This is a genomic window from Nonomuraea sp. NPDC050643, assembly GCF_040654715.1.
Classification (GTDB): domain Bacteria; phylum Actinomycetota; class Actinomycetes; order Streptosporangiales; family Streptosporangiaceae; genus Nonomuraea.
The window spans coordinates 169,493-222,595 of record NZ_JBFAIM010000017.1; the positions used below are offsets into that span (position 1 = coordinate 169,493).

At 71.8% G+C, this 53,103-nt stretch carries 44 protein-coding genes (1 of these 44 running past the window's edge); 22 read left to right on the plus strand and 22 right to left on the minus strand.

Features of this window, described 5'->3' with window-relative positions:
• A protein-coding gene (locus AB0I15_RS24395) for an MFS transporter (protein WP_358099604.1) crosses the window boundary here: on the plus strand, positions 1-145 show its 3' end. It extends 1,256 nt beyond the left edge of the window; 145 of the gene's 1,401 nt are visible here — the last part of the coding sequence; its start codon lies beyond the left edge, outside the window; its stop codon occupies positions 143-145.
• 57 nt (positions 146-202) lie between these two features.
• Here AB0I15_RS24395 and AB0I15_RS24400 read toward each other — a convergent pair whose 3' ends face one another.
• Both AB0I15_RS24400 and AB0I15_RS24405 read right to left on the minus strand, forming a co-directional pair.
• On the minus strand, positions 203-1,648 hold the full coding sequence (locus AB0I15_RS24400; RefSeq protein ID WP_358099607.1) for an RICIN domain-containing protein: 1,446 nt from the start codon (positions 1,646-1,648) through the stop codon (positions 203-205).
• A gap of 28 nt (positions 1,649-1,676) precedes the next feature.
• A complete protein-coding gene (locus AB0I15_RS24405) occupies positions 1,677-3,098 on the minus strand; it encodes a pectinesterase family protein (protein WP_358099610.1) in 1,422 nt (473 codons plus the stop codon).
• Positions 3,099-3,456: 358 nt separating this feature from the next.
• Between AB0I15_RS24405 and AB0I15_RS24410 the strand changes: the two genes are divergently transcribed.
• Positions 3,457-6,291, plus strand: a complete 2,835-nt coding sequence (locus AB0I15_RS24410) for a hypothetical protein (RefSeq protein WP_358099613.1) — start codon at positions 3,457-3,459, stop codon at positions 6,289-6,291.
• A gap of 118 nt (positions 6,292-6,409) precedes the next feature.
• On the opposite strand, the gene AB0I15_RS24415 is transcribed toward AB0I15_RS24410, so the two are convergent.
• The 3 genes from AB0I15_RS24415 to AB0I15_RS24425 all read right to left on the minus strand — a co-directional run bounded on the left by AB0I15_RS24415 (position 6,410) and on the right by AB0I15_RS24425 (position 10,576).
• Positions 6,410-7,240: a hypothetical protein gene (locus AB0I15_RS24415; protein ID WP_358099616.1), complete on the minus strand. Its 831-nt coding sequence runs from the start codon at positions 7,238-7,240 to the stop codon at positions 6,410-6,412.
• A gap of 106 nt (positions 7,241-7,346) precedes the next feature.
• Entirely contained in the window at positions 7,347-8,417 is a 1,071-nt protein-coding gene (locus AB0I15_RS24420) for a glycosyltransferase family 4 protein (protein WP_358099619.1), read from the minus strand.
• On the minus strand, positions 8,414-10,576 hold the full coding sequence (locus AB0I15_RS24425; RefSeq protein ID WP_358099622.1) for a glycogen debranching N-terminal domain-containing protein: 2,163 nt from the start codon (positions 10,574-10,576) through the stop codon (positions 8,414-8,416). Before AB0I15_RS24425 ends, AB0I15_RS24420 begins: the two co-directional genes overlap by 4 nt.
• A gap of 197 nt (positions 10,577-10,773) precedes the next feature.
• On the opposite strand from AB0I15_RS24425, the gene AB0I15_RS24430 reads away from it, so the two are divergent.
• The 3 genes from AB0I15_RS24430 to AB0I15_RS24440 are packed head-to-tail and all read left to right on the plus strand — an operon-like array spanning position 10,774 to position 13,333.
• Positions 10,774-11,508 (plus strand): FCD domain-containing protein, encoded by a 735-nt coding sequence (locus AB0I15_RS24430; RefSeq protein WP_358099625.1) that lies wholly within the window; start codon positions 10,774-10,776, stop codon positions 11,506-11,508.
• Position 11,509: 1 nt separating this feature from the next.
• The gene (locus tag AB0I15_RS24435; protein WP_358099628.1) at positions 11,510-12,289 is read left to right on the plus strand and encodes an SDR family oxidoreductase; all 780 of its coding nucleotides are present in this window, start codon (positions 11,510-11,512) and stop codon (positions 12,287-12,289) included.
• On the plus strand, positions 12,290-13,333 hold the full coding sequence (locus tag AB0I15_RS24440) for an alcohol dehydrogenase catalytic domain-containing protein (protein ID WP_358099631.1): 1,044 nt from the start codon (positions 12,290-12,292) through the stop codon (positions 13,331-13,333).
• 23 nt (positions 13,334-13,356) lie between these two features.
• Here the strand turns inward: AB0I15_RS24440 and AB0I15_RS24445 are convergent, their stop codons facing one another.
• The gene (locus tag AB0I15_RS24445; protein WP_358099634.1) at positions 13,357-15,057 is read right to left on the minus strand and encodes a serine protease; all 1,701 of its coding nucleotides are present in this window, start codon (positions 15,055-15,057) and stop codon (positions 13,357-13,359) included.
• 43 nt (positions 15,058-15,100) lie between these two features.
• On the minus strand, positions 15,101-16,960 hold the full coding sequence (locus AB0I15_RS24450; RefSeq protein ID WP_358099637.1) for a DUF2264 domain-containing protein: 1,860 nt from the start codon (positions 16,958-16,960) through the stop codon (positions 15,101-15,103).
• 148 nt (positions 16,961-17,108) lie between these two features.
• Here AB0I15_RS24450 and AB0I15_RS24455 point away from each other — a divergent pair, with 148 nt between their 5' ends.
• Positions 17,109-18,194 (plus strand): LacI family DNA-binding transcriptional regulator, encoded by a 1,086-nt coding sequence (locus AB0I15_RS24455; protein WP_358099640.1) that lies wholly within the window; start codon positions 17,109-17,111, stop codon positions 18,192-18,194.
• 88 nt (positions 18,195-18,282) lie between these two features.
• Positions 18,283-20,322, plus strand: coding sequence for a beta-galactosidase (locus AB0I15_RS24460; RefSeq protein ID WP_358099643.1), 2,040 nt, complete (start codon positions 18,283-18,285; stop codon positions 20,320-20,322).
• 62 nt (positions 20,323-20,384) lie between these two features.
• Here the strand turns inward: AB0I15_RS24460 and AB0I15_RS24465 are convergent, their stop codons facing one another.
• From AB0I15_RS24465 to AB0I15_RS24480, 4 genes are all read right to left on the minus strand, one after another.
• Positions 20,385-20,561, minus strand: coding sequence for an RICIN domain-containing protein (locus AB0I15_RS24465; protein WP_358099646.1), 177 nt, complete (start codon positions 20,559-20,561; stop codon positions 20,385-20,387).
• Positions 20,562-20,741: 180 nt separating this feature from the next.
• Positions 20,742-22,085: a sugar ABC transporter substrate-binding protein gene (locus AB0I15_RS24470; protein ID WP_358099649.1), complete on the minus strand. Its 1,344-nt coding sequence runs from the start codon at positions 22,083-22,085 to the stop codon at positions 20,742-20,744.
• A gap of 36 nt (positions 22,086-22,121) precedes the next feature.
• Entirely contained in the window at positions 22,122-23,042 is a 921-nt protein-coding gene (locus AB0I15_RS24475; protein WP_358099652.1) for a carbohydrate ABC transporter permease, read from the minus strand.
• 2 nt (positions 23,043-23,044) lie between these two features.
• On the minus strand, positions 23,045-23,923 hold the full coding sequence (locus AB0I15_RS24480) for a sugar ABC transporter permease (RefSeq protein WP_358099655.1): 879 nt from the start codon (positions 23,921-23,923) through the stop codon (positions 23,045-23,047).
• A 211-nt stretch (positions 23,924-24,134) separates the two neighbouring features.
• Between AB0I15_RS24480 and AB0I15_RS24485 the strand changes: the two genes are divergently transcribed.
• The 6 genes from AB0I15_RS24485 to AB0I15_RS24510 all read left to right on the plus strand — a co-directional run bounded on the left by AB0I15_RS24485 (position 24,135) and on the right by AB0I15_RS24510 (position 34,356).
• A complete protein-coding gene (locus AB0I15_RS24485) occupies positions 24,135-25,184 on the plus strand; it encodes a LacI family DNA-binding transcriptional regulator (RefSeq protein ID WP_358099658.1) in 1,050 nt (349 codons plus the stop codon).
• Positions 25,185-25,333: 149 nt separating this feature from the next.
• Entirely contained in the window at positions 25,334-25,699 is a 366-nt protein-coding gene (locus AB0I15_RS24490) for a hypothetical protein (protein ID WP_358099661.1), read from the plus strand.
• Between the two features lie 85 nt (positions 25,700-25,784).
• On the plus strand, positions 25,785-26,126 hold the full coding sequence (locus AB0I15_RS24495; protein WP_358099664.1) for a TraR/DksA family transcriptional regulator: 342 nt from the start codon (positions 25,785-25,787) through the stop codon (positions 26,124-26,126).
• A gap of 168 nt (positions 26,127-26,294) precedes the next feature.
• Positions 26,295-28,751, plus strand: coding sequence for a hypothetical protein (locus tag AB0I15_RS24500; protein WP_358099667.1), 2,457 nt, complete (start codon positions 26,295-26,297; stop codon positions 28,749-28,751).
• Between the two features lie 144 nt (positions 28,752-28,895).
• Complete coding sequence (locus tag AB0I15_RS24505) at positions 28,896-29,441, plus strand: hypothetical protein (RefSeq protein ID WP_358099670.1); 546 nt, start codon at positions 28,896-28,898, stop codon at positions 29,439-29,441.
• A 256-nt stretch (positions 29,442-29,697) separates the two neighbouring features.
• On the plus strand, positions 29,698-34,356 hold the full coding sequence (locus AB0I15_RS24510; RefSeq protein WP_358099673.1) for a GH92 family glycosyl hydrolase: 4,659 nt from the start codon (positions 29,698-29,700) through the stop codon (positions 34,354-34,356).
• A gap of 80 nt (positions 34,357-34,436) precedes the next feature.
• Here the strand turns inward: AB0I15_RS24510 and AB0I15_RS24515 are convergent, their stop codons facing one another.
• The gene (locus tag AB0I15_RS24515; RefSeq protein WP_358099676.1) at positions 34,437-35,204 is read right to left on the minus strand and encodes a hypothetical protein; all 768 of its coding nucleotides are present in this window, start codon (positions 35,202-35,204) and stop codon (positions 34,437-34,439) included.
• Entirely contained in the window at positions 35,201-35,701 is a 501-nt protein-coding gene (locus tag AB0I15_RS24520) for a SigE family RNA polymerase sigma factor (protein WP_358099679.1), read from the minus strand. The genes AB0I15_RS24515 and AB0I15_RS24520 overlap by 4 nt, the downstream gene beginning before the upstream one ends.
• A gap of 168 nt (positions 35,702-35,869) precedes the next feature.
• Here AB0I15_RS24520 and AB0I15_RS24525 point away from each other — a divergent pair, with 168 nt between their 5' ends.
• On the plus strand, positions 35,870-36,676 hold the full coding sequence (locus AB0I15_RS24525) for an alpha/beta hydrolase (protein ID WP_358099682.1): 807 nt from the start codon (positions 35,870-35,872) through the stop codon (positions 36,674-36,676).
• Positions 36,673-37,977, plus strand: a complete 1,305-nt coding sequence (locus AB0I15_RS24530) for a SpoIIE family protein phosphatase (RefSeq protein ID WP_358099684.1) — start codon at positions 36,673-36,675, stop codon at positions 37,975-37,977. Before AB0I15_RS24525 ends, AB0I15_RS24530 begins: the two co-directional genes overlap by 4 nt.
• Before the next feature lie 169 nt (positions 37,978-38,146).
• On the opposite strand, the gene AB0I15_RS24535 is transcribed toward AB0I15_RS24530, so the two are convergent.
• Positions 38,147-38,806 (minus strand): TetR/AcrR family transcriptional regulator, encoded by a 660-nt coding sequence (locus tag AB0I15_RS24535; protein WP_358099687.1) that lies wholly within the window; start codon positions 38,804-38,806, stop codon positions 38,147-38,149.
• 123 nt (positions 38,807-38,929) lie between these two features.
• Here AB0I15_RS24535 and AB0I15_RS24540 point away from each other — a divergent pair, with 123 nt between their 5' ends.
• The 4 genes from AB0I15_RS24540 to AB0I15_RS24555 are packed head-to-tail and all read left to right on the plus strand — an operon-like array spanning position 38,930 to position 42,440.
• Positions 38,930-40,123 carry an FAD-dependent oxidoreductase gene (locus tag AB0I15_RS24540; protein WP_358099690.1) on the plus strand — a complete coding sequence of 398 codons (1,194 nt, stop codon included), beginning with the start codon at positions 38,930-38,932 and terminating at the stop codon, positions 40,121-40,123.
• Positions 40,124-40,170: 47 nt separating this feature from the next.
• Positions 40,171-41,382, plus strand: coding sequence for a cytochrome P450 (locus tag AB0I15_RS24545; RefSeq protein ID WP_358099693.1), 1,212 nt, complete (start codon positions 40,171-40,173; stop codon positions 41,380-41,382).
• 28 nt (positions 41,383-41,410) lie between these two features.
• On the plus strand, positions 41,411-41,611 hold the full coding sequence (locus AB0I15_RS24550) for a ferredoxin (protein WP_358099696.1): 201 nt from the start codon (positions 41,411-41,413) through the stop codon (positions 41,609-41,611).
• A gap of 4 nt (positions 41,612-41,615) precedes the next feature.
• On the plus strand, positions 41,616-42,440 hold the full coding sequence (locus AB0I15_RS24555) for an SDR family oxidoreductase (protein ID WP_358099699.1): 825 nt from the start codon (positions 41,616-41,618) through the stop codon (positions 42,438-42,440).
• Between the two features lie 117 nt (positions 42,441-42,557).
• On the opposite strand, the gene AB0I15_RS24560 is transcribed toward AB0I15_RS24555, so the two are convergent.
• Positions 42,558-42,995, minus strand: a complete 438-nt coding sequence (locus AB0I15_RS24560; RefSeq protein WP_358099702.1) for a MarR family transcriptional regulator — start codon at positions 42,993-42,995, stop codon at positions 42,558-42,560.
• Between the two features lie 98 nt (positions 42,996-43,093).
• Here AB0I15_RS24560 and AB0I15_RS24565 point away from each other — a divergent pair, with 98 nt between their 5' ends.
• Together AB0I15_RS24565 and AB0I15_RS24570 are read left to right on the plus strand one after the other, a co-directional pair.
• Positions 43,094-43,273 carry a hypothetical protein gene (locus AB0I15_RS24565; protein WP_358099705.1) on the plus strand — a complete coding sequence of 60 codons (180 nt, stop codon included), beginning with the start codon at positions 43,094-43,096 and terminating at the stop codon, positions 43,271-43,273.
• A gap of 90 nt (positions 43,274-43,363) precedes the next feature.
• Positions 43,364-43,660 (plus strand): hypothetical protein, encoded by a 297-nt coding sequence (locus AB0I15_RS24570; RefSeq protein WP_358099707.1) that lies wholly within the window; start codon positions 43,364-43,366, stop codon positions 43,658-43,660.
• Positions 43,661-43,796: 136 nt separating this feature from the next.
• Here the strand turns inward: AB0I15_RS24570 and AB0I15_RS24575 are convergent, their stop codons facing one another.
• The 5 genes from AB0I15_RS24575 to AB0I15_RS24595 all read right to left on the minus strand — a co-directional run bounded on the left by AB0I15_RS24575 (position 43,797) and on the right by AB0I15_RS24595 (position 50,161).
• On the minus strand, positions 43,797-44,402 hold the full coding sequence (locus tag AB0I15_RS24575) for a CAP domain-containing protein (RefSeq protein ID WP_358099710.1): 606 nt from the start codon (positions 44,400-44,402) through the stop codon (positions 43,797-43,799).
• Positions 44,403-44,525: 123 nt separating this feature from the next.
• Positions 44,526-47,084, minus strand: coding sequence for a family 78 glycoside hydrolase catalytic domain (locus tag AB0I15_RS24580; protein WP_358099713.1), 2,559 nt, complete (start codon positions 47,082-47,084; stop codon positions 44,526-44,528).
• A 13-nt stretch (positions 47,085-47,097) separates the two neighbouring features.
• On the minus strand, positions 47,098-47,925 hold the full coding sequence (locus AB0I15_RS24585; RefSeq protein ID WP_358099716.1) for a carbohydrate ABC transporter permease: 828 nt from the start codon (positions 47,923-47,925) through the stop codon (positions 47,098-47,100).
• Positions 47,922-48,851 carry a sugar ABC transporter permease gene (locus tag AB0I15_RS24590; protein ID WP_358099719.1) on the minus strand — a complete coding sequence of 310 codons (930 nt, stop codon included), beginning with the start codon at positions 48,849-48,851 and terminating at the stop codon, positions 47,922-47,924. Before AB0I15_RS24590 ends, AB0I15_RS24585 begins: the two co-directional genes overlap by 4 nt.
• Entirely contained in the window at positions 48,848-50,161 is a 1,314-nt protein-coding gene (locus AB0I15_RS24595) for an extracellular solute-binding protein (protein WP_358099721.1), read from the minus strand. The genes AB0I15_RS24590 and AB0I15_RS24595 overlap by 4 nt, the downstream gene beginning before the upstream one ends.
• A 234-nt stretch (positions 50,162-50,395) precedes the next feature.
• Between AB0I15_RS24595 and AB0I15_RS24600 the strand changes: the two genes are divergently transcribed.
• Positions 50,396-51,439, plus strand: coding sequence for a LacI family DNA-binding transcriptional regulator (locus tag AB0I15_RS24600; RefSeq protein WP_358099724.1), 1,044 nt, complete (start codon positions 50,396-50,398; stop codon positions 51,437-51,439).
• A 289-nt stretch (positions 51,440-51,728) separates the two neighbouring features.
• Here the strand turns inward: AB0I15_RS24600 and AB0I15_RS24605 are convergent, their stop codons facing one another.
• Positions 51,729-52,742 (minus strand): alcohol dehydrogenase catalytic domain-containing protein, encoded by a 1,014-nt coding sequence (locus AB0I15_RS24605; protein WP_358099727.1) that lies wholly within the window; start codon positions 52,740-52,742, stop codon positions 51,729-51,731.
• Positions 52,742-53,103 (minus strand): fumarylacetoacetate hydrolase family protein (locus AB0I15_RS24610; protein ID WP_358099730.1); only part of this gene is annotated, 362 nt, incomplete at its 5' end. The genes AB0I15_RS24605 and AB0I15_RS24610, both read right to left, overlap by 1 nt.

Consider the following 53,103-nt stretch of genomic DNA (forward strand, 5'->3'; position numbering starts at 1 on the left):
GCCGTTCGTGGTGCTGCCGATCCTGACCTCGTTCGGGGCGCGGCCGGCCTCGTTCGTGATGGTGGCCCTGCTCGTGGTCGCCGCCGGCATCATCCGCCTCGGCGTACGCACCCGGGATCGCGCGCTGACGGACATCGCCGCCTGAGCCCGGCCTTGGGGAGGGCCGCCCGGGGGACACGGGCGGCCCTCCCTTCCTGGCGGGTCAGGCTCCGATGCCGGCCTGCGGTCCCGCGTACGTCCGCAGCAGGGACGGCACGTCGGCGGCCGGGTCGAGTGCGTAGGAGTAGAACGAGCCCGGGGTGAACGCCGAGCCGCCCGTCTCCTGCTGCCCGGTGCAGCCGGTGCAGATGCTGCCGCTCTGGCGGAGCTGGGCGGCGTCGTCGCGGTAGTAGGGGTCCTTGACGTTCTGGTAGTAGCTGTTCTCGATCACCATCTTCGTGGCGCCGCGCGAGTAGTTGCCGTAGCCGGTGACGTTCTGCAGGTAGTTGTTGTACAGGTGGGCGTAGGCGACGTTGTCGGTGCTCGGGTTGCGGGAATTGTTGTCGCGGATCCAGTTGTGGTGGATCGTCATCCGGGCCGTGACGTTCTCGGTCCAGCCGATGCCGAACGACTTGTTGTTCTCGGCCAGGACGTTCCAGGACACGGTGAGGTGGCTGGTGTCCTTGCGGCTGTCGATCAGGCCGTCGTTCATGCGCATGATCGCGTTGTGGTCGATCCAGACGTGGTGGGCGGTGTCCATCTGGATGCCGTCGTAGTCGTAGGCGTCGTCGCCGGGGTCGTCGTCGGCCATGCGGGTGTCGCGGATGGTCAGGTTGCGGATGATGACGTTGCTCACGCCGGCGGCGAGGAAGAAGCCGCCGTTGACGATGTGCCCCCTCGTGCCGACGCCGACGATCGTCTTGTTGGAGGCGACCCTGATCTCGGTGCCGTACGGCGTGACGGTGATCGTGCCGTTGACCTTGATGACGTAGGGGGTGGCGGCGGTGGCGTACCTGACCAGGTCGGCGTAGGTGGTCACGGTGACCGTGGGGCCGGCCGCGCCGCCGGTGGTGGTGGACAGGCCGCTGCCGCTGGTGGCGGCGAACCCGTCGGCGGTGTCCGGCCAGGTGCGCCCGCCGCCGCTGCCCGGCGCGGAGAACAGCCACTGCTTGTTGGTGTTGGCCGTGCAGGTCTCCTGGATGATCGCGGCCCCCGAGCTGGTCGAGGCGCCCTCATCGCTCAGGCACAACCCGCTGGCCACATTGACCACCTGGTAGGTGCCGCTGCCCGAGGCCACGAACCGCCAGTGCTGGTTCACCTTGGTGCCATCACCACAACCCCACTGCTGCAACCGCAACCCAGAGGTCGCCGCCCCGTTCGGCACGTCGAGACACCGCCCGCTGTTCACGTTCCGCACCGTGTAGATCCCCGACCCGGCCGACACGAGCGAGAACTGCTGCCAGGAAGCCCCCGAACAGCCCCACTGCTGCATCAACGCGCCGTTGTCCACCGAGCCGCCCACCACGTCCAGGCACATACCACTCCTGGCCACCTTGAGCTGATAGACACCGCCCGCCACCGGGGTGTCCGCCCGGACGGGCGCGGACACGAGCCCGAGCGCGGCCAGGACGGCGGCGACGACGAGAGCCGCGCGAGCGCGGACGTTCAAGACACGCATGGTCATCCTCCGGAAGGGGTCAGCCAATGGGGTTCCAGCCGTCGGACCCGGCGAGATAGCGCTGCGGGGTGTAGGTGGCGGCCTGGGCGTCGCCGAGCTGCGGCCGGTTGGAGTTGGTCCCGGCGCCCGCGCCGGTGTTGCGGTACTCGAGGAAGCGGGCGTTCCTCCAGGAGTTGGCGGACATGTCGGTCCACGGCTGTGAGGTGTTGATCACCGAGCCCAGCGTGGACTCGCGGTAGAGCACCTGGGCGTCGGGACGCCACGGGCGGCCCAGGGTGGTGGTGCCGGCCGAGGCGGCTCCGGAGATCCTGGACCGGTAGAACAGGAAGCCGTACGTCTTGGCGGCGTCGGTGCTCGCGGCCGTGATCGGGCCGCCGGTGCTGCGCTTCTCGTAGATGTCGCAGTTGTCGAGGACGATGGTGCCGCCGCCGAAGATGAAGTCGACGGTGCCCTCGACGTACGAGTTCGACACGTACGCCCGTGCCGCGTTGTTGACCAGGAACGTGTCCTGGTCGCCGAGCAGGCGCACATTGGTCAGCCGGGCCCGGTCGGCGTTCAGGTTGAGGGCGACCGCCTGGTGGCCGGTGAGGTTCGGGTCCTCGTTGAAGTCGTTGGAGATCGTCAGGTTGGTGGCGACGAAGTCATGGCCGTCGACGAACATGGTCGCGCTGCCGGACGTCCCGTACTCGCCCGCGTGGTGGTTGTTAACGATAACAGTCTGCGCCGCCGAAGATCCGAGACCTTGGAACGTGACGTGGGGTTTGGTCGAGGGCACCCGGACGATCTCCCGGTACGTCCCCGGCGCGATGGTGATCGTGACCCGGCTCGCGTTCCCGGCCGGCACGGCGTCGACGGCCGCCTGAACCGTCCGGTACGTGCCGCTGCCGTCCGCCGCCACCGTGGGCCTGCCGCTCGACGACAAGGGCGCGAACAGCCACTGCTTGTTGGTGTTGGCCGTGCAGGTCTCCTGGATGATCGCGGCCCCCGAGCTGGTCGAGGCGCCCTCATCGCTCAGGCACAACCCGCTGGCCACATTGACCACCTGGTAGGTGCCGCTGCCCGAGGCCACGAACCGCCAGTGCTGGTTCACCTTGGTCCCGTCACCACAACCCCACTGCTGCAACCGCAACCCAGAGGTCGCCGCCCCGTTCGGCACGTCGAGACACCGCCCGCTGTTCACGTTCCGCACCGTGTAGATCCCCGACCCGGCCGACACGAGCGAGAACTGCTGCCAGGAAGCCCCCGAACAGCCCCACTGCTGCATCAGCGCACCGTTGTCCACCGAGCCGCCCACCACGTCCAGACACATACCACTCCTGGCCACCTTGAGCTGATAGACACCGCCCGCCACCGGGGTGTCCGCCCGGGCGGCCGACGGCACCATCAGGACGGTCGCCGTGGCCGCGAGCATGGCGGCGCCCGCGAGTTTGCGCACGAACATTTCGCGCCCTCCTTCCTCGTCGCCACTGAGAAAGAGGCACGCGCCCTATATATGTCAACCCAAGAAACTAAATGCGGCGGAAAACCTGAGGTCGCCTCTGAAACTTTCACACCAGCGTGGTGCCCGGCCGGCACGACCCCTATGAGGCTCCGTCGCGGGCGGCCCCGCGAAAATTTCGAGATTGTGGAAATCGTTCCTGCTCAGGCTGTTTCCAGGGGTTCTCACACCGTTGACGACGCGTTCGTGCTGACGCACCGTTTCGTGCAACCCCTCAGTCAGGAGCCCCTAAATGCCACCCCGACGCACGTCGCCGCCGGCGGAGGCGCGTTTGTCGGTGCCCTCCCCTACTGTCGCCGCCATGACCGCCGCCACGACCGCCGCCACGACCGCCGCCACGACCGCCACCACGACCGCCACCACGACCGCCACCACGACCGCCACCACGACCGCCACCACGACCGCCACCACGACCGCCACCACGACCGCCACCACGACCGGCACCACGACCGGCACCACGAGCGCCTGGGACGCCATCCGCGCCGCCATCGACGCCGAAGACGTCGCCGCCGTCGCGACCCTGATGATCGGTTACGACGACGCTCAACGCCGCGAGGTGGCGCGCGAGTTACCCGGATACCTGCCGATCGCCCAGCAGGCCGGGGCCCGCCGCGACCAGGAGCTCACGGAGCGGAACCATGCCCGATGGCACGAGCTCGCGCTCAGGGCCAAGGAGCTCGACCGCTCCGTCTACGAACTGCCGGAGGCCATCACGCTGCTGAACCAGCATTCGCCCCTGGGGAGCCTCTGGATGGAGCCGATGCGCGTGGCGGGAGCCGGTGCCATCGCGGGCGCCGCGGCCGTCGTGGCCTGGCTCAACAAGCGCGATCTCGAGCGCTCCTGGACGCCGCGCCACGCCGACGACGTCCCGGCCATCCTCGAGGTCGTCGCGGCGCGACCCGTCGCCTGGCAGCAGGACCTCGCCGTGCGCCTGGCGCTGCGGCTGCGCGGCGCCCGCCCCCGGACGGGCGACCGGCGGGCGCGGCTGGCGCTGGAGCTGCTGCGCGCGACCGGGGCCGAGCCGCCCGAGCACGACCCGCTCACCCTCGCGTGGGTGGTCGCCACCCCTCTCGGCGACCTGGCCGGCGATCCCTTGCTGGACGTCATGCTGCCGCGGCTGTTCGAGGCGGAGGGGGCCGGCCGGCTGCTGCGCGACGACCGGGGCCTGCCCGCCACGCTCGGCAAGCTGGCCGCCAAGGGGCGCGTACGGCGGGCGGCCCTGCTCGACGGCTGCCGCACCCGGTTCCTGCGCGGCGGCCAGGCCGCCGACCTGCGCTTCTTCGTACGCCTGCACGACCTGCTCGACCCGGCCCCCGAGGAGGTCACGCCGCATGCCGGCGACTACATGGCCCTGCTCGCGCACGGCCCGGCCAACGTCGCCGACCTGGCGCTGCGGCAGGTGCGCGCGCTGAAGCTCACGCCCCCGGCGGAGGCCGTCGAGGGCCTGCTCTACCGCGGTGAGGGCAGGCTCGTACGCGCCGGGCTGGCCCTGCTCGACCGCATGCTCAAGGCCCCCGGTTGCGACGTCGACGCCTACGCGCCCGCGCTGGCCGCCGCGCTGCTCTGCGAGTCGGCCGAGGCCCGGCAGCGGGCGGTGAGGCTGACGATCAGGCACGCCAGGCGCTTCAGCCCGCTGGGGGCCGAGACGATCAGGGAGACCGTGGCGATGCTGCCTCCCGGCGACGGCACCGAGCTGGCCGGGGTGTTCGGCGGGGAGGCGGTGCCCGCGCCGGAGCCGGTCCGTTTCGTCCCCGGCCCGTTGCCCGCCGCGCCCGAGCCCGCGCCGATGCCGCTGATCAGCCAGGCCAGGGCGCTGGCCCGCCTCAGGCTCGCCGAATTCGAGTGGCGGGAGTCGGAGCAGTGGCTCGACGGCTTCGTCCGGCTGGTGGCCGGCGGCGACCGCGACGAGTTGCTCGCCGAGCTGGCCCCGATCGCCGCCCGCGGCCAGGATCACGACTACCTGAGCCATCCCTGGTGGGGCACCGCCGAATGGGCTCGCGCCATGGCCAGAGAGCTGACCGAGCCGGGCACCGAGCGCGGGATCGTGCGGGACGGCGAGGTCAACCCGCCACGGCGCGTCCCCGAGATGACGCAGGACGGCGCCTGGAAGATCATGCCGCTGGCCCGCTTCGCCGAGGTCTACCAGGCGCAGCTCGACCGCCGGATGCCTCCCTACCTGCTGGCCACGCCCACCCGCGACAACGGCCTGCTGGACGCGGAGGCGCTGGTCGAGCGGCTGGAGGGCTACGAACGCGACGGCGTGACCGCGCTGCCGCTGGACCTGCGGCAGGCGCTGCTGCGGCTGTCCCGCAAGGTCGCCCCGGAGGTGGCCGCGCGGGCGGCGCGCCTGACCGGGCAGGCGGGGCGCACGGTGTGCCGGTGGCTCACCGACCGGCCCGCCGATCCGGAGGTGGTGCTGCGCTGGGAGGGCGGCGACCGCGGAGCCTACCTCAGGTCGGAGTTCGTGAGCGGGCCCGAATACGCCGAGGTGATCGGCGACTTCCTGGTGCCGCGGACGCGCGAGGAGATCTGCCGGCTCCTGCTGCCCGTGTTCGCCGGGCATCGGGAGCTGGTGGCCGCTCGATCGGCCTTCACGCTGATGACGTACGGGCCGTCCAGCAGGCCCTCGTCGGACGACCTCGAACTCCTCGCCCTCGCCGACGGGCCCGGCGGACCGGGGCTGGCGCTGCTGCTGGCCCACTTCCTGCTCGGCGACCCCGACGGCGGCGCCCTGCGCTCTTTCCTGCGCCTGGCCGCCGCCGGTGACCTGCCGGGCGCGGAGGTGGGCAGGCGACTGGCCGAGCGGCTCAGGAGAGGTGAGGAGGGCCCGTCCGTCGCCGTCGCCGTGCTCAGGGAGGCGGCCGAGCGGGGCGCGCACCGGGAGGTGTGGCAGGTGATGACCGGCCTGCTGCCCGCCTACCTGCCCGGGCCCGGGGAGCGGGCGACGAGCGCGCACACGCGGCTGATGAGCTTCGCGGCCGAGGTCGCCGAATGGGTGGACGCGCGGGGCGAGCTGGCGGTGGTGGCCGAGGTGGCGGGGCGGGCCCGCGGCTCCGAGCTGGTCCGCCAGGCCCGCCGCCTGCACGCCCGGCTCACCGCCGTCGCGGCGACCCCCGTGCCGGCCGCCGCTCCTTGAGCCACCGACCTCAGCCAAGCCTCAGCCGAACCTCAGCCGAGGTCTCACCTCGGTCGGGGTCCCGCCTCGATCGAAGGTGTGTCTCGGCCGAGGGCGAGCCCTGGTCGAGGGCGAGGGTTCAGTTGAGTTCGCAGGCGTTCTCGGTGTCGCCCGCGTCGGACAGGCAGCGGTCGGTGCCCGCGCCGCCGTTGAGCGTGTCGTTGCCGGCCACGCCGTCCACGGCGCTCAGGAGGTCGCCGCCGCCCTGGCCGTTCAGGACGTCGGTGCCCTGGCCGGCTCTGAACTCGTTCGGCTGGCTGTTGCCGGTGACGGTGTCGGAGCCGAATCCGGCGAACACGTTCTCCACGTCCGCCCGCAGGTTGTCCCCTTCGCCGGTGAACCCGTCGTTCGCCACGTCGTTGAGCGTGATCGTCAGCGGGTCCGTACGGTTGTTGTAGGCGGCGGTGTCGATCCCGGGACCGCCGGAGAAGTCGTCGGCGCCGTCGATCGGGAGGTCGGCGTTGTAGATGTCGTTGCCCCCGTTCCCGCTCACGATGTCGTTGCCCACGCCGGGGAAGAACTGGTCGGTCCCGCCGCCGCCGTTGAGCGTGTCGACGCCCGCGTCACCGTGCTGGTGGCTGCTGATGGAGACGGTGGTGTTGGTGACGGTGTCATTGAGGTCGCCCGCGAACACGCGGACGAGGAAGACGCCGTCGCACCGGACCTCGCTGCCGAACGTGGCGCAGTCCCTGCCGCTCGCGCGGACGACGTCCGCGGAGTCGGTGATCACCACCTGCCCGGCCGCGTTCTCGCTGATGGTGATGTTGTTCGCCCGTCCCGGTGCCGCCGACACGTTGAGGTTGCCGAACGTCGCGCTGACCAGCGTGTCCGCGTGGGACGGCAGCGCGAACACCGCCTGTAGTCCCACCACGGCCACGACCGACGCCGCGACGGCCAAGAACTTTCGCATGCTCTCCGCCTTCCTGAAGTCGTGAGACTCCAGTACGGCAGGCCGCCGGGACCCCTAGTACGTAGAAGGCCACAGTCCGGCTGTGCCGGCGGGCATTGCGCCGCGCTCAGTCGAGCACATGCTCCCCCGGCGTCGCCAGCACCCTCCGGTACACCTCCTCGTACGCCGCCGTCATCGCCCCCAGGCTGAAGTGCCGCTCCACGCGCTCCCGGCAGGCGGCCGGGTCGAGCCGTCCCGCGGCCTCGATCGCGGCGGGCAGTTCCGCGGCCGTCCGCACGACGAACCCCGTACGGCCGTCGACGACGATCTCCGGCACCGCGCCCCGGCCGAAGGCGACGACGGGCGTGCCGCAGGCCATCGCCTCGATCATGACCATGCCGAACGGCTCCTCCCACTGGATGGGGAACACGAGGCAGCGGGCGGCGGCGAGCAGTTCGCGCTTGAGCTCGGCGTCGGCCTCGCCGACGTACGTGGCGTCGGAGCCGAGCTTGGGCCGGACGTACTCCTCGAAGCAGGCGTGCTCCGGCGGCTCGGACAGCTTCCCGGCCAGGACGATGTGGTGGCCGGCGGCGCGGGCGGCGTCGATGGCCAGGTGGGGTCCCTTGCAGGGGTTGAACCTGCCGAGCCACAGCACCCAGTCCTCCTTGTCCTCGCGGAAGGGGAAGGAGTCGACGTCGAGCGCGTTGTGGACGGTGGCGACCCAGTTCAGGTCGGGCGCGCGCTCGCGCTGGGCGTTCGAGATCGCCACCAGCGAGATGTCCTCGCCGAGTTCGCGGTAGCAGGCGCCGAGTTCCCCGTGCGAGGCGGCGTGGCAGGTGACCACGGTGGGCACGCCGCGCCCCCTCGCGGTCAGCGGGCCGGCCAGGGAGTGATCGTGCACGATGTCGGCGTCCAGGTCGGCGAGCATGCGCAGGGCGCGGGCGGCGTGCAGCAGGTCCGGCAGGGGGTCGCCGATCCGGCCGGAGGGCGGATTCGGATATGTGCACAGGAACCGGGCCGGGAGCGTGGTGTGTCCCGCGCCGATCAGGGTCACCTCGTGACCGCGCTCGGCCAGCCCGTTGACCAGGCCGGCGACCACCTCCTCGATGCCTCCGTACCCTCGGGGCGGCACGTCCAGCCAGGGCGGCGCGATCATGGCGATGTGCAGCGGCCGGTTCTGCTCGCTCGCGGGCATCATGACGCGGCCAGCCCGTCGGTGCGGTCGCTGATGCCGCTGGAGGGCGGGCGCGGCTCGGTATGCAGCTCGATGCCGTCCGGCATGGGCGACACCACGGGCGTGCGGCCGTCGTCGCGTACGCCGACCGTGATCCGGCCGCCCGCGACGGGCATGTCGCTGATCTCCAGCTCGCCGAACCCCGGCGGCAGGGCCGGGGCGAGCCAGAGCTGCCCGTACGGTACCCAGGGATCCAGCCGCAGCAGCGTCCGCATCAGATGGATGGGCGCGGCGGCGGCCCACGCCTGCGGCGAGCACGAGGTCGGGTACGGGATCGGCTGCGGGAACTCGTTCCTGTCGAACCCGCAGAACAGCTCGGGCAGCCGCCCGCCGAACGCCTCCCCCGCCTCCAGGAGCGCGATGACGACCCGCTGGCACTCCTCGACGTAGCCGTACCTCATCAGGCCGGCGGCCACGATGGCGTTGTCGTGCGGCCAGACCGAGCCGTTGTGGTAGCTCATCGGGTTGTAGGCCCCCATGGACGAGGCCAGCGTGCGCATTCCGAAGCCGGTGAACATCTCGGGCGACAGCAGGTGGGCCGCCACCTGGTCCGCCTTGTCCTCCTCGATGATGCCGCTCCACAGGCAGTGGCCCATGTTGGAGCCGAGGCCGTCGATGGGCCGCCCCTGCCCGTCGAGGCCCATCGCGTAGTAGCCGAGGTCGGGCAGCCAGAAGCGCTCGTTGAACGCCTTCCTCAGCGCCTGGGCCCGCCGTACGCAGCGCCGCTCGGTCTCGTCGTCGCCCCTCTCGTGGGCGAGGTGGGCGCGGGCGAGGTAGGCGGCGTAGACGTATCCCTGGACCTCGGCCAGCGCGATGGGCGGGCGGGCGATGGTGCCGTCGCGGAAGTTGACGCCGTCGAAGGAGTCCTTCCAGCCCTGGTTGACCAGTCCGCGGTCGGTCTTGCGCCGGTACCAGAGGAAGCCGTCGCTTCCGCCGTACTCCTCGATCCAGTTCAGGGCGGCGTCGGCGTGCGGCAGGAGCTCCTCGACGGCCTTGGCGTACAGGCCCCAGCGGCGCAGTTCGCCGAGCAGCATGACGAACAGCGGGGTCGCGTCCACCGAGCCGTAGTAGGCCCTGCCGCCGTACGGGGAGTCGCCGTTCCTGATGCCGAAGCGCAGCTCGTGCATGATCTTGCCTGGTTCCTCCTCGGAGAGGGGGTCGACCTTGACGCCCTGCAGCCGGGCGAGCCGGAACAGCGTGCCGAGCGCCAGCGACTGGTCCAGTGGCAGCGTCATCCAGGAGGTCAGCAGGGAGTCGCGGCCGAACAGCGTCATGAACCAGGGCGCGCCGGCGGCGATGGCCGGCGGCTCGTCCGGATGGTCGGGGTCGAAGAGCCGCAGGCTGCCGAGGTCCTCGCGGGAGCGGCGCATGATCTGCTCGAGGGCGAGGTTGGAGCTGCTGAACTCGGGGCTGTCGCGGGTCCAGGCAGTCAGGCGGCGGGCGGGCTCGGCGTGCTCGATGGAGTGCTCCGCCGGGAACCACGCCGCGCTCTCCACGCCCTCGATGATCGGGTTGACCACGAGCGTCGTACGCCACTCGCCGCGCGGCGGGATGACCGGGTGGAAGGTGAGCAGTCCGGGTGTGGCCACCATGCACGGGTCTGGCGGCTCGGCCACGATCTTGGCGCCGCGGGCCCGGCAGGCCGAGACCACCTCCAGCCCGTGGTCGTTCGGCCGTATCTCGACGTCGGCGGCGGGATGGACCCGCTCGGCCTTCACCTCGAACAGGTCCGCCAGGTCGGCCCCCACGTGGACGCTCACCGAGCAGCCGGCCGGCTCCTGGGACATGTTGCGCAGCAGCAGGTCCTCGCGCAGCCCGCCGCCCACATAGCGCTCGCGCACGACCAGCAGCGTGCTCTCGGGCGTGCCGGGCCGCGCTCGTCCCTTGCCCACGAACGTGGCGTGGTAGGGAGCGGTGGAGATCGTCTGGAGCGGCTCCACGGGATGGTCGTCCACCCGCAGCGTCCACTTCGATATCAGCCGGGTGTCGGCGTGGTAGAGGCCCAGCGAGCCGCCGGGCTCGATGTCGCCGTCACGATGGCACAGGCAGAACGAGCCGCCCTCCACCAGCGTGACCGTGTCCCCCAGCGCCCCTGGTTGCCCCTCGAACGTCCAGCCGCTCATGACCTGCCCCCTAGCTGTCCCCCACCCCCTCCTGCCCCATGTCCGAATACATAACGCTTTGCCCCTGTTACGAACTGTGTCCGTTTTCCCGTCGGCAGCGGCGCGACGACCAGGTGATCGCCTCGACGGACTTGCGGCCGGGCTGTCGCCCGCTTCGCCTGTATCGTATGTTTAATCATACTTTTAGGGTGTTAGCGATGATCAGCCTCGAACCACCGGGATCACGCTCGGGCGGCCTGCACGCCCGGCTCGTGGACGCGCTCGGCATGCGGATCGCCCACGGCGACCTGCCCGTCGGGGGCCTGGTCTCCCCCGAGCACGTCGAGGCCGAGTACGAGGTGTCCCGGTCGGTGGTGCGCGAGGCGCTGCGCACGCTCCAGGTGCTCGGCATGGTCAGGCCGCGTCACAAGGTCGGCACCACCGTTCAGCCCCAGGCGTCCTGGGCGCTGCTCGACCCCCAGGTCATCGCGTGGCGGTCCGACGGCCCCGACGCCGACATCCAGCTCGCGGAGCTGCTGACGCTGCGCGAGGCCCTGGAGCCGGCCGCGGCGCGGATCGCCGCGACCCGCGCCCAGGACACTCTGGTCGAGACGCTCGATGAGCGGCTCGCGACGATGCGGGAGGCGTACGAGCGGCGCAACCGCCCCGCGTTCGCCTCGGCCGACACCGCCTTCCACCGCGCGCTGCTCGACGGGGCGGGCAACGCGGTCCTGAGCCAGCTCGGGCAGACCCTCATCGCCACCCTGCACGCCCGCTACTCCGAACGCCGGCGGTTCTTCACCGACGACACCGCCACCTCGCTGGAGCGGCACGCGGACATCGTCCGGGCCGTCGCGGCGCCGGATCCGGCGGGGGCCGAGAGCGCGGCCACGGCACTCGTCCGCGCGTCGCGGGTCGAGGTGCTGGGGCCCGACCCCGCATGGGAGCGATGACATGCCGACCGCGAACCCGGCGTTCGACCTCACCGGCAGGCTGGCCCTGGTGACCGGCTCAGGCCGCGGCATCGGCCACGCGATCGCCAGGGGCTACGCGCTCGCGGGCGCCCGCGTGCTGCTCAACGGCCGCGACCCGGCCCGCGTCGAGGCCGGCGCGGCGGCCCTGCGCGACGAGCTCGGGCGGCGGGACATCTTGGCCGCCGCCTTCGACGTCACCGACCCGGCGGCGGTCGAGCGGGCGTGCGAGGAGATCGTCGGCGCGCACGGCTGTCCGGACATCGTCGTCAACAACGCCGGCATCCAGATCAGGGGGCCGCTCACCGAGATGCCGATGGACGACTGGAGACACGTGATCGACACCAATCTCACCAGCGGCTTCGTGGTCGGCCGCGCGTTCGCCCGCCACATGCTCCCGCGCGGCAGCGGCAAGATCATCAATGTCTGCTCGGTCCAGAACCACCTCGTCCGCGCCTCCACCGCCCCGTACGCGGCCGCGAAGAGCGGGCTCGGCGGGCTCACCCGGGTGATGTGCGCCGAGTGGGCGCCCGGCGGCATCCAGGTCAACGGGCTCGCGCCCGGCTACATCGACACCGAGCTGAACGCGTCGCTGGTGGCGGACCCGGAGTTCACGCGCTGGATCACGGGGCGCACACCCGCGGGGCGCTGGGGCCGCGTCGACGACCTCGTGGGCCCCGCCATCTGGCTCGCCTCGCCGGCGGCGGACTTCGTCAACGGCCAGGTGATCTATGTCGACGGCGGCATGACGGCGGTGCTCTGAATGGACGTCAAAGCGCTGGTCGTCGCCGGTCCCGGTGAGATGCGGGTCGAGACCCGTCCCCTGGCGGAGCCCCGGCCGTACGAGGCCGTGGTCCGGGTCGTCTACGGCGGGATCTGCGGCTCCGACCTGCACTACTGGCGGGAGGGGCGGGTGGGCGAATCCGTCCTGCGCGCGCCCATGGTGCTGGGGCACGAGGTGGTGGGTGTCGTCGCCGAGCCGGCCGCCGACGGATCGGGGCCACCCGCGGGCGCCCGGGTCGCCGTGCACCCGTCGCGGGTGTGCGGACGTTGCGCGCACTGCCTGCGGGAGGAGCAGAACCTCTGTGACGACCTGCGCTATCTGGGAAGCGCCGCCCGGAGCCCGCACACGGACGGCGGCTTCGCCGAGCGGCTCGTCGTGCCCGCGAACCGCCTCGTCCCCATCCCCGACGGGCTCGACCTGAGGACGGCGGCCCTGGCCGAGCCCGCGTCGGTGGCGCTGCACGGCCTGGGCCGGGTACTGCAGGCGGGCCGCCGCGTCGAGGGCGCCGACGTGCTCGTGGTCGGCGCCGGCCCCATCGGCCTGCTCAGCGCCGCGCTCGCCCGCGCCGAGGGGGCGGCCACGGTCACGGCCGCCGACCTGCACGACGCGCCCCTCCGGCAGGCCCTGCGCGTGGGCGCCACCCACATCGTCCGCGCGGACGGCGACGCGGCGGTGCCGCCCGCCGACGTCGCGATCGAGTCCTCCGGGTCCGCGGCGGGGCTGGCGACCGCGCTCCAGGCGCTGCGCCGGGGCGGGATCCTCGTCGCCGTGGGGCACCTGCCGCCCGACGGCGTCACCGCGCCGCTGCACCTCGCGGTCACCAGGGAGCTGACCCTGGCGGGGTCGAGCCGCTTCCACCACGAGATGCCCACCGCGTTGTCGATGATGAGCCGGTACGCCGGGCGGTTCGCGCCCGTCATCACCTCTGTCCACGGGCTCGACGCCGCGCCGGCGGCCTTCCGGCAGGCGGCCGACGCCCGGCGGTCGAGCAAGGTCCTGCTGTCGCTCACCCCGGACCGGTGACCGGGCGCCCGAACCGTGCGGCCTCACGCGTCCGGGGGTCGCTGCCCGAGCTGCCGCCGCAGGTCGGCGATCTGCCGCTCCAGGTCGGCCCTGCCCTCCGCCGGGGACGCGAACTGGCCGTAGCGGACGGCGCGGGTCTCGTCGCCGCCGGGCGGCGGCTGCACCTCGTACTGGACGTGCCCGTTGTACGGGGCGGCGACCGGAAGCCGCTGCCACGGGGGCGGGGGCACCGCGCCGTACCCGCCGGGTGAGGGCGCGGCGAAGGGCGAGTCGGGCCGGGAACGCCGGCGGCCCCGCCTGCGCGAAGCCTTGACCAGGACCCTGGCCAGCACCAGGGCGACCACGAGGGCGACCAGCGCGCCCACGCCGATCAGCACCCACAGCAGGATCGGGCTGGGCGTCTCGTCCTTGCCCGCCGAGATCGCCTGCTGGGAGTCGCTGATGTACTTGGCCACGTAGGGATGGTTCGGGAACAGCGCCTGGACCTCGCGGAGCTTCGGCAGCGCGGCCGAGTAGTGGCGCCGGAAATAGTCGTCGAGCGCCTCGTTGTACCGCGTCGTCGTGACGGCCTGGCCCGGCTTGATGTTCTTCTCGCCGAGCTTCTCCTTGACGATGCTCACCGGCAGGACGAAGCTCTCGCTCTCCGAGGCCTCACCGCCTTCGCTCACCGTGCCGGCGATGAGCATGCCGATGACCTTGCCGTCCTTGCCGAACACCGGCCCGCCGGAGTTGCCGTGGTAGGAGGGCGCCTGGGTCTGGATGTAGGGCACCCCGGTCTGCGTGGTGCGCTTGGCGTTGTACGGCCCCTCGGTCAGCGCCGGCTCCAGCTTCGACTCCAGGCTGAAGAACGGTGTGTTCGTGACCAGCCCCGGGAACCCGCTGATGTAGAGCGTGTCACCGGTACGCACGTCCGCGTCGTCGCCGAGCGGCACGGTCGGCAGGTTCTGCTGCCCGTTGACCTTGAGCAGCGCGAAGTCCTTGCCCGGATAGCTCTCGCCGACCGACACCAGTTCGGCGGGAACCGGCTTGGCCGTCTTGTCGACGCCGCCGCCCGGCAGGCTCTGGACCACCGACAGGCTCTGCCGCAGGTCCCGGATCTTCATGTGGCCGGTGTTGAACGTGACGTAGATCTGCTGCGCGAGCTTGACGATCTCCTCGTCGGCCTCGATCCCCCGCAGGCCGCTGATGATCTCCTTGGCGTCCTGCTCGTTGAACCTGGCCAGCGCCTGCTGCGCGAACAACCGGCTCAGCTCGGTCTCGCCGACCTGGACGCAGTGGGCGCCGGTGACCATGTAGCCGTCGGGGGTGACCCACCATCCGGTGCACAGCCCGCCCACCTCGGCCTCCACCTCACGCTCCGGGGTGGTCGCGGTGAGGTAGGTGTCCACGTCGGCCGCGATCCGCTGGAACAGCCACTTGGCGATGCTGCGCTCGTCCGAGGAGATCTTGCCCTCCGTCACGGCGACGGTGGCCTGCTCGACGAGCCGGTCGAAGGTGGCCTGGTTGATCGTGCTGGTCGGCACGGCGACCGTGCCGGTGTAGGTCAGGCTGGTCAACTGGACCGCGGGCTGGGTACGCGCGGCCAGCCAGGTGCCGACGGGCACCTCCGGCCGCTCATCGGGGGCGCCGTCGGCCGCTGCGGGCGACGCGGGCAGCGCGACCGCCAGGAGGGCCGCCGCAGCCGCGGCGATCTTGCGCGACCTCTTCTTGAAATTACCGCTCACATCCGGACATGCTGAGGGAGCGCGCTTGTTGGTGGCTTGGAGCCTACTGGGAGCGTTCGCACCCGGGGACGCCGCTCATCCGGATCGTCGCCGTCGCCCCGCCGGGCAGGGCCAGCACCACCACGTCGCCCTCGACGCGCACGCCCGGCTCCGGCGGCTCCTCCCCCGCGAGCCACACCAGGCTGACGTAGAGCGCGGTGCCGCCCGGGTGGGCGTCGGCGAGCGCGTAGGGGGTGGCCGAGTGCGGGCCGAAGGCGTTGGCGCCCTCCGCCGTCGCCAGCCCCGCGTCCGTGTAACCGTGCAGGCCGCGCACGGCGCTGGTCAGCCCGTCGGGGCGCCGGGCCAGCGCCAAGGCTTCCCCTTCGCGCACGTCGAGCGGGCCCCGCGCGGCCAGGGCGTGTCCGCCGTCCCGCACCTGGTGGCCGGCGGGGGCGGTGACCTGGTGGATCCTGATCTCCGCGGCCCCGTCGACGACCGAGGCGGTCACCACGCGCACGGGGCCGTCGCGGTAGGCCGAGGCGGCGAACCGGTCGGACACGGCCAGCGGCTCGATGCGCCGCCTGAGTGAGGTGGTGCCGTCGGGGGCGATGACGGCCAGGTGGTTGTCCACGCCCCGCGCCTTCTCCCCCACCTCGGGGCCCGTGTGGGTGGTGTAGGCGAACTTGAGGTAGTGCGGGTCGGGCTCGCCGTCCGGGTCCTGGACGCGGTCGCGGTCGCTGCCGTGGTTGACGAGCCGTACGACGCCGTCGGAGCGGGTGGCGTGCAGCAGCCAGCCGGGCGCGGGCATGGCGATCGCCTGGTCGGCCCGGTCGATCGGGGCTGCCTCCTCGGCGTCCGTCCAGACCGGGTGCTCAGGCGGCAGCAGCAGGCCCAGGAACGCCTTGCTGGCCCAGTACGGCGACGCCGGGCCCGAGTAGTCCTGGGCGATGGGCAGGAAGGGGTCGTACCAGCCGAGGGTGAGCAGGCCGTGCTCGTCGGGCGCGCCGCGCTCGGTGAAGTGGCGCAGCACGCCGCTGGCGATGCGGCGGGTGCGGCCGGGCGGCAGGGGCGAGGCACCGGTCAGCGCGCCCAGCCACAGCGGGGCCACCGTCGCGTAGCGGTAGGTCAGCGAGCGTCCCTGGTGCAGCGGCCCGCCGTCGGCGGCGAAGAAGTGCTGGTACTGCGTCAGGAAGCGGTGCAGGCGGGCCGCGTAGAGCTCCTGCCTGGCCGTATCGCCGGCCATCCGGGCCCACAACGACGGATAGAGGTGCAGCGCCCAGCCGCAGTAGTAGTCGAAGTTCTTGCCCTTGCCGTCGGAGTACCAGCCGTCGCCGGCGTACCAGTCCTCGATCCGCTCCAGCCCGCCGGTGATCTCGTCGGGTGCGTGCGGCCCGCCCACCTCGGCCAGGAACTGCTCGACGACCACCCGGAACAGCACCCAGTTGTTGTCCGGCGTGCGCCGCCCGGCGAACCCGGCCAGCCAGGCCACCACCCGCTCCCGATCGGCCGGGGCCAGGCGGTCGAACAGCCACGGCCGGGTCTCGTGCAGCGCGAGCGCGATCGAGGCCGCCTCGACGAGCTGCTGGGACATGTCGGTCAGCGCCGGCCACGCGTACGGGTGCGCCGGGTCGGTCCCGGCGGCCAGGCCGCGGGCGTAGCGCTCCAGCAGCGCGGGCGGCACCTCGCCACGGGCGCCGGCGATCCTGAAGGCGGCCAGCAGGAACGTGCGGGCGAAGCCCTCCAGCCCGTCGCTCACCGGCCCCGACCTGCTCGCCCGGCCGGGCAGCCGGAACTGGGCGAAGCCCTCGCTCGCGTACGGCACCACGGATTCCAGCAGCCGGTCCGCCACGGCCTCCCAGTGCGCCCGGGTCCAGCCGGTGTGGCCGGACAGTCGTTCGTCAGGCGGCGGGAGACGCAGAGACATGAAACGGATCCTAGGCCATCGGCAGTAACCGTTTTAACGTTACGGCGAAAAGGCGTCGCCCGGCGGGATTTGACACCGCGTGGACCGGCCGGAACCATCGCGTGTAAGCGGTTTACCCATGTGTTTCACTGTGTTTCGCGGAGGCGGGATGGTTCGGCGAGCGGCGTCCGGGGACGAGGGGCGGCGGGCGACCACGATCCGTGACGTGGCCGCGCACGCGGGCGTGTCCGTCGCCACGGTCTCCCGCATCCTGTCGGGCACCTACCCCAGCGCGCCCGCCACCCGGGGCAAGGTCATGAAGGCGGTCCGCGAGCTCGACTACGTGGCCAACGCCAACGCGCGCGGGCTGGCCGGGGCGAGCAGCCGCAGCGTCGCCATCATCGTCAACTCGGTCATCTCCCCGCACTACGCCCACGTCGCGCAGGGCGTGCAGACCCAGGCCGCGCTCGAGGGCAAGCTCTGCATCGTCGGCACCACCAGCGGCGACCCCGAGCGCGAGTTCGCCACCGTCCAGCTCATGCGGCAGGAGCACGCCGAGTGCGTGATCCTGGTCGGCAATGTGGTCAACGACGAGGCCTACCGCGAGCGCATGGGCGAATACGCCCGCGCGCTGGCCTCGGCCGGCTCGCGCCTGGTCCTGTGCGGCCGCCCCGCCCTGGGCCCCGGCGTGCCCGCCCTGGTCGTCGAGTACGACAACGTCGGCGGCGCCTACGCCATCACCAGCCACCTGCTCTCGGCCGGCCACCGGCGCATCCTGTTCCTGGGCCGCCGCGACGGTTACACCACCCCCGACGCCCGCATGACCGGCTACCGCGGCGCGCTGGCCGACCATCACGTCCCCCATGACCCCGGCCTGGAGGTCGAGGGCACGATGGAGCGCAGCGAGGGCTACCGGATGATCCGCCGGCGGCTCGAGGCCGGGCCGCCCGACTTCACCGCCGTCTTCGCGGGCAACGACCTGATCGCGGCGGGCGCCCGCCAGGCCCTGCGCGAGCACGGGCTGCGCGTCCCCGACGACATCTCCATGGTGGGCTTCGACGACCTGCCCCCGGCGGCCGACATCGACCTCACCACCGTGCACGTCCCGCACGAGGAACTCGGGCGCACGGCCGTCCGCCTCGCCCTCGAACACCGCCAGGACAGGGCCGGCATGAACGACCACGTCCTGCTCGGCACCCACATCATCGTCCGCGACTCGGTCCGCCCGCTGAGAGCCGCGCCGCCCGCCGGGTGAGGCGAGCCGGCCTGCCTTCGCGCCGGCCTCTGGGCTACCCTATGTTTACGTAAACATCGGCCTGACGTGCTGACAGGCAGGAGCGGTAGTGACAGCAATCAACGGGCCCCGCTGGCTGGGCCGGCCGCCGGAGACCACGGGCCGGCGGCTGGCCTTCGGCGCCGACTACAACCCGGAGCAGTGGCCCCGCGAGGTCTGGGAGGAGGACGTCCGGGCGATGCGCCACGCCGGCGTGAACATCGTCTCCCTGGCGATCTTCTCGTGGGCGCGGCTCCAGCCGCGCGCGGACCGGTGGACGTTCGACTGGCTGGACGAGGTGATGGACCTGCTCCACGCCCACGGCATCGCCGTGGACCTGGCGACCGCCACCGCGTCCCCGCCGCCGTGGCTGACCACCGCGCACCCGGAGATCCTCCCGGTCGACCACGACGGCCGCACGCTGTGGCCGGGCGCCCGCCAGCACTGGCGCCCGACCTCGCCGATCTTCCGCGAGCACGCCCTGCGCCTGGTCCGTGCCATGGCCGAGCGCTACGGTGCGCACCCGGCCCTGGCCGCCTGGCACATCTCCAACGAGCTCGGCTGCCACAACGTCCACGACTACTCGGACGACGCCGCCGCCGCGTTCCGCACCTGGCTGCGCGAGCGCTACGGCACGGTGGAGGAGCTGAACCGGGCGTGGGCCACGGCGTTCTGGTCGCAGACGTACGGCGACTGGCAGGAGATCCTCCCGCCCCGCCTGGCCGCCTCCTACCCCAACCCCACCCAGCAGCTCGACTTCAAGCGCTTCTCCTCCGACGCGCTGAAGGACCACCTGCGGGCCGAACGCGCCGTGCTCACCGAGCTGACGCCCGGCATCCCGGTCACCACGAACTTCATGGTCATGGGCGACACCAAGGGCATGGACTACGCCGACTGGGCCCATGAGATCGACTTCGTCTCCAACGACCACTACCTGCTGGACCAGGACCGGGACGAGCTGTCGTTCTCGGCCAACCTGACCGGATGGCTGGCGGGGGGCGAGCCGTGGTTCCTGATGGAGCACTCCACCAGCGCGGTGAGCTGGCAGCCGATCAACACCGCCAAGAAGCCCGGCGGCATGGCCCGCGACTCGCTGACCCACGTCGCGTACGGGGCCGACGCCGTGTGCTTCTTCCAGTGGCGGCAGTCGGCGGGCGGCGCCGAGAAGTACCACTCGGCGATGGTCCCGCACGCGGGCACCGACAGCGAGCTCTTCCGCTCGGTCGTGGACCTCGGCGCGACCCTGGAGGCGCTCGCCCCGGTCGCGGGCACGCGCCGCCGCCGCGCCGCCGCCGCGATCGTGTTCGACTGGGACTCCTGGTGGGCGAGCGAGCTGGACTCCCACCCCACGTCCCGGCTGCGCTACCGGCAGGAGGCGCTGGACTGGCACGCGGCGTTCGCGGCGGCTGGGGTGCGTGTCGACGTCATCGGCCCGGCCCGCGACTTCGCGCACTACGACCTGGTGATCGCTCCGATCCTGCACGTCGTCCCGCGGGCGCTGGCCGACCGGCTCACCGCGTACGTGACCGGCGGCGGCCATCTCGTCACCACCTACTTCTCCGGCATCGTGAACGAGCACGACCACGTGTGGCTCGGCGGCTACCCCGGCGCGTTCCGCGACCTGCTCGGCCTGCGGATCGAGGAGTTCGGCCCGCTGCGCGACGGCGAACGCGTGGAGCTCGACCTCGGCGTCTCCGGCACGCTGTGGAGCGACCGGATCGACGTCACCGGCTCCGACGTCAAGGTCGTCGCGAGCTACACCTCCGGCGACCAGGCGGGCCGGCCCGCCATCACCACGCGCCCGGTCGGCACCGGCTCGGCGTCCTACGTCTCGACCCGCCTCGGCCCCGCCGGTCTCGGGCCGGTGCTGGCACGGTTCCTGGCCGCGAGCGGGGTGCGCTCCGAGCTGCCGGCCGCCGTCGCCGGGGCGGTCGAGCTGGCCGTCCGGACCGGCGACGACGCCGACTACTGGTTCCTCATCAACCGCACCGACGAGAGCGTGGCCGTGGACGGCGTGGCGGGCGAGGTCCTCCACGGGCCGTGCCTGGCCGCGGACCTGCGGCTGGGCCCGCGGCAGGTGTGCGTCCTGCGCCGCCCGCACGGCTCCTGACCACGCGCTCGGGGCCGGTCGCGGTGTTCCGGGGCCGGTCGCGCCGACCGGCCCCGGTCGGGTCAGCTCGTCCGCCACTGCTGGTGGGCGCCGCCGGTGCAGGTGTAGATCGTGAGCTGCGTGCCGTTCGTCCGGGAGGCGCCCGGCACGTCCAGGCAGCGGCCCGAGCCCACGCCGCGCAGATAGCGCACGAAGTTGTCGGTGCTCGCCGCGTCGTTGTGGTTGAGGCCGGTGGTCATCGGCGAGCCGAACTCGTCCAGGATCGTCCGCGAGGCGCGCCGGTGAGCACGGCGATCGGTACGGCGAGTAGTGCGGCGAGTAGTGCGCGACCTGAGGAGACGTTCGGCATGGTCGTCCCTTCGCGGGGGGTACGAAGTCCTGCCGCCCGTCAGACGGCAGGACCGGGACACGGCCGGGAGCTACTGAACGCTGAAACCCTGTTCCTGGCCGTACTTGACGGAGGCGTCCTGCCACGCCTTCAGACCGTCCTGCAGAGTGGTGCCGCCGGTGTAGGCCTTGCCGACGGTGTCGTTGAAGACGCTGTTGGCGTAGACCTGGTACGGCAGGTACGACCAGCCGCTGACGACCTGGCCCGCCGACTCGGCGAGGACCTGGTTGACCTGCTGGTCGCCGAAGTAGGGGAACTTCTTGTCCTTGAATTCGGCGGAGTCGAGGTGCGCGGTGGTGGCCGGGAACGCGCCGCCGTCCAGGCGGGTCTGCACGCCCTCGTCCACTCCGGCGTACTTGAGGAAGGCGTAGGCGAGCGCCTTGCCGGCACTGGCCTCGGGGACGGCCAGCGAGCTGCCGCCGTTCTCGGCCGTGGCCTTGCCACCGCTCTCCCACTGCGGCATCGGGGCGACCCGCCACTTGCCGGACCCGGCCTTGACGCCGGTCTCCAGGTTGGCCGGCATCCAGGCGCCGATCACGAGGGTGGCGATGGTGCCGTCGCCCAGGCCCTTGTACCAGGCGTCGCTCCACCCGACGATCGGCGCGACGAGTTTCTCGGTGACGAGCCGCTGCCAGGCGGAGGTGAACTTCTGCGTGCCGGCGTCGGCGAAGTCGATGCCGACCTTGGTCCCGTCGACCTGGTACGGCTTGCCGCCGGCCTGCCAGATCATGCTGGTGGTGAAGCCGGCGTCGCCGGTGTCACTGGTGATGTACGCCTTCGGGTCGGCCTCGTGCAGCTTCTTGGCCGCCGCGATGTACTCCTCCCAGGTGGCCGGCACCTCGATCTTGTGCTTGTCGAAGACCTCCTTGTTGTAGAACAGGGCCATCGGCCCCGAGTCCATGGGCAGGCCGTAGATGCCGGTGCCGGAGTGCACGGAGCCCCAGGGACCGGGCGTGAAGGTGCCTTCCAGCTTGTCCGCGCCGAAGGCCGTCAGGTCGGTGACCGACTTGGCGAGCGCGAACTGCGACAGCGCGTAATACTCGATCTGGGCGACGTCGGGGATGCCGGAGCCGGCCTTGATCGCGTTCTGCAGGGCGGTGTACTGGTCGTTGCCGCTGCCGGCGTTGACCAGGTTGACCTTCACCTTCGGATACTTGGCCTGGAAGTCGGTGACCACCTGCTTCAGGGTGGGCTCCCACGCCCAGACCGTGATGGTGCCGCCGGCGTTCAGCGCGGCCTCGACGTCGGTGGCCGAGCCGCTCGTGGCCGGCGCGGCCCCTGAGCCGCCGTCACCGGGTGAGCCGCAGGCGGTGGCCATCAGCGATACCGACAGTGCCGCGCCCACCAGGAGGGCGCGGCGGCGGGTTGTCGTCATGAATGTCCCTTTCATCATGAGCAGGCGCGGCGCCGGTCATTCCTTGACGCTCCCGGCGGCCAGGCCCGACTGCCAGTACCGCTGGAGCAGCAGGAACGCCGCGATCAGCGGGACGATCGTGAGCATCGAGCCGGTGATCACGAGATTGAAGATCGCCTCGCCGCCCGTGGTGGACGCCTGGGCGTTCCAGCTGTGCAGGCCGAGGGTGAGCGGATACCAGGCCGGGTCCTTCAGCATGATCAGCGGCAGGAAGAAGTTGTTCCACGTCGCGACGACCGTGAACAGCAGGACCGTGACGATCCCGGGGGCCAGCAGCGGCAGGCTGATGCGGAAGAACGTCTGGAACTCCCTGGCCCCGTCCACGCGCGCCGACTCGAGGATCTCGTTCGGCACGGCGTCGGCGGCGAACGTCCACATGAGGTAGAGCCCGAACGGCGAGACCAGCGACGGGATGATGATCGCCCACGGGGTGTTGGTCAGCCCCAGGCTGGAGAACATCAGGAACGTCGGCACGGCCAGCGCCGTGCCCGGCACCGCGACCGCGCCGATGACCACGGCGAACACGGCCTTCCTTCCGGGGAAGTCGAACTTGGCCAGCCCGTATCCGGCGACCGTGGCCAGCAGCGTCGCGCCGCCCGCGCCCAGCACCACGTAGAGCAGGGTGTTGAGGAGCCAGCGGGTGAAGATGCCGCCGTTGTAGGTGAAGGTGCCGGCGATGTTGCCGAACAGGGCGAAGTCCGCGTCGAACCACAGGCCGAACGAGCCGAGCAGCCCCTCCTGGGTCTTGGTCGCGTTGATCGCCAGCCAGACCAGCGGGAGCAGCGTGTAGACCAGCATGATCGCGGTCAGGACGGTCAGCGTGGCGCTGCGCCGGCCCCGCCGCCTGGGGCGCCGGTGGCGGATCACCAGCGGCCCCCGTCCGGCTCGCGCGTGGGGCTCGCGGGCGGTGGCGGTCACGGTCAGACCTCCTTCCGCATGCCGCGGAGCTGGACGACGTAGGCGATGACCATGGTGATCAGGCCCATGACGATGGCGACGGTCGCCGAGTAGTCGAACTGCTGGCCGGAGAAGGACAGCTCGTAGGCGTAGTAGTTCGGGGTGAAGTAGGTCGTGATCACGTTCGGCGCCAGGTCCTTGAGGATGGCGGGCTCGTTGAAGAGCTGGAAGCTGCCGATGATCGAGAAGATCGTGGCGATCAGCAGGGCTCCGCGCAGGGCGGGGAGCTTGATCGCGAAGACGATCTTCACCTGGCTCGCGCCGTCGATCTCCGCGGCCTCGTACAGGGACGGGTTCACCACGCGGAGCGCCGAGTACATGATCAGCATGTTGTAACCGACGAACTCCCAGGTCACGATGTTGCCGATGGAGGCGAGGATCAGGTCTGCCGACAGCGGGTCGGGCAGGGCGATCCCGAACGTCTCGTTCAGGTTGCCGATGAGGCCGAACTGGGTGCCGTACATGAAGCCCCACATCAGCGTGGCGACCACGGCGGGCACGGCGTAGGGCAGGAAGACCGCGATGCGGAAGAAGCTCGTCCCGTACAGCCGGCCGCTGTCGATCGCCAGGGCCGCCAGCAGCGCCAGGAAGAGCATGATCGGGACCTGCACGACCAGGAAGAGCGCCACGTTGCCGAAGGCCGACCAGAACTGCGGGTCGCTCAGCGCCTTGAGGTAGTTGTCCAGGCCGACGAAGCTGGTCCCGCCGATCAGCCGGGTGCGGAACAGGCTCAGATGGATCGAGTAGGCGATCGGCGCCAGGAAGACGAGCGCGAACACCGCCATGAACGGCCCGACGAACCGCCAGCCCGTCCATGATCGCCGCCTCGGTGTCGCTACCAACGGTCCACTCCTCCCGTACCGGCTCGAACGCGATGTTCACGTGAACATTTTGCTCGGCAGAGATTTTCCGATACCGCTGGCCAAAGGTTTTCGGAGGTGATCCGGAGTTATGTTTACGTAAACTTCCGTGCGGTATCGTGGCACCGGCCACCCGGGTCGTCAAGGGTTCGCCGACGTCAACGGCCGTCCGAAGGTAGGCAGAGTGGAAGCGATGAACGCGCGCCGCGGCGGGTCGGGCGTGCCGGGCGAGCGCCGCAAGCAGCGCGTCTCGATGGCGGACGTCGCCAAGCTGGCGGGGGTCTCGTCCCAGACCGTGTCCAGGGTGTCCAACGGCCACCCGGGCGTGATCGACTCGACCCGCGAGCAGGTGCTGGCGGCCATGCGCGAGCTGGGCTACCGGCCCAACAGCGCCGCCCGCGCCCTGCGCTACGGCCGGTTCAACACGATCGGCGTCATCCTGTTCAGCCTGGCCTCCACCGGCAACAGCCGCACGGTCGAGGCGATCGCCACCCACGCCGCCGCCGAGGGTTACGCCATCACGCTGATCCCCATCGACGTGCCGACCCAGGACAACGTGCTGGGCGCGTTCACCCGGATGGGCGAGCTGGCCGTGGACGCGGTCATCGTCATCATCGAGATCCACCTGCTCGACGCGGGCACCGTGACCCTGCCGCCGGGCGCGCACGTGGTCGTGGTCGACTCCGACGCCGGCGACCGCTACAGCGTCGTCGACACCGACCAGGCCGACGGGGCCCGGCTGGCCGTCCACCACCTGCTGGAGCTGGGCCACCGGACGGTCTGGCACGTGACCGGGCCCCGCACGTCGTTCGCCGGCGAGCGCCGGGCCCTGGCCTGGCGGGCCACGCTCGAAGCGGCCGGGCGGCCGGTGCCGGCGCCCCTGCACGGCGACTGGTCGGCCGAGTCCGGTTACGCCGCCGGTCTCGCTCTCGCGGACGAGCCGGAGTGCACGGCGGTGTTCGTCTCCAACGACCAGATGGCGCTCGGGGTGCTGCGCGCCTTCCACGAGCGCGGCCGGGCGGTGCCCGGCGACGTCAGCGTGGTCGGCTTCGACGACATCCCCGACGCCGCCTTCTTCGTCCCGCCCCTGACCACCGTGCACCAGGACTTCGCGGAGGTGGGCAAGAGGTGCGTGCGGCGGGTCCTGCGGCAGATCCGCGAGAACCGGCTCGCGCAGCCGGGCACCGACCTCGTCCCGACCCGGCTGGTCGTGCGGAGCAGCACCGCCGCCCCCGGGAAGTGATCAGGACGGCACTGCTGGGCGGTGGCCGGAGGCCCCGCCAGGCGACATGGCACGTGACGACCGGCAGGACGAACTCCCAGTGGCCGAGCCCGCCAGGGCCGCGGTGACCTGGTGCGCCTTTTCGTACCGACTGGGCTATGGTCGGCCGTATGACGGGACCGTGGAGCACACCACGATGGTCCATCGCGCTGTGGGGCGTGATGGGCCTGGTCCTGCTGTCCTTGCTGGTGGCCGGCGCGTCCGCCACCGGGTTCGGCGACGGCCCGTACACCTCGTCGGCCGTGACCGCCGGGCCGGGCTCCGGGGACGACCACCTGTCGAGCCTGCCGCCGCAGACCGCGAGCCTCCGCGAGCACCATGTGCTGTCGCTGTGGCCGCCACCGCGCAGTGAGCGAAGCGACGAGGTCGCCCATCTCACGCTGCCGCCCACGCCGGGACACGGCTCCGACGCGGTCCGCGACCCGCAGCGCTTCGCGTACGGCACCGCGGGCTCCCGCAGCCCGCCGCTGATCTAGCTCCCCTCCACCCGGCGGCCACCGCGCCGCGGGGCGGGCTTGTCATGCCCGCACCTCTTCTTTCTTCAAGGAGCTGATCAGCGTCATGTCCGAAACACGGGACACCTCTCACCTCAGCAGCGTGCAACTCCAGTCGCTGCGCCAGGACCTGCAGGAGCAGTTGCAGCGCCGCACCGGCCAGTTGCTCGGCCTGCAGGCGGCGGCGCGGGACGGCAGCGGGGCCGACGACACCTGGCAGGAGCTGCTCGTCTCCCTCGCCACGGCCGACCGCGCCATCGCCGAGCTCACGCTGGCCCTGGACCGGCTGGCGGCGGGCGACTACGGCCACTGCTCCGGCTGCGAGGCGGGCATCCCGTTCGAACGGCTCAAGATCCGGCCGCTGGCCCGCCTCTGCATCCACTGCCAGCGCCGCCACGAGATCGCCTGACGGGCCCGCGCGCGGTCAGGGCCTCCACGGCGAGACGGCCGTGGAGGCCCTGGCGGCGTCGCGTGCGAACGTCATTGACGCGCCCTGCTCCAGATATTACGGTCAAGGCCGATATCCAGCATGGAGGTACTACATGAGCAATTTAGCGCGCGCCGCCCGGATGCCCCGATGAGGCACCTGCTCGCCGGAATGCTGCCGGCGCTCCTGGTGGCCGCGGCGCTGGCCGTCCCCGCCCGCGCGGCCGACCTGCGCATCGCCAACGACAGCTTCGACGACGGCCTGACCGGCTGGAGCGGCTCGCACAGCCAGGGCGGCGTCACCGCCGTGACGTGGGACGGCCGCACGGCCGCCCGCGTGACCGACACCGCCGCCAACGCCGCCTACGGCAGGGAGAGCCTGCCCGGCCCGCCCGCCACGGCCGGCACCCGCTACACCGCCTACGCCAAGGTTTGGGCCGAGACCGGAACCGCCGACTTGTACCTCAGGTTCCGCGATTCGTCGGGCCGGCTCCTGAGCACCGCGTACGCCTCCGCCTCCGGCGGCCACTGGAACACCGTCGCCACCACGGCCGTCGCGCCCACCGGCACGGCGACGGTCTCCGCGCTCATCTACTCCGGCGTCGGCAACGTGGGCACCGCCTACTGGGACGAGGTCCTGATCACCAAGGACTCCACCGACCTCGGCATCCAGCTCGAGAGCAGCGTCCCCAACGCCACCACGTTCGACGCCGCCAACGCCTACGCCCTCTACACCGGCACCGAGGACACCAACCCGCAGCTCGCCGTCATCGACCTGGCCACGGAGAAGGTGACCAGGAAGATCACCATCCCCGACAGCGCGAGCTCGCCCACGGTGGGCGGCTGGGCCGCGGCCACCGCGACGGACGGCCGGATCTACCTCGGCACCTACCCCAACTCCATCCTCTACCGGTACGTCCCGGGCCAGACGTCCGTCACCGGCCTCGGCCGGGCGGAGGGCGGCTACTCCTTCATCTGGGACCTGGAGCCGGGAGCGGGCGGCAAGGTGTACGGCGGCACCTACAACGACGGCCGCTACTTCAAGTACGACGACAACGCCTTCACCACCATCGGCAGCGTCCCGATCGCGCCCGGCGCCGAATACGTGCGCAGCATCGCCCACGACCCCGCCGCGGGCGCCACCTACCTGGGCACGGGCACGAACGCCGCCCTGGTCAGGTACGACAACGTCACGGGCCGCAAGGACGACCTGCTGCCCGCCGCGTACGCGCACAACTCCATGGTCGGCGGCCTCACCTGGACCGGCGGCCGGCTGCTCGCCTGGATCGACCGCACGCTGCTCGTCCTGCGCGTCACCGCGAACGCCGACGGCTCGTACGCCGCCGTCACCGAGGCCACGCTCCCCGACGCGGACCTGCACCACTCCCCCGCCCACGACGGCAAGATCTGGTACGTCCAGGACGGCGAGCTGCGCTCCTACGACCTGGCGGCCAGGACCACGCAGGCCACCGGCGTCCGCCCCGGCCTGGAGGTCACCGGCTACACCTGGACGGGCGGCACGCTGACCGGTCTCGGCGCGGCCGGGGACGGCACCCGGATCTTCAAGTACACCCCCGCCACGGGCCAGTGGAGCAGCCGCCTGGTGAGCGGCGCGCCCGTGCTGCCCGCCGCGATCAACGCCCTGGGCGCGGGCCCCGACGGCAAGATCTACACCGGCGGCTACCTGACCGGCGGCACCGGCGTCTACGACCCGATGCGCGGCGACGCCGACGACACCGGCCCGGACTCCCTGACGCGCACCGGGCTGAGCCAGACCGACAGCATGCTGGCCCACGACGGCCGCCTCTACATCGCCACCTATCCCTCGGCGCGGCTCCACGTCTACGAGCCCGGCGGCTCCTGGCCGCCCGAGCACCTCTACACGGGCGGCGAGGCGGGCGACAAGGCCGACGACTGCGAGCCGGGCAAGGGCCCGCCGCCGCAGGACCGGCCGTACGCGCTGGCCGCCGCCCCCGACGGCACGCTGTTCATGGGCACGGTCCCCAAGTACGGCAAGCGCAGCGGCGCGCTCACCGTCTACCGGCAGGGCGCGGGCCGGACCTTCTGCGTGGCGCCGGACCAGGCGGTGGTCTCCCTGGCGTACGCCGGAGGCAGGGTGTGGGGCGGCACCTCCACGCGCGGCGCGCTCGGCGTCAACCCGGTCTACGCGCCGGGCGCCTCGGCCACGCTGTTCTCCCACGACCCCGCCACCGGCCAGACCCGGCTCCACCCGCTCCCGATCGACGCCCCCACGGCCGTCACCGCGCTGACCGAGGTGGACGGCCAGGTGTGGGGGCTGGCCGGGGGGTGGCTGTTCACGTTCGACCCGGCCCACCCGGAGACGATCGCGGTCAGGCGGCTGTTCGCCGACCCCGACTACGCCAACAGGCCGGGCCTGGCCTGGCGCGACGGCGTCCTGCTCACGGTGGCCAAGGACCCCCGGCACGTGTACGGCACCTCGGGCGACCAGATCTTCAGGATCGACAGGTCCACGAAGGCGATGACCGTGCTCAAGACCGACCCCGGCATGGACGGGCTCACGGCCGACGGGTTCGGCGACCTGTACTACAAGGTCGGCGACCGCCTGCGCCGCCTGACCGTGACCTGAGGCGTGACCTGAGGCGTGACCTGAGGCGTGACCTGAGGCGTGACCTGAGGCGTGACCTGAGCCGGAACGGCGCGGAACCGTGTGGAACGCCTTCCCCATGAGGATCCCGGGACGGCCCGGGACCTGCTTTCAGGGGGAAACCACATGAACATCAAGAAAGCCGCGGTCATCGCCGCCGCCGTCGTGCTCACCGGGCTCGGGATGTCCGGGGCGGCGTCGGCCCAGACCGCGGGTCCGATTCCGCGGGCCGTCAACGGCCCGGTCACCTGCACGCTCCAGACCTTCAACACCGGCAACTTCGTGACGGCGGTCGGCGGCGGCGGACGAACGACGGACGTCGTCCACACCGACGCGACGCAGGCCCTGGCCTGGGAGAGGTTCACGCTCGTCGACTCCGGCGACGGGAGCTCCCCCATCCGGTACGGCATCAAGACCGTCAACGGCCGCTACCTCACCGCGGTGGGCGGCGGCAACCGGGTCACCGACGTCATCCACTCGGACGCCACCCAGTTGCTGGCCTGGGAGAAGTTCCAGTTCGTCTCCCAGGGCAACGGCGTGTACGCCATCCGCACCATCGACGGCCACTTCCTGACCGCCGTCGGCGGCGGCGGCAGGGTCACCGACGTCGTCCACTCCAACGCGACCGTGGCGCGGTCGTGGGAGTGGTTCCGGGTGTTCTGCACGATCTGAACACCTGAGCGCTAGGCATCCGGCACGGCCTCGCCGCACGGCGGGGCCGTGCCGTTTGTGCAGGGCGGTCTTGACACGGCGGGCGGGTTTTGAAAACTTCCTTAACAGATCGACCGTTGACAACGTTGTCAGCACCCCCCGAAGCCGCTGAGAGGTCCCCCCGATGAAGCACTCTCACCGACGCTCTTTCCTGACCGCACTCTTATCCGCCTTCGCGGCGATCATCTTCGCCGCACCCGCAGCAGCAGCCTGGACGATGCAGACCAACACAGACCCCATCCCGAATCCGGGCCCTTCGGGCACCCCGGCCCCGACCACGTCCTACAGCCCGCCTCCCGACCCGCGCACGGGCGAACCGGCCCCGTCCGCGGCCGAGGCGCAACGAGCGGCCCGCGACGGGCAGGCGCTGGCCCAGGACGAGGGCGCGGCCTTCGCGACCTCGTTCGAGCCCGGCGACCCGCAGCCGACCTGGGTCAACACCACCGAGACCAACGCCCGCGGCGCCAAGAAGGCCGCCAACGTCACCGGCAGCCTGCCCGGAGGCATCGAGGGCAGCGTCTCCGACAAGGTCACCCAGGTCGGCGCCAGCGGCGAGTACGCCGCCGCCGGCGAGGTGAAGGAGAACCTGGCCGACGGCGACGTGAACACCAAGTGGCTGGTGTTCACCGCCACCGGCTGGGTGCGGTACACCCTGTCCGAGCCGGTCGCGGTCGTGCACTACGCGCTCACCTCCGCCAACGACTCCCCCGAGCGCGACCCGCGCGACTGGCAGCTCCAGGGCTCCCAGGACGGGCAGACCTGGACGACCCTCGACACCCGCACGGGCGAGACGTTCCCGGCCCGCCTGCAGCGCAGGGAATACCGCTTCGCCAACACGACCGCCTACGCCCACTACCGGCTGAACATCACCCGCATCGGCAGCGGCGCGACCCTGCAACTGGCCGAGTGGGAGCTGTCGGACGGAAGCACCGGCCCCCGGCCGGTCAGCGACATGCGCAGCCAGATCGGCACGGGCCCGAACGGCGGCTTCGTCTCCAAGCCGCGCGCCGGCTTCTCCGGGCTGCGCGCCTTCCAGTACGCGGGCAGCACCACCTCCCAGGACGGCGGATACTCCACCAACAAGGTGTTCGAGGTGGACATCCCGGTCACCCCGGCCATGGAGCTGTCCTACGTGGTCTTCCCGGAGTTCACCGCGGCCGACCTGCGCTACCCCAGCACCTACGTCTCCGTGGACCTGCTGTTCCAGGACGGCACCTACCTCAGCGACCTGAAGGCCGCCGACCAGCACGGGGCCCGGCTGGCGCCGCGCGCGCAGGGCGAGTCCAAGACCCTGTACGCCGACCAGTGGAACTTCAAGCGCGCCCCCATCGGCGAGGTGGCCAAGGGCAAGCGGATCAAGCGCATCCTGGTGGCCTACGACAGCCCGGCGGGACCGGCCGGGTTCCGCGGCTGGGTGGACGACATCAAGATCGTCTCCGAGCGGCAGCGGCAGCCGTACGAGGGCCGCGGGTCGCGCGACGCCCAGACCGGGCCCGCGCAGTACGTGGTGACCACCCGGGGCACGCATTCCACGGGCGGTTTCTCGCGCGGCAACAACTTCCCGGCCACGGCGGTGCCGCACGGGTTCAACTTCTGGACGCCGATGACCAACGCCGGCTCCACGAGCTGGCTGTACGAGTACCACCGGGCCAACAACGCCGCCAACCTGCCCGAGATCCAGGCGTTCACCGCCAGCCACGAGCCCAGCCCGTGGATGGGCGACCGGCAGACCTTCCAGTTCATGCCCTCGGTGGCCGCCGGGGTGCCGGACCCGTCGCGTACCGCGCGGGCGCTGCCCTTCCGGCATGAGCGCGAGGTCGCCCGCCCGCACCTGTACGCGGTCACCTTCGACAACGGCCTCAAGACCGAGATCGCGCCGACCAACCACGCGGCGATGACCCGCTTCACCTTCCCCGGCTCCTCGGCCAAGCTGATCTTCGACAACGTCGGCAACAGCGGCGGCCTGACCCTCGACACGTCCGGCGGCGTCGTGACCGGCTACTCGGACGTGCGCAGCGACCTGTCCACCGGGGCCGCGCGGATGTACTTCTACGCCGTCTTCGACCGCCCGGTCACCGGCGGCGGCAGGCTGACCGGTCAGGGCCGTGACAACGTCCTGGGCTACCTGGCCTTCGACGCGGGCACGGCGCGCACGGTGACCATGCGCATCGCGTCCTCGCTGATCAGCGTGGAGCAGGCCAGGCACAACCTGGAGCTGGAGCTGGCCGCCACCGACACGCTGGAGACGGTCAGTGAGCGGGCGCGCGAGGCGTGGGACGCCAAGCTCGGCGTCATCGAGGTGGAGGGGGCGAGCGACGACCAGCTCGTCACGCTCTACTCCAACCTGTACCGGCTGTTCCTCTATCCCAACTCCGGCCACGAGAACACCGGCACCGCCGCCGCGCCGGTCTACAAGCATGCCGTCCAGTCCTCCACCACCACCCCGCCCCCCGCCCGCGTGGCGGACGGGAAGGTGTACGTCAACAACGGCTTCTGGGACACCTATCGGACGACGTGGCCCGCGTACGCGCTGCTCACGCCGGAGGCGGCCGGGGAGATGGTCGACGGGTTCGTCCGCCAGTACGAGGACGGCGGCTGGATCGCCCGCTGGTCCTCGCCCGGCTACGCCGACCTGATGGTCGGCACGAGCTCCGACGTCGCCTTCGCCGACGCCTACCTCAAGGGCGTGACCGGCTTCGACGCCAAGGCCGCGTACGAGGCCGCCGTCAAGAACGCCACGGTCTCCCCGCCCGCCCGCCACGTGGGCCGCAAGGGCCTGCCGACCTCCGTCTTCCTCGGGTACACGAGCATCCAGTCCACGGGCGAGGCCATGTCGTGGGCGATGGACGGCTACATCAACGACTTCGGCATCGCGAACATGGCCAAGGCCCTGGCCGAGAAGGCGACCGGCGCGGAGCGGGCCCGCTACCTGGAGGAGCACGAATACTTCCGCAACCGGGCCCTGAACTACGTGCACATGTTCGACCCGGCGGTGGGCTTCTTCCAGGGCCGCAACGCCGACGGCTCCTTCCGCCGCAAGCCGGGCGCGTACGACCCGCGTACGTGGGGCTTCGACTACACCGAGACCAACGGCTGGAACATGGCCTTCCACGTCCCGCAGGACGGCCGCGGCCTGGCCAACCTGTACGGCGGCGCGGACAAGCTGGCGGACAAGCTGGACGCGTTCTTCGCCGATCAGGAGACGGCGATGTTCCCCGGCTCGTACAACGGCATCATCCACGAGATGCGCGAGGCCAGGGACATCCGGATGGGCCAGTACGGGCACAGCAACCAGCCCTCGCACCACATCGCCTACATGTACGACCACGCCGGGCAGCCGTGGAAGACCCAGGAGAAGGTGCGCGAGGCGCTGTCGCGCCTGTACCTGGGCAGCGAGATCGGCCAGGGCTACCCGGGCGACGAGGACAACGGGGAGATGTCGGCCTGGCAGGTCTTCAGCGCGCTGGGCTTCTACCCGCTGCAGATGGGCAGCCCGTACTACGCGATCGGCTCACCGCTGTTCAAGAAGGCGACCGTGCACCTGGGCGGCGGCAAGAAGCTGGTGATCAAGGCGCCCGGCAACAACGCCCGCAACGTGTACGTGCACGGCGTGAAGGTCGACGGCAAGGCGTGGGACAAGACGTACCTGCCGCACGACCTGCTCGCCAAGGGCGGCGAGCTGGAGTTCACGATGGGGCCCAGACAGTCGCGCTGGGGCACCGGCAAGGACGCCGCCCCGCCGTCGATCACCGGTGACGACCGCGTGCCCGAGCCGCTGCACGACCTCACCGGGCCGGGGCGCGGCACGGCGTCGGCGGCCGGCGGCGCGGACGTGAAGGCGCTGTTCGACGACGACTCGGGCACCCGGGCGGCGCTGCCCGCGTGGGTCCAGTACGCCTTCGGCGAGCAGCGGGAGGCCCGCTTCTACACGCTCACCTCCGGCGCCGGCCAGCCGTCCGAGGACCCGGCCGGATGGGTCCTGGAGGGCTCGGCCGACGGGACCGCGTGGAAGGTGCTCGACGAGCGGTCCGGCGAGAGTTTCCCGTGGCGGCTGCAGACCCGGCCCTTCAAGATCGCCGAGCCGGGCGCGTACGCCCACTACCGGATCAGGTTCACCGGGGGCACGTCGCTCGCGGAGATCGAGCTGCTCGCCCCCGCCCCTCCGGCCACCTCGGCACTGTCCATCGAGGCCGCCGGAGTCTTCGCCGCGCCGGGCGGGACGGTGACGCTGCCGGTGACCGTCTCCAACCACGCCGACCGGCCCGCGACCGGCCGGCTGACCGCGACCGCACCCCAGGGCTGGACCGTCCAGCCGGCGGCCGCCGACTTCGGCCCCATCGCGCCCGGAGCGTCGCAGAAGGTGACGTTCCAGGTGACGCTCCCGGCGACGGCGGGCGCGGGCAGCCACCCGATCCGCTTCGCCACGGGACAGGCGAGCGAGCAGGTGGCGGTCACGGTGCTCGGCGACACCGTGGAGTTCACGCCCGGCACCTCCGCCGAGGCTCCCTGGCTGCTGGAGGAGGACGGGTCCCAGCTCGACGGCGAGGTGTACGACGGCCGCGCCCGTTTCACCGACGGCACCAGCCACGCCACCTACCGGTTCGAGCTGCCGGCCCAGGTGAGCGGAGGTTCGCTGACGCTGGACATCGGCAACCAGTTCCTGGTCCAGGTCTCGGCCGACAACCGGACCTGGCGGACGGTGCTGCAGGAGAGCGCCAACGTACGCGATCTGTCCAACCGGGCACAGCGCCCGCTCGACCTCAACGAGCTGCGCGGGACGGCCCAGACCTTCTACCTGCGCGTCGCGGACAGCCAGCCGCAGGACGGCTGGGGGTCCTGGCTCGCCCGGGTGCGTCTGGACCTGCGGCGCTCATGACGACCGTGCCCGGGACGCCCGGCGTCCCGGGCACGCTCTGATGTCACCCGTCCCGTGCCCCCTTGGCGGGACGGGGCCCGCTACTTCACGGGCCGGTCGTAGATCCCGACGGCCCACCTGCCCGGCCGCTCCCCGATCTCCTCGGACAGCCGCTCAAGCACCTTGGGCTGTGACAACCCCCAGGTGACGATGTGCTCCGCGCACTCCTTCATGCCCTTGGGGCAGGCCACGGTGTCCTTCACCACCTCCTCGACGGGCGCGTCCGCCGGGAAGACCCAGACCTTCATGGACTGTGGCCCCTCCAGCCAGTCGGAGGGCACCGACTTCTCGTCGCCGTGACCACCCACCCCGTCCTTGCACCGCCCGCTCGAACCGCCCTGTTCGCCGTTCTTCAGCCGCTGCTGGAGGACCACCCACGCCTCGGGATCGTCGCAGACCACCTTGAACCCGGTGTCGTGACTGGCGGGCGTGAACGTCACCGTCTGGGCGGCGCCCATCGTGTCGAACCGCTGGGAGTCCAGAAGGGGCATGGCGAACTTCGTCGCCCCCAGCACCACCTGGAACTCCTCCGGCGGCTTCGGGCCCGGCTCGACGACCTCGGCCGAGTCCACAGGAGGCTGGGCGGCCACCGACGGGATCGCCTGAGGTCCGATCAGCAGGCTGTTCGCCAGCCCGACGGCGGCGACGGCGCAGGCCAGCGTCGCCCCGGCCGTCAGCATCCGCCGGGTACGGCGTATGCGGCGGCCCCGCCGTACGATCGCGTCGAGGTGGGCGGGCGGTTCGCCGTGATCCCGCGCCTGGCTGTGCTCGGTCAGGAATCTCCGCAGATCGGTCTCTGTGTGCCTCATCGCTGAACCTCCTCCAAGTTCATGCACTGGATGTCCGGATCGACGCGAAGACGGGTGAGGGCCCGGTTGAGCTGGCTCTTCACCGCACCCAGCGAGCAGCCGACGATGTCGGCGACCTGGGTCAGCGTCCGTCCCTCGAAGTAGTGCAGGACGATCACGGCTCGCTGGCGTGGCGAGAGCGCGCCGATCGCGCTCCACATCGCGTCCTGATCGTCCACCTCGGCGGCCGAGTCGCGTGGGTCGGCCGCCTCAGGGATGCTCTCGGCCGGCACCTCCCCGCGCCAGCGCCTGCGCCACCAGGACGCGTGGGTGTTCACGATGATCCGGTAGACGTACGGATCGGGGTTGCCCTCGATCCGCCGCCAGGCCAGCCACGCCTTCGCCAGCGCGGTCTGCACCACGTCCTCGGCGGTACCCCAGTCCCGGGTGAGGAGATATGCCATCCGGCACAGCCGCAGGTGCCGCTGCGCCACATACTCGGCGAACCCGTCGTTCATCCATCATCTCCGTCTCGTCGCCTCCGGCGTTCACTACCGCTTGGCAGGCGCGTCCGGTTGACAGCATGACGCGGCCGATTTCCCGGCCGCCCCCGCCTCCCACGGCGACCGGGCCGTCCGACGACCGCCACGACCCCTCTGATGTGCGGAAATGAGAGGATGTTCGATATGAACGTGCGCAGCAGGAACAACGTTCAGGTGATCGGGCGCAAGGGCGGCCCGGTCGTCATGCTCGCCCACGGTTTCGGCTGCGACCAGAACCTGTGGCGGCTGGTGGTGCCCGTCCTGGCCGAGGAGTCCGAGGTGGTGCTCTTCGACTACGTGGGCTCGGGCCGGTCGGACCTGTCGGCCTGGCGCGAGGAGCGGTACGCCGTCCTCGACGGCTACGCCGAGGACGTCCTCGACATCTGCCGCGAGCTGGACCTGCGCGACGTGGTGTTCGTGGGCCATTCGGTCAGCGCCATGGTCGGGGTGATGTGCGCGGCCCGCGAGCCGGCCCGGTTCGCGAAGCTGGTGCTGCTCGTCCCCTCCCCCTGCTACATCGACCACCTCGACTACCGGGGCGGGTTCAGCGCCGAGGACATCGACGAGCTGCTCGACTCGCTGGAGGCCAACTACCTGGGCTGGTCGGCCACCATGGCGCCGCTGATCATGGGCAACCCGGACCGGCCGGAGCTGGCCGAAGAGCTGATCAACAGCTTCTGCCGTACCGATCCGAACATCGCCAGGGTCTTCGCGCGCACCACGTTCCTCACCGACAGCCGCGCCGACCTGGCCACCGTGCGCGTGCCGACGCTGATCCTGGAGTGCGCCGAGGACGCGATCGCCCCGCGCGAGGTGGGCGCCTACGTGCACCACGCGATCCCGGGCAGCCGTCTCATCACGCTGGCGGCCACCGGGCACTGCCCGCAGCTCAGCGCCCCCGAGGCCACCGCCGCCGCCATCGCCGCCTTCGTCCGGGAAAGCCCGTCATGAAGGGCGGGGAGCACGCGGCCTACGCCGCGCTGCTGGAGGTCAGCGCCGAAGACCTGTACGAGAACGCCCCATGCGGCTATCTGTCCACGCTCATGGACGGGAGGATCGTCAAGGTCAACGAGACCCTGCTGTCCTGGCTCGGCCGCACCCGCGACGAGCTCGTGGGCCGGCGGCGCTTCGCCGACCTGCTGACCGTCGGCGGCCGGATCTACCACGAGACCCACTTCGCGCCGCTGCTGCGCATGCAGGGCGAGATCAGCGGCATCGCGCTGGAGCTCAAGGCCGCCGACGGCACACGCCTGCCGGTCCTGGTCACCTCCACGGTGAAGACCGGCGACGACGGCGAGCCGCTGCTGGTCCGCAGCACGATCTTCGACGCGAGCGACCGGCGCGCGTACGAGATCGAGCTGCTGCGCGCCCGCATGGAGGCCGAGGAGGCCCGCGCCGCCGCCGAACGGGCCCGGGAGGCCGCGGAGCAGGCGCGCGAGGCGGCCCAGTACGAGCACGAGCACCTCCAGGGCGTGCTCGCCACGCTGCAGCGCAGCCTGCTGCCGCCGTCGCTGCCGGACGTGCCGGGGCTGGAGGCCGTCGCCTACTACCACACGGCCTCCCCTGACAACCTGGGCGGCGACTTCTACGACCTCTACCCGCTGGGGGACGGCCGCTGGGGCTTCTTCCTCGGCGACGTGAGCGGCAAGGGCCCCGGCGCGGCGGCCGTGACCTCGCTGGCCCGCTACACGCTGCGGGCCGCCGCCCTGCACGACCCCGCCCCCGCCGCCCTCCTGTCCACCCTCAACACCGCCATGTACGCGGGGCGCAGCGGCGAGGAGGGCCGCTACTGCACGATCATCACGGGCGTCCTCACCCCCACCGGCGACGGCTTCACCGTCACGCTGGCCAGCGGCGGCCACCCGCCACCCCTCCTGCTGTACGCCGACGGCCGCGCCGGTTACCTCCCCACCACCGGCGGGACGCTCATCGGTCTGCTGGCCGAGGCGCCCTCGACGACCGTGGAGACACGGCTGCGACCCGGCGACACGCTGCTCCTCTACACCGACGGCCTCATCGAGGCCCGCACCGACGACTCACCCGAAACCCCGGACGACGCACCCGACGACGCGCCGGACGACGACGGTCGCTACGGCGAGCACGCTCTGCGGATCTTCGCCGCGCATCTCGCCCCCGCGACGCCCGGCGGTGTCATCGCCGCGATGGCGGCCCTGCTGGACGATCTGGGCGAGGGCCTCGACGACGACACCGCGCTCCTGGCCCTCGGCGTGCCGCGCGCTCCGATCGCGTGAAGGTCATCGTCCGGCGGCGGTGAGCCGGCTCAGCAGCGCGTTCGCGGCCGGATTGGCCAGGCTGGGGCCGCGCCCGGCCAGGACCACGGTCCTGAGCGGGTCGGGCTGGCGGATGTTCACGCCGGGCAGGCCGGGCATCGACGCGGCGAACCCGTGGGGCCTGGCCGGGTCAGGTGAGCGAGCCGGTGTCCGCGTGGGAGGGGCCGGTCTCCACCTGGTGGAGCGTGCCGAACAGCGGCCAGACCAGAGCGGCCATCTCGGCGGGGGTGCGGGGACAGCCGCGGTGCAGCCAGTCGGCGGCCACGCCGATGAGCGCCCCCGCGGTGAACGCGGCCGGGACGTCGTGCGGGCCGTCCGGCGGCAGGCCGGCGTATTGCGGCAGCTCACCGCCGACGACGGCCTGGTGCAGGCGGTCGTGGATGGCCGCGGTGGCCCGGCGGCGGATGTGGTCGGCGACGCGCGCGCTGCCCTGCGGCCCCAGCAGTGCGCGGTAGAGCCCGGCGTGCTCGGCGAGGCTGGCGAAGAACGCCTCCAGTGACTGGGTCGCCTCGGGCCCCGGGTTCGCCGCGTCGATGTCGGCGCCCGGCAGGGACTCGATCAAGTTGTCGATCATCGCGGTGCAGGCGGCCTCGGCCAGCTCGTGCACGTCGCGGTAGTGGTCGTAGAAGGTCGAGCGGCTCACTTCGGCACGTTCGGCGACGTCGGCGACGGTGATCCGGGACAGGTCCTGCTCCTCGACGAGTTGGAGGAGCGCGCGTGCCAGGGCCGTGTGAGTGCGGCGCACGCGCCGGTCGCCCGGGGGCGTGTTGCTGTTCTTAGTCGTGGCCACGCCTTTCACCTTACCTTCACCCTACATGTGCAGGATTTCCGACACGTGTAGGGTAACCTGGTCTCACGGGACGACCGAAAGGACACGTCATATGCGGATTCGCGTACGCCGGGGTGCCGCCCTGTGACGCCCCCCGAGCGCATCCTGATCGTCGGCGCGTCGGCCGCCGGGCTGAGCACGGCCGAGGCGCTGCGGCGGCACGGCTTCGAGGGCCGGTTGACGCTGCTGGGTGCCGAGCTCCACTCGCCTTACGACCGCCCGCCGCTGTCGAAGCAGGTGCTGGCCGGCGACTGGGAGCCGGGCCGGGCCCAGCTCCGTACGCGGGCGCAGCTCGACGGGCTGAACGCCGAGTTCGCGCTGGGCGAGCCCGCCGCCGCGCTGGACGCGGCGGCCCGCGCCGTCACCACCGCCTCCGGCCGTGTGCTGCGGGCCGACGCCGTGGTCATCGCCACCGGCCTGACCCCGCGGCGGCTGCCCGGCCAGGACGGGCTCGCGGGCGTGCACGGGCTGCGCGGTCTCGACGACGCGCTCGCGCTGCGCGCCCACCTGACCGCCGCCAGGCGGCTCGTGGTCGTCGGCGAAGGGGTGCTGGGCGCGGAGATCGCCGCCACCGCCCGCGCCATGGGCCTGGACGTCACGCTCGCCGGCATGGGCTCCACCCTGCTCGGCGACCAGGTCGGCGACGTGATCGGCGCGAGGCTGGCCCGTACGCACACCGAGCGCGGCGTACGGCTGCGGCTCGGCGTCGCGGTCGAGGGGCTGGCGGGCGCCGACGGCCGCGTCACCGGCGTGCGGCTGGCCACCGGCGAGCTCCTGCCCGCCGACGCGGTCGTGGTGGCCATCGGTTCGCGGCCGGGGACCGGCTGGCTCGAGGGCAGCGGGCTCACCGTGGGCGACGGCGTGGAGTGCGACACGCGCTGCCGCGCGGCCGAGGGCGTCTACGCCGTCGGGGACGTGGCCCGCTGGGAGCACGAGGGTCTCGGCCGGCGGCTGCGCCTGGAGAACCGTACCAACGCGACCGAGCAGGCCCAGGTGGTGGCGGCCAACCTGCTCGGGGCCGATCGGCCGTACACGCCGGTCCCGTACTTCTGGACCGACCAGTACGACGTCAAGATCCAGGCCCACGGCCTCCCGTCACCGGCGGCCGAGGTCGGCATCACCGACGGCGACCCGGCGGACGGCCGCTTCACCGCCGTCTACCGGGAGGACGGCCAGGTCACCGGAGTGCTCGGCTGGAACATGGCCAAGCAGGCCCGCCTGCTGCGGCAGCAGTGCCTCGGCGCCTGGCAGACCGCCCCGCCCCTGGCCCGCGCGTGACGCCCGTTCGCGGGCGACCAACCATCCCCTCACAAGGAGAACTCCTCATGAGTGTCGACGAGCAGGTCCTGCGCTACCCGATCCCCGCCGACGCGGCCCTGGAGCCGCCCGCGGAATGGGCGGAGCTGCGCAGCAAGTGCCCGGTGGCCCACGTGACGCTGCCCAGCGGCGACCAGGCGACGCTGCTGACCCGGTACGACGACGTCAAGGAGGTGCTCGCCGACCCGCGCTTCACCCGTCAGCTCAACGCGCCCGACGCGGCCCGCCTGTCGGCCGAGGGCGGCGGGGTGTTCAGCAGCGAGTTCGCGGCGATCATCCCCGACGGCGGCGAGGAGCACCAGCACTGGCGGCGCCTGGTCGGCCGGTGGTTCACCGCCAAGCGCATGGCGGCCCTGCGGCCCTCGATGGCCAGGATCGCCGAGGAGCTCATCGACGAGATGGTGGAGCGCGGCGCCCCCGGCGACCTCAAGGCCGCGCTGGGCTTCCCGCTGCCGGTGTACGTCATCTGCGACATGCTCGGTGTGCCGGCCGAGGACCGGGACCGGTTCTCGTACTGGTCCGACACCCTGCTCAACCTGACCCGCTACGGCAAGGAAGAGATCGACGCCGCGCAGGCCGCGTTCTTCCAGTACATGTCCGAGCACGTCGCCGCCAAGCGCGCCGAGCCGGGCGACGACCTGCTGAGCGAGCTGATCGCGGTCGGCGGCCCCGAGGACGGCGGGCTGAACGACCTGCAGATCCTGGTCACCGGCATGGCGCTGCTGGTCGCCGGGCACGAGACCACCGCCAACATGATCGGCAAGATGGTCTCCATGCTGCTGGCCGACCGCGGCCGGTGGGAGCAGTTGCTGGCCGACCCGAAGCTGATCCGCACGGCGGTGGAGGAGACGCTGCGGCTCGACGCCAACTCCGGCTTCGGCCTGCCGCGCTACCTGCGCGAGGAGACCGAGGTCAGCGGTACGGTCCTGCCGCGCGGCACCACCGTGGTGTGCAGCATGGCCGCGGCCAACCGCGACGAGACCGCCTTCGAGGCCGCCGACCAGATGGACCTCAGCCGCAGCCCGAACACGCACCTGTCCTTCGGGGCCGGCGCCCACTCCTGCCTGGGCCAGTCGCTGGCCCGTACCGAGCTGCAGGTCGTGCTCGAGGTGCTGCTGCGCAAGCTGCCGGCCCTGGAGCTGGCCGTGCCGGTGGAGGAGCTGGAGCGCGTCGAGGGGCTCGCCGTCGGCGGCCTGCGTACGGTGCCGGTCCGCTGGTGAACCCGACCACAAGAGAGGAACCCGTTTCATGAAGATCATCGTCGACGAGGACAAATGTTGCGGCGCCGGGCAGTGCGTGCTGATCGCGCCCGACGTGTTCGACCAGCGCGAGGACGACGGCATCGTCATCCTGCTCGAACCGGAGCCGGGCGAGGACCAGCATGTCCTGGTACGCGAGGCCGCCGCGGTCTGTCCCGCCGCGGCCATCGAGGTCAACGAGCAGGCGTGAGCCGATGAACCGGCAGGTGGCAGTGATCATCGGCGTCGGCGGCATGGGCCGGGCCGTCGCAGAGCGCGTGGGCGCCGGGGCCCGGCTGCTGGTCGCGGACTTCGACCAGGAGTCGCTGGACTCGGTCACCGAACGGCTGCGGGACCAGGGCCATGACGTGACCCCGCAGCGCGTCGACGTCTCCTCACGGGAGTCGGTCGCCGCGCTCGCCGCGCGGGCGGCCTCGCTGGGGGAGGTCCGGTCCGTGGTGCACACGGCCGGGCTGTCTCCGGTGCAGGCGCCCGTACCGGCGATCCTGGCGGTCGACCTGCTCGGGGTCGCGCTGGTGCTGGAGGAGTTCGGCCAGGTCGTCGCCGCCGGTGGGGCCGGCGTGGTCATCGCGAGCATGGCCGGGCACTTCCAGCCCGCCCTCTCCGGCGATGACGCGCTGCGCCTGGCCACCGTGCCGGCCGGCGAGCTGCTGTCCCTGCCGGTCACCGCCGAGAGCCGCTTCGCCGACTCCGGCAGCGCCTACGGCTTCGCCAAGCAGGCCAACCATCTGCGCGTCCAGGCCGCGAGCACGGCGTGGGGGGCCAGGGGCGCCAGGATCAACTCGATCAGCCCCGGCGTCATCGCCACCCCCATGGGGCGGGCCGAGCTGGACAGTGAGCATGGCGCGATCATGAAGGCGATGGTGGACGCCTCCAACGCCGGCCGGGTCGGCACCCCCGCCGACATCGCCGCCGCCGTCGACTTCCTGCTCGGCCCCGCCGCCGCGTTCATCTCCGGAACGGACCTGCTCGTGGACGGCGGTGTCATCGCCGCCGCCCGCACCGGCCGACTCGGCTGACAGCGACCGCGGCACCGCAGGGAGCCCGGAGCCCGGCGATGAGCTCCGCCGGCACGGACGCCCGGCCTCCTCCCCCGGCATGATCCTGCGACCGCCGGGAAAAGAGCCGATCCGGAATCAGGTGCGTGCCGCCGCGATCACCCGCAGCAGGGCCTGGTGCAGGTCCTGCAGCTCTTCGAGCTCCATCCCGAGGCGGGCCACGATGGCCGGCGGGATCTTCTCCGCCTCGGCCCGCAACCGGCGGCCGGTGGGGGTCAGGGTGACGGCCAGGGCGCGCTCGTCCTGGGCGTTGCGCTCGCGGTGGAGGTAACCCAGGGCCTGGAGCCGCTTGAGCAGGGGCGACAGGGTGCCGGGGTCGAGCTGGAGCAGCTCCCCCAGCTCCTTGACCGAGAGGGGCTCCTGCTGCCAGAGCGCGAGCATGACCAGGTATTGCGGGTGCGTGAGCCCCATGGGCTGCAGCAGCGGCCGGTAGAGCCCGATCACGCTGCGCGAGGCGATGCTCAGGGCGAAGCACACCTGGCGCTCCAGAGCCAGGGGATCTGTTGTCTCTGTCACAGGCTCCATCCGTTGCGCCTCCAACGGCTTCTGGTAAATTACTTTGTGCACCAACTAATAGCCTACAAAATACCCTCACGCAAACGAAGGGCATCCTGGTGTTTCACCGCAAGCCACTCGAGGAGCGCATCGCCGAGCGCCAGGCCAAGCTCCGCCCCCTTGAGGAGGGCAAGCACTTCGAGCACGGCCCCGCCAAGTTCATCTTCGTCACGCTGATCGCCGCGGTCGTGCTCATGCACGTGGTGGGCCTGGCCGTCGTCATGCACTTCTACTCCTGACGAGCGGCGCTCCGGCATATCCCCCGCGTACGCGGGAAGCTCCTATGGGCCCACATGAGATGCCGCGAAGTGCGCGAAAGGAGTCCGGACATGGCCCACGAGAACGGCACGGCAGGCCGGCCCGAGACGATCAAGCTGATCGTGGACATCGCCACCGACAGTGCGGACTCCACCGTCTGGGACGTCGTCGACACGGGCATCCCGGTGACGGCGTGGCGCACGATGACCGACGACGACAGGCGCAGGTGCGGCGAGGAGCACTACCGCGCGTGGGCGTCGCGCCACCTCCACGGCGGATGGGCGGTGCAGCCCGGCGGACGTCAGCGGCCCGGCCGTTTCGAGGCCGGCCGCCCCAGTGCCCACCACGCCCCACCGATGCCCGCCTGAGCCGATCGGGCTTCCCCTTCGGCTTGCCCCGCCTGTTCCCCCGCGCCCCCTTGACCGAGGAACAGCGTCATCCGTGACCGGGGGACAGCGTCATCCGCCTGAATCGGGCGGCGCGTCACCTGTCCAGCGGCGGGAATCAGCGCTGGCAGCGGCCGAAGTCGACCACGTAGGTCCCGCCGTCGCTCGCGCCGGCCCCGGCCGGGTCGGCGGCACCGGCCGCGACGCCGATGCCGACGTCGGCCATCGTCGGGCTGAGGACGATCTGGCGGTGACCGAACGTGCTGACGTACACCCACCAGCGGACGGCCGCCCTCGGCGTGCCCGCGCCGGCGCCCCACCCGGTGTAGGTGGTCTCGGCGTAGGCCCACGAGCGCGGGTTCGGGCAGTAGCCGGCGGCCGTGATGCGCGTGCCCGGCGTGGAGCCGGTCTGCGGGTTGCGGTGCGAGTCCGCGCCGGGCCGCCACCACTTCAGGGCCGCGGCGGCGTTGGCGTGCGAGAGCGCCGCGCTGTCGAGCGGCCCGTTGCGGGTCAGGGCGGCGAGCCCGGCCCTGGCGCGCTCGGCGTCGATGAGGCAGTGCACTGCCTGCCTCACCATGGTGATGTTGGCCGCCGCGGGGACCGTGTCGTAGTACGCCGCCGCGGCGGCACAGTTGGGCGCAGCGGCGGCGGGCGGGCTCAGAGCCGGGAGGGCGCCCAGGGCGACGACGCCCGCGGCTCCGAGAACCTTCATGATGCGATTCACCGCGATCTCCTTAAGTGAGGATGAACGTCCTCCAGTGATACGGCGGCGAACCGGCCGGGGCATGAGTAGCCCCTACTCACCCGTACGGGGTCCCGCCCCGTTCGGGACGGGACCCCGCGGGTGTCACAGACGGGTGGTGAACTCGTGCGTGCCCGCGCCCACCTCCTGCGGCGCGGCTCCCGGCAGGTCCACCTCGGCCACCGTGCCCGGCGGCACCGTGGCGGTGACCGTGAGCGTCTCGCCGTCCCTGACCCAGGCGACCGAGGCCGGCCCGTACGGGGTGTCGAGGCCGGCCGAGGCGTGGGTCAGCCCACCGCCGGGGCGCGGGGCGATACGCAGCCGGCCGTAACCGGGGGCGGCGGGGGCGAGACCGGCGACCGTGCGGTGCAGGAAGTCGGCCACCGCCCCGAGCGCGTAGTGGTTGAACGAGGTCATCTCGCCGGGATTGACCGACCCGTCCGGGAGGAGGCTGTCCCAGCGCTCCCAGATCGTGGTGGCCCCCATCGTGACCGGGTACAGCCACGACGGGCAGTTGCGCTGCGTGAGCAGGGCGTACGCGGTGTCGTACGCCCCCACCGCGCACAGAGCGTCGCAGACCAGCGGGGTGCCGACGAACCCGGTCCCGATGCGGTGGTCGTCGGCGGCGACCAGCTCCACCAGGCGGCGCCCGGCCCGTTCCCGCTGCCGCGGCCCGTCCAGCAGGTCCAGGCACAGGGCGAGGGCGTAGGCGGTCTGGGTGTCGCAGGCCAGCCGCCCCGACGGGGTGACGAACTCGCGCCGGAAGGCCAGGCGCACCTGCTCGGCCAGCTCCGCGTAGCGGGCGGCGTCGGCGTCGCGGCCGAGCAGCGCCGCCGTGTCGGCCACGACCTGGGCCGACCAGGCGTGGCAGGCGGTGGCGACGAGCGCGTGGTCGGTCCGCGCCTTGCCCGGCTGGTCCGGCGGCGCGGCGGGGTCGAGCCAGTCGCCGAACTGGAAGCCCTCGTCCCACAGGTGATCGTCGCCGGCGAGGGAGGCGACCTGGTCGACCCACGCCGTCATGCTGACGTACTGCCGGCGCAGCAGGTCGAGGTCGCCGAAGCGCTGGTAGAGCACCCACGGCACGAGCACCGCGGCGTCACCCCACGCGGCCGTCGGCGAGACGTCGAAGGCCAGCGGCACCCACGGCACGAAGTGCGGCACGGTGCCCACCTCGGCCTGTTCGGCGGCCAGGTCGGCGAGCCAGGAGGACAGCGGCCCGGCGCAGTCGTAGAGGAACGCGGCGGCGGGGGCGAAGACCTGGATGTCGCCGGTCCAGCCGAGCCGCTCGTCACGCTGCGGGCAGTCGGTGGGCAGGTCGACGAAGTTGCCGCGCATGCTCCAGCGGACGTTGTCGTGCAGCCGGTTCAGCAGCGGCTCCGAGCACTCGAACGTGCCGATGGGCCGCATGTCCGTGTGGCAGACGACCGCCTGGACGTCGGCCGGGTCGAGCTCGCCCGGCCAGCCGTCGATCTGGGCGTAGCGGAAGCCGTGCGTGGTGAAGCGGGGCTCCCACTCCTCGGGATCGGCGTCGCCACGCAGCGTGTACTGGTCGAACGCGGCCGCGTCGCGCAGCGGGCGCAGCGCCAGGGCGCCGTTCTCCAGGACCTCGGCGTGGCGGAGGGAGACGGTGTGCCCGGCGGGGCCCTGGACGCGGATGCGCAGGCGGCCGGCGATGTTCTGGCCGAAGTCGAGGATGGTCTCGCCGTCCGGGCCGGTGAGCACGCCGGCCACGGGGAGGGTCTCGGTGCGGCGCACGGGCGGGCCGGTCGGGGCGACGAGCAGGGCGGGGTCGTGGGCCAGGGCGTCGGCGGGCAGCCAGGAGGCGTCGTCGAAGCCGGGCCGCGACCAGCCGGTGGGCAGCAGGCGGTCGTCGTGCTTCTCGCCGTCGTACAGGCTGGTGGCGGTGACGGGGCCGCTCGCGCAGCGCCACGAGCCGTCGGTGACCACGACGTCGGTGGTGCCGTCGGCGTAGGTGACTTCGAGCTGGGCGATGAGGGCGGTGCGGTCGCCGTACAGGTCGGTCTTGCCGCCGAGGAAGCCGATGCGGCCACGGTACCAGCCGTCTGCGAGGGTGGCGCCGATGGCGTTGCCGCCCTCGCGCAGCAGGGCGGTGACGTCGTGGGTGCGGTAGCGCAGGCGGTGGCCGTAGCTGCTCCAGCCGGGGGCGAGCACGTCGTCGCCGACGACGACGCCGTTGATCTCGGCCTCGAACACGCCGTGGGCGGTGATGTACAGGCGGGCGGAGGCGACGGGGGCGCGCAGGGTGAAGTCGCGGCGCAGCAGCAGGGCGGGGCCGTCGGGCACGCCCAGCAGGTCGAGCGGCGGCGCCGCCGCCTCGGCCTGCCAGTCGGCCGGTTCCAGGAGCCCGGTCTCCACGCACGACCAGGGGCTCCAGTCGCTGGCGGAGCCGTCGGCGCCGTGGACGCGCACGCGGGCCTCGCGCCGTTCGCGCGAGCCCAGCGCCGCGCTCGGCCAGGGCACGAGCACCGACGCGCCGGACTCGACGCGGCCGGTCGTGGCGCCGTCGCCGAGCTCGATCTCGTACGCCTGCTGCCGCCAGTCCGCCAGGTCGGTCGTGACGGTCCAGGACAGGCGCGGGGCGGGCTCGCCGATGCCGAGGGGGTCTTGGTGGTGTTCGAACGTGGGCGCTGTGACGGTCAGCAAGTTGCTCCTTAGGTCAGCCCTTGATGGCGCCGGCGGTCATCCCGGCGACGATCTTGCGGTTGAAGAAGACGAACAGCAGCAGCGGCGGGATCGTGATGAGCACGATGTCCATGAACAGCAGGTTCCACTGGGTGTTGTACTGGCTCTGGAAGTTGTAGAGGGTGAGCTGGACGGTGGCGTTGTCGTCGCCGGGCAGGAAGTACAGCGGGTTGACGAAGTCGTTGAAGACGGCCACCGAGCTGGTCAGCACGACCGTGATGGTGACCGGCCGCAGCAGCGGCAGGATGACGCGGAAGAACAGCCGCAGCCCGTCGCAGCCGTCGATCATGGCGGCCTCGTCCAGTTCGCGCGGGATGGCCGCGATGAACGCCCTGAACAGCAGTACCGCGTACGACAGCCCGAAGGCGACCTCGACCAGGATCAGCCCCGGCATGGTCTTGAACAGGCCGAGCGCCTGCAGCAGCCAGATCGTGGGCACGATAGCGGGCGGGATGATCAGCCCGGACAGCACCAGGAAGTCGGCCACCCTGCCGACCTTGCCGGCCCGGCGCTGCAGCACGAACGCGGCCATCGCGGAGAAGACCACGATCAGGGCCACCGACGCGACGGTCAGGATCGTGCTGTTGACGAAGGCGCGCAGCAGCACGTAGTCGCGGGCCTCGATGACCTGGACGAAGTTCTGGACGACGGGCCAGTTGGCGGGCCAGGCGAAGTCCAGGTCCGCCGACTGGACGGTGTCCTTGACCGAGGTCAGCAGCATGAACGAGAACGGCACCAGGAAGATCGCGGTCGCCAGGACGAGCGCGACCCCTTCGACGCCGAGCCTTCTCAGCGCTCTCATATCGCCACCTGCCTCTTGCCGAGGAAGTAGTTGAGCGGGACGACGATGGCCGTGACGACCACGAACAGCAGCACGTTCCCGGCCGTGGACAGGCCGAAGAAGCCCGCCTGGTACTGCTTGTAGATGATCGAGGCGATGGTGTCGCTGGTGAAGCCGGGCCCGCCGCGGGTCATCGTCCAGATCAGGTCGAACGAGCGCAGCCCGCCGATGAACGACAAGATGATCACCGAGTAGGTGGCCGGCCAGCTCAGCGGCAGCGTGACGTGCCGGAACCGGTGCCAGGCGCCGCCCCCGTCCACCTCCACGGCCTGGTAGTAGTCGCGCGGGATGGACAGGATGCCCGCGATGTAGATGACGGTGGCGATGCCCACGCCCTTCCACACGTCCACGAGCGCGACCGACAGCAGCGCCGTGTTGGCGTCGCCGAGCCAGTCGGGCCCGTCGACGCCGACCAGCGCGAGGGTCTTGTTGACCAGGCCGGTGTCCGGCCGCAGCAGCGCGCTGAACGTGATGCCCACGGCCACGGTGGACACCAGCACCGGGAAGAACACCACCGAGCGCAGGAACCCGCGCAGCCGCAGCTTCGAGGTGAGCGCCACGCCCAGCAACAGCCCGAGCACGACCTTCAGCCCGCTGGTGACGACCGCGTAGATGAGGGTGTTCTGGAACCCGATGCGCAGGTTCTGCTCCGACAGGAAGTCGCTGAAGTTCTCCAGCCCCACGAAGGTGCTGTCGAACAGGGTCCAGCGGGTCAGGGCGAAGTAGAAGGCCATCACCGTCGGCACCAGGAAGATCACCAGGTAGACGACGGCGGCCGGCACGTACAACGTGTACGGGTAGGCCGACCGGTGCTTGGCCCGGCGGGCGTGCCGCATGCTCTCGGCCGGGCCGGGCCCCGTGCGGGGCCCGGCCGCCTGCTCCGTCACCACCCCGCGAGGCCCAACTGCTTGGCCTGCTTCTCCACGTCCTTGTCGTACTGTGCGGCCCCTTCGGCGGGCGTCGTGAGCCCGGAGCCGACCGCGACCGTGATCTGCTCGAGCGAGGGGCCCTTCACCGGGGAGACGAACTCCAGCGCGGGCGCGATGGCGCCCTTGTCGACGTAGACCTGGAGGTCCTTGGCGGCCTGGATGGCGTCGTCGGGCAGCTTGGCGCCCTGGACCCGGTACGGCCCCGTCGGCGGGACGGCCTTGTTGACCACGTCGGCGGCGGCCGGCGAGGCCACGAAGGCCAGGAACTTCTTGGCCGCGTCGACCTTCTCGGTGGTCTTGGCGATGTAGACGCCGGCGGGCTCCCAGATCGTGGCGCCGTGCTTGGCCGGGTCGGTGCCCGGGATGCCGAAGAAGCCGACGTCGGTCCCCGCCTGCGGCAAGGTCGCCATCACCGGCGGCAGGGCCGAGCTGAGCATCGGGTAGTGCGCGCCCTTGCCCTCGGCCAGCATCTTGACGCCCTGGTCGTTGGTGGCCGAGCCGAAGCCCTCGTTGAGGTAGCCCTTGGCGTGCACGTCGGCCAGGTGCTGGAACCCGGACACGGCGGCGGGCGTGGTGGCGAACTTGGCCTTGCCCGCGGTGTAGTCCTGGGCGAAGTTCGGCGTCGCGGCCTGGACGTTGTAGTAGTCGGCGAGCACGAACAACTGCGAGGTCCAGGTGTCCTTGAACGTCGAGATCACCGGCGCGACGCCGGCCGCCTTGATCTTGTCGTTGTTGGCCATGAACTCCGCCCACGTCGCGGGCACCTTCAGGCCGAGCCGGTCGTAGATCTTGCGGTTGTAGAGGATGCCGCCGCCGGTCACCGTGCCGGCGGGGACTCCGTACGCCTTGCCCGCCTGGCTCACCACCGGCAGGAAGTCCTTCTGCACGTTCTGCAGGACCGGGTCGCCGGTGAGGTCGACCATGGTCTGGGCCGGGTTGAGGGCTTGGAGCAACGACCCGGAGTTGTACCAGAACACATCCGACATGTCGCCCGTCGAGAGCCGGGTCTTGACGATGTTGTCGCCCTCGGTGCCGCCCGGCCGGGTCTCCGTCTCAATTTTGATCTTTGGGTTGGCCTGCATGAAGGCATCGGTGAGCGCCTTGGCCGTGGCGGTGGTGCCCAGGCTGTTGTCGATGAGGAAGGTCAGGGTGGCCGAGCCGTCGGCGGCGGGCCCCGAATCAGATCCAGGGCCCGAGCCGCAGGAGGTCAGGGCCGTCATCGCGAGAACGGCCAGGGCCGCTCCCGTCATGCGGTGCGAGGTCTTCACAACGCCCCTCCGGGTCCGTTGAAACGTTTTAAAGCACCCCCGATGCGAGTTAACGTAAGCGTTACGTGGGCGGTCGTCAAGAGTGCATCGAGGAGAACGGTCCCCAATCGTGATCCAACGTCAAACCGATCAGACCTGGGTCGTCAGAGCTCAGAGTGGGTAACGTTACCCATCGCGTGCGACGCTTCTGACCCGTACAATCGGGCCGCGTCGGGTCTCAAAGAGAGGCGGCGTATGGTCACGGGAGACCGGCGACGCAGGGTGACGATCACCGACGTGGCCGACCATGCCCGGGTGTCCACCACGGCGGTGTCGAAAGTGCTGCGCAACGCCTATGGCGTCAGCGCGGCGATGCGGGCGAAGGTGCAGGCCGCCATCGACGAGCTCGGTTACCGTCCGCACAACGCGGCGCGGGCGATGCGCGGCCGGACGTTCACGATCGGGGTGCTGCTGCCGCACATCAGGAACCCGTTCTTCGCCGAGATCCTCGACGCGCTGACCGAGGAGATCTCCGGTCACGGCTATCAGGCGATCATGGTCCAGGGCGGCGACGCGGATCCCGAGGCGGAGCGCCGCGCGAGTGACGCGCTGGTGGACCGGCAGGTGGACGGCGTCCTCATGGTCGCCCCCGCCTGCACCAAGGCCCAGCTCGAAGCGCTGGCCAGGAGCGTGCCCACGGTGGTGCTCGGCCGCCACGACCGCTCGGCCCTCTACGACTGCGTGCTCGATGACGACGAGGTGGGCGCCGAGCTGGTCGTCGAGCACCTCATCGCACTCGGGCACCGCCGCATCGGGCACATCACGCAGCGCGACCCTCTTTCCGGGCGGCCCGCGGCCCTGTTGCAGACCATCAGGGCCAGGACGTACGAGCGGGTGATGGCCGAGCACGACCTGGCCGACCAGATCGCCCTGGCCGCCACCGCCTACACCGAGGAGGGCGGCTACGAGGGGGCCCGCGAACTGCTGACCCGCGCGCCCCGCCCCACCGCGATCTTCGCGGGCTCCGACCAGGTCGCCTTCGGCGCGCTCGCCGCCATCCACGAGGCGGGGCTCGCCGTGCCCGGCGACATCTCCGTGGCGGGCTACGACAACGCCCGGATGATACGCCTCGCCCACATCTCGCTGACCAGCGTCGATCAGAACGGCGCCATCATGGGCAAGATCGCGGGGCGGCTGCTGCTCGAACGCATCGGCGGCCGGGCTGCGGCCGTCCGCTTCGCCGTCATCCCCACCCTCGTGACCCGCCGCTCCACCGCGCCACCCCGCTCCCGGGGCTGAATCGGCCCTTCCTTCGCTGCCGGCCGCAACCATCCAGGCGCCTCCGGACGTCGAAGAGACGGTAGGACCCAGCGGAAGGGAAGCCACATGCGTGCTGCCATCAGGTTCGTCGTCCTCCTCGCCGTGGCGCTGATCACCGTCGCGATCGCGCAGGCCGCGGCCACCGCCGCCACCGCCATCGAGTACGGGCTCATCGCCTGACTCCCGGACCAGGCCACCACCCGCCTTTACCCGGGTGGTGGCCTGGTCGAGTTCGAGCGAGTGGACCGGGCGCGCTCCGGCCGATCGGTCACCGGCGGGGGTCGATGTGGATCTTCGGGCCGGGGCCGGCGCCGGACGGGCGGTGCCCGGCCAGGACGCCGGCGCTCTCGGCCAGGCCCACCGTGGCGGCCACCAGCGGCCGGGCGTCGACCGAAGCGCCCGCGTAGGCCGCGATGGCGCCGGCCAGACCGGCCGAGCCGCCCAGGATGCCGACGGCGGTGACGTCCTTGAGCAGCATGTCACGGGTGTCGAGGATGCTCGGGCTGACGGCCACGCCGATGTAGGCCACGCGCCCGGCGGGTTCGACCAGGTCGACCGCGAGAGCGGGCAGCTCGGGCGCGTTGGAGGCGTCGATGACGGCGCTCCAGGGCAGCGCGGGCAGGTCGGGGCGGGTCCAGGCGCCGGCGAAGCCCAGGGTCCGGGCCAGGCGCAGGCCGTCGTGGTCGCGGCCGAGCAGGTGGACCTCGAACCCCTCGGCCCGGGCGAACAGCGCCGCCAGCAGGCCGATCGTGCCCGTGCCCAGGATCAGCAGCCGCTCCCCCGGCCGCAGCGCGGCGGCGCGTACCGCCCGCAGGGCGTTGCCCCCGGGCTCGACCAGCGCGCCGAGCGCGGGGTCCACCGTGTCCGGCAGCGCGTGCAGGGCCGTGACCGGGACGGCGAGCCGCTCGGCGAGGGCTCCGGCGAAGCCGCGGCTGATGCCGATCTCGGCCAGCTCGCCGCACACGTGGTGGCGGCCGGCGCGGCAGCGGTCGCAGTGCCCGCAGCCGAGCATGGTGTCGCCGGTGACCCGCCGACCCAGCCACGAGGGATCGACGCCCGCGCCGAGCTCGGTGACGGCGCCGCACCACTCGTGCCCAGGGCGCAGCGGATACCACGACCGGCCGGTGTGCAGGTAGCTCATCTCGCCGGTGAACAGCTCCACGTCGGTGCCGCACACACCGGCCCGCTCGACCTCCACGACCACCTGGCCGGGCGCGGCGACCGGGGGCTCGACCTCCTGGACCCCGGCCTTGCCCGGGCCGGTCAGGACCAGTGCGCGCACTAGCGGGGTCCCACGACCTGCTGGCGCTGGCTGCCGAGCCGGTCGATGCCGAGTTCGATGAGGTCGCCGGGCTGGAGCCAGATGGGTGGGGTGTGGCCCATGCCGACGCCGGGTGGGGTGCCGGTGTTGATGAGGTCGCCGGGTTCGAGGACCATGAACTGGCTCAGGTGGTGGACGATGACGTAGGGGTTGAAGATCATTGTTTTGGTGGTGCCGGTCTGGCGGCGTGTGCCGTTGACGTCGAGCCACAGGGTGAGGTCGGTGACGTCGGGGATCTCGTCGGGGGTGGCCAGCCAGGGGCCGGCGGGGTTGAAGGTCTCGGCGGATTTGCCTTTGCTCCATTGGCCGCCGCGTTCCATCT

Excerpts from the sequence above, each read along its gene's own strand:
- AB0I15_RS24470 (WP_358099649.1), bottom strand. The coding sequence starts at position 22,085 with ATGACGACAACCCGCCGCCGCGCCCTCCTGGTGGGCGCGGCACTGTCG.
- AB0I15_RS24485 (WP_358099658.1), top strand. The coding sequence starts at position 24,135 with ATGAACGCGCGCCGCGGCGGGTCGGGCGTGCCGGGCGAGCGCCGCAAG.
- AB0I15_RS24435 (WP_358099628.1), top strand. The coding sequence starts at position 11,510 with ATGCCGACCGCGAACCCGGCGTTCGACCTCACCGGCAGGCTGGCCCTG.
- AB0I15_RS24500 (WP_358099667.1), top strand. The coding sequence starts at position 26,295 with ATGAGGCACCTGCTCGCCGGAATGCTGCCGGCGCTCCTGGTGGCCGCG.
- AB0I15_RS24415 (WP_358099616.1), bottom strand. The coding sequence starts at position 7,240 with ATGCGAAAGTTCTTGGCCGTCGCGGCGTCGGTCGTGGCCGTGGTGGGA.
- AB0I15_RS24420 (WP_358099619.1), bottom strand. The coding sequence starts at position 8,417 with ATGATGCCCGCGAGCGAGCAGAACCGGCCGCTGCACATCGCCATGATC.
- AB0I15_RS24585 (WP_358099716.1), bottom strand. The coding sequence starts at position 47,925 with ATGAGAGCGCTGAGAAGGCTCGGCGTCGAAGGGGTCGCGCTCGTCCTG.
- AB0I15_RS24455 (WP_358099640.1), top strand. The coding sequence starts at position 17,109 with ATGGTTCGGCGAGCGGCGTCCGGGGACGAGGGGCGGCGGGCGACCACG.
- AB0I15_RS24525 (WP_358099682.1), top strand. The coding sequence starts at position 35,870 with ATGAACGTGCGCAGCAGGAACAACGTTCAGGTGATCGGGCGCAAGGGC.
- AB0I15_RS24450 (WP_358099637.1), bottom strand. The coding sequence starts at position 16,960 with ATGTCTCTGCGTCTCCCGCCGCCTGACGAACGACTGTCCGGCCACACC.
- AB0I15_RS24510 (WP_358099673.1), top strand. The coding sequence starts at position 29,698 with ATGCAGACCAACACAGACCCCATCCCGAATCCGGGCCCTTCGGGCACC.
- AB0I15_RS24570 (WP_358099707.1), top strand. The coding sequence starts at position 43,364 with ATGGCCCACGAGAACGGCACGGCAGGCCGGCCCGAGACGATCAAGCTG.
- AB0I15_RS24545 (WP_358099693.1), top strand. The coding sequence starts at position 40,171 with ATGAGTGTCGACGAGCAGGTCCTGCGCTACCCGATCCCCGCCGACGCG.
- AB0I15_RS24490 (WP_358099661.1), top strand. The coding sequence starts at position 25,334 with ATGACGGGACCGTGGAGCACACCACGATGGTCCATCGCGCTGTGGGGC.
- AB0I15_RS24550 (WP_358099696.1), top strand. The coding sequence starts at position 41,411 with ATGAAGATCATCGTCGACGAGGACAAATGTTGCGGCGCCGGGCAGTGC.
- AB0I15_RS24465 (WP_358099646.1), bottom strand. The coding sequence starts at position 20,561 with ATGACCACCGGCCTCAACCACAACGACGCGGCGAGCACCGACAACTTC.
- AB0I15_RS24410 (WP_358099613.1), top strand. The coding sequence starts at position 3,457 with ATGACCGCCGCCACGACCGCCGCCACGACCGCCGCCACGACCGCCACC.
- AB0I15_RS24440 (WP_358099631.1), top strand. The coding sequence starts at position 12,290 with ATGGACGTCAAAGCGCTGGTCGTCGCCGGTCCCGGTGAGATGCGGGTC.
- AB0I15_RS24600 (WP_358099724.1), top strand. The coding sequence starts at position 50,396 with ATGGTCACGGGAGACCGGCGACGCAGGGTGACGATCACCGACGTGGCC.
- AB0I15_RS24495 (WP_358099664.1), top strand. The coding sequence starts at position 25,785 with ATGTCCGAAACACGGGACACCTCTCACCTCAGCAGCGTGCAACTCCAG.
- AB0I15_RS24515 (WP_358099676.1), bottom strand. The coding sequence starts at position 35,204 with ATGAGGCACACAGAGACCGATCTGCGGAGATTCCTGACCGAGCACAGC.
- AB0I15_RS24405 (WP_358099610.1), bottom strand. The coding sequence starts at position 3,098 with ATGTTCGTGCGCAAACTCGCGGGCGCCGCCATGCTCGCGGCCACGGCG.
- AB0I15_RS24425 (WP_358099622.1), bottom strand. The coding sequence starts at position 10,576 with ATGAGCGGCTGGACGTTCGAGGGGCAACCAGGGGCGCTGGGGGACACG.
- AB0I15_RS24430 (WP_358099625.1), top strand. The coding sequence starts at position 10,774 with ATGATCAGCCTCGAACCACCGGGATCACGCTCGGGCGGCCTGCACGCC.
- AB0I15_RS24520 (WP_358099679.1), bottom strand. The coding sequence starts at position 35,701 with ATGAACGACGGGTTCGCCGAGTATGTGGCGCAGCGGCACCTGCGGCTG.
- AB0I15_RS24555 (WP_358099699.1), top strand. The coding sequence starts at position 41,616 with ATGAACCGGCAGGTGGCAGTGATCATCGGCGTCGGCGGCATGGGCCGG.
- AB0I15_RS24505 (WP_358099670.1), top strand. The coding sequence starts at position 28,896 with ATGAACATCAAGAAAGCCGCGGTCATCGCCGCCGCCGTCGTGCTCACC.
- AB0I15_RS24530 (WP_358099684.1), top strand. The coding sequence starts at position 36,673 with ATGAAGGGCGGGGAGCACGCGGCCTACGCCGCGCTGCTGGAGGTCAGC.